We start from the raw sequence: 56,001 nt of genomic DNA, 5'->3' as shown, positions 1-56,001 counted from the left end.
TCGCCGATGCCGGAGAGGTCATCGATGCCGGCCTCGATGTTTTCGGGCGAGGGGTCGAGCGTGCCGAACGGATAGTAGATTTCGCGGAGGTATTCCGCGAACTTGCCCGATGTTTCAGCGTCGAAGATGGCGGAGCCGAGCACCGCATCGCCGACCTCGGGCCACGGTTCAAGGGGGAGTTCTGCGGCGGGCGCGGGTTTTTCCGGCGCGGGAACGGACACCGTCTCCGCCAGCGTCTTGATGCCGCGTTCGCGCAGCTCGCGGGCCAGCACGCGGGAGCCGGGGCGGGGCAACTCTTCGAGCCATTGCAGGAACTCGGCACGGTTGGTCTCGGGCTTCGCAATGATCTCTTCGACCATTTCTGAAATCAGGTCGCCAGTGACGGAGAAAACGCGGTGGAGCCACGACGCGAACTCGTAACAGCGGGCGGTGGAAAACGCTTCGCTGGTGTAGTGCTCGCGGAATTTTTTTGACTTCACGCCGGGGGCAGAACCAGTGGGCGGAGCTATGTCGGCGGGCAGTTGCGGGAGAGCGCCAGCGTCTCCGGTCACGGCCTTCGCAACGGCCTGCGTTGCGGCCTCGGCGTCGATGGTTGCCATGACGTGCTGTGTGTCGTTGCCGTCCATGACTTCATCACGGATGACTTCTCCCGTATCGACGCGGCGAAGGGTTTTGCGTCCCTTCTTGGGCGTGTCGTAAGTCCAGAAACAGAGAGTCTTTCGCATCTCGTATTTGGTCCGCAACTTCTCGTGGTCGAGTTCGATTTCGGCAGCGAGCGCTTCGATCCGGTTCTTGTAATCCTTTTTGATCCGCTCGAGTTCGGACCCGAGTTGGGTTTTTTTCAGTCCGTTATCACCGGCGTTTTCGCCGATTTTCACGAGGTCATCGCTGGTGAGCGTGACCCGGCACATTTCTTCTACTTCGTTGTATTTCATTGGTGGTGGTGGGTTGGGAAATTCAGATGCGGCCATCAGCCATCTGGCGGAGGCGCTCCCGCTTTTCGCGGTACCAGAGTGTGGAGCGGTGCACACCGGCGACTTTGGCTTGCTGTGCGCGGCTTTCTTTCCGCAGTAGTGTGCGGAGCAAGACGCCCTCGATGCGGGAAAACTTGCGATTGAGTTCGCGGAGTTCGTGGCCGATGTCGGCGGGCGGTTCGGTGTTGGGTGGCGTTGGCATATAGGCAAAGCAGTGGCTTGGCGGGGGTGTCCCCCGCTTGTTTTCAGTGGTGGTTAAATGGGAGGTTTAGCGGTGGCGGCGGAGGTCGATAGTGCCGAGGTTGGGGCGCTTTGGCGTGCGTATCAGAAGTGCCAATACGCAGGCAAAAACGATGATGCCAGCGGCGGCGGCAAGGAGGTGGGAAATTACGGGGTGCATGTCAGATGTCATGGCGCGGATGGGTGAAGGTGGCTGCCCGATGGGGTGTTGCATGCGCGGGCGTTGACGCCGGCCTCTTTGTGTAGTTCCCAGCGGATGTGATCCCACTTTTCGGGATGAGGGTATTCGGTGGAATCGGCGGCTTGGAGGGCATCGAGCAAAACCTCCAGTTCGGCCTGCGTAAAGTTGTCGAAGCGGTTGTTCATATGAGGTTCCAGTCGGTTTCTTCGGAAAGTGGGATGCGGTAGGGTTTCCCACCGGGGAGTGTTTTGATGGCTTTTCTTTTGCAGCGGGCCGTAATGAAATCTTCGTTACGTCCAACGACGGCGGCAAATTCCTTGGCTGTGAACCAGCCTCTGGTGTGAGCGGCTTGGCGGCAAAAGGCGGCGGCGGTGGCATCGGCGGGCATCTTGGGGATGACCTCTAACTTGTCGGCAATACGCCGCATAAGTTGGCGGTCGGCGTCGGTCATGCGGCGGCTTGTTTGCGGGCGACATCAAGAAGGCTGTCTTTGTGAGATACCTCGTAACTGAGAAATTCGCGTATAGCCTCGCTGAGCGAAAGCCCAGTCTTTGCGAATTTTTTGCGAGCGATGCGGGTTAAGTCATCGGGCAGGTAAATATTAGTCGGTCGGCCTTTGCGCGGCATTGGCACTCGCCAGTTAGTTCGAGATTGGGTCATGTGGAGCATTTAAGTGTGTAGCTTTGTGTGTGTAAAGTTATTTTTGACACAAGGCATATCAATGCGCATAAACGTGTGTATGGCAAAAAACACACAAACATATGAAGATAAGAAAGATAGGATAAATATAATGCTTTCTCCTTCTTCTCGAAAAAAAGCAGACGACGCGGTAATTCGCCTTGGACTCCGTAGCCTTTCGGATTATGTTGGAAGGCTAATTGAGCGCGATTTTGTGGATGCTTATGAAAGCCGGGCAAGGCTGTTTAAGTTCATCTCTGGTAGGATATTTCTCCTTTGCCCAGTGGACCCTAGTCATCCGAACTGGAAGGCTAGCACAATCAAAGATCGAATTTTGGTACGCGCCAGTAACGAACAAGAAGCGAGAGCGTTTGCTACTACGCAAACGTCGATATCTGTGAAAATCCTCCCGAACGAGGAAACTGTTTATAACCCATGGGATTATACAAATCACGCTACTTGCGTGGATGTTACAGATAGTGCCAATGTTCCGCAAGAGGGTATGTCTGGAATCATTAAGGTTCTAAAAATGAAGCCTCTTGCGGACAAAGTTTCAGATCGAATCAAGAAACCTCTCGATAAGCGAACTCATGATGCCAATGACGCCTGAAGGCGTTTTTTCTGTTTTGGGGCGTCATTTTCCAGAGAGTATCGAAAGCAGTTGCCCAATAATGGGGCCGCTTTGCCTTTGGCGTTTTTTCCAGAAGCAACAAAACTGCTGCTTTTTCGTAATCTTCTTCGATCCAGTTGCATGGTTCTTGGTCCATGCAAGGGGCGTAATGAAAACGGGTTAAGGGTAAACAATTCCGCTCATATCTCGTGTTCCCAGTTTTCGCTCGATTGATTCGATGCGGAATTGATTTCGTTCGTTTGCCTTTTTCAATGCGGAAATTTCTTCTGGGGCGATGGCTGGACGTTTTGCCTCTAAGATTAGTATTCGATCATGATCCTCTATTTGACTAACAGCCGCACGCAAAAGAGTTTGGTCCTGTATCATGCTTTTTTCGATAGCATTTAGTCGAGCTTGGTTTTGCCCAATCATTTCAGCCAGACTGTGGATGTGCTGGTTGGTCTTATCGGCTTCCTGCGAAAATTTAGTTTCTCTTTCTATTCGTTCTTGTTGTGATTCGGAGGAGGATCGAGCCACCTGAGTGATTTGATTCCGTGCTTTTGCCAGGTCTTCTTGAGTAATTTTGATTTGCTCTGTTAAGTCTTGGACTTGGGTTTCTAAGTGCGAAATTCGGCGGTCGCATCCAACAAACATCACGGCGGCAAGCAGGCAAGCGAGGGAGGAAAGCGTTTTCATGTGTTCGGCTTTATGCGGACACAAAAAAGCCCGCAACGGTGAAGTTGCGGGCTGGCTCCGTCATCCCTGCCAGCGTGGGGCCGGCGGTCGGGAGGCTACCAGTCAGCATCTGCGAGGCCCAACGCAGCGGTTGCCTCGCGGGCGCGGATGTCATCCCGGAGGCGCTGGGCTTTTCCGCTCTCGGCGTGGTAGGCTTTGCGTTCGTCGGGAAAGTAGGCGATTTCGTCGCCCTTACGGATGGGCTTGCCCGTTTCCGGGCAAGTGGATGCGAAACGGGCCGGCATGATACGGGGCGGTTTGTAGGCAAAGCGGCTCATGATGTTGTCAGTGTTTGAGTGCTTCGAGGACGGTGCCGATGTAGCCGCGATGGGCGGCCTTGATGAGACCTTCGACGGCGGTCTGATTCTCGGCATCGAGGCCGTGTCCGGCGGTATCGAGGTAGGTCCAAAGGGCATCGGCGGCGACTTGGCCGTGTTCGCTCTGGCGGAGTTGGTTGACGAGATGTTGGATGGCTTTTTGTGGTGTCATGGCGTGGATGGGTTGATTTTTGCGAATGTGGCTCCGGGGGTAGGTGTCCGGGTGATCATTCCCGTCCCTCCGCTTTGGCGATGGCTTTGCCTGCCCGCACAACGGTGTAGGCGTGTGAATTGTGCCCGACTGTGAGGAGATCGAGGCATTCCTTGAGCGCGGCCAACAGTTCCGGCGCGGCGGCGATGAGGCGGGCGTTGGCTCCCTGTTCCTGCACTAATGCTGATTCTTCCTCGGCATTGATGCGGGCGATGCGGTGATAATATGAGTTATCCGCAATAATTTCTAACTCGGTCAAAAAATCGCCGGTATAATCTTCGCGGACCTTCCAAGGGCCGGGCGTGTGTGATATTTTGTTGGTCGGGTTCATAACTTTATTTGTTCGTCGTTAACGACTTAAGGTTATTTCAGCCTTCCAAAATGGCAAGAACAAAATGCGAGAATGTTTTTCATATCAATTTGTATTCCAAGTGGTTGCGCCGTTTTTGCTTTCTTTTTTAGTTCCCCTAGCGGGGTTCGGGGCCGGCAATGAGGCCCCGTGACGTGAGCGAAGCGAACGCCCGAACCGGCCTTACCCCCGACGCGAAGCGCGGGCCGGTTCGCAGTGGAGTGGGGTTTGACACGTTATGACGGATTTTCCGTCAGATCGTGGGCTTGGGGATACTGCGAAGTTGTTTTGAGGAAATTAGCCGCCAGTCGCGGCAATCACTTCCGCGGAAGCGGGCGTTGTGATTGCCACGATGGGCGGCGCAGAGGCGACGTCCGTCCCCTCATCCCGGCTGTCAGTTTATCTTAGATGCCAGGTGATATTCGCAATGGGGGCAACGTCGTCAGCACGTCAGTGTGCGCGGAGCGCAAATTTGTAAGTCGTTGCAAAAGTCACTGCGTGAATAATTTTTCATGCAACTGACATTGCCCGGTGTCAGTTGTTGGATTTTTGGATACACAAATTTAGTTCACTGACATTTTTCTTTTTCGGCTTTAGATTATCGCAACATATTGGAAGCGATGCGGTTCTATTGTTTTACTGACAACTGACATTCCACTGACATTTAACTGCCATGTCATCCTACTGACATACTGACATGCAGCCCCCTATATAGGGGGGCTGCTGTGTCAGTGGTTTTGAATGTCTGCTGATCTGCGTCCGGTTGAAGATCGTAATTTGAAATCAAAAGGCCAGCGCGTGAGCGCTGGCCGGTGTGTGTGTTTGGGGTTCATACGCGCTTGGGACCGTGGAGTCATCGACCGCTGTTGATGGAGCTAACAACTCGCTGTTGTCGTGGTTGAGAGGCGGTTTTTACGTCAATTTGGCTGGTTCTAGGTTTGGCTGGGTTCAGATGGGTTTTGGTGGGTTTGTGAAACTTGACGGTGTTGTGATGAGGGCGGTTGCTGGATACATGAGCGAACCGGCAAATGTATCCCAAGGCAGTGCGTACGAGCGGTTGATCGTCGTGCTGCGCGGTCTGGAAAAGGCGGGGTTTATTTTGGGTCAAAATGAGGTTACGGCGCGCGGGGCTGTCAGTTCAGGCCCCGGACGCTTCCTGGTTAGCCTTGAAGTTTTCTCCCCCCCATCGAATCCCGATGGACTTGTCGGGGGTGAGGTATTTGGTGGAGTTGGTCCACCCGACAAGGAAGATAAGCGTGTTTCCGAGGGTTTGGGTTCCAAGGAAAGCGGCGTTGCTGCCGTTGTTTTCGAGAAAGGCGTTAACGGCGGAGAGACTGTCGGTAATGCCGACAGCGGTAATAGTTTTGTTGGTCATAGCACTTCCGACAAAAGCGCAGCCGGGCGCGTCGGCAATGCCGGAAGCCCGGCAAGCGGGGAGGGTTCTGTCTGATGCCGAACAACCCATATACCCGGAAACGAGGCTCGCCGAAGAGCTACATGCGTAAGGCAACGCTTGGGCAGGCGCGTGATGCGGCTGCGGTGGCAGTATCGACGGCAGCGGCTGCGGTGAGCGGTACCGGCGGGACGGTCAAGAAGGACGGTGAGGATGGGGTGAATGGTTGGAGTCCTGTGTTGGGGGTGTCTGTGGACGGGGAGAGGCGTGTATTGCGGTTGGTAACGTGGATTGGAGGGAGCGGGGAGATGCCAGGCCATGCCGGGGAGTATATTGGGGCGGACGGCTACGTGGCTGCGATTGGTGAGGGTGTTGATATTCGCGGGCCGGCTGGGGAGGTGGCGCCGTGAAGAAGAAAGTTCCCAAGCTGACGTTGCCTGTGGTGAAGCCGTTGAAGCCGCGTGCGCAGAAGCGCACGCGAGAGCAGAAGCAAGACGTGGTGGAGTCGCGTGTGACGAACAAGGTCATGACGCGAGAGCAGAAGCGACGCTGGCTTTATCGTATCGTGCATTCAGCGCGTTCGACGCCGGACGAGAAGATCAAGGCGATCAATGTTGATAATCGCATGTCGGGGGACGAGGCACCGCAAAAGCATGATGTGCGAATTTCGGAAGGCTTTTGGGATTTTGCCAAATCAGGGGACACGAACAGATGAGGCGCGAAGACATTCCAGAACGGTTCCTGACTGCTCACGGTCGCCTCTCAAACGGATTTTACCGCATCCGCGATGACAAGGGTGTGTCGATACCGTTTTATCCGAACGTGACGCAGCAAAAGCTGCTGAAGGCGATTTACGAGGACAAGCGTAAGCGGATCGTGCTGCCAAAGGCGCGCAAGCTGGGGTGCTCGACGTGCATGAGTCTGGTCATTTTGGATACGATGAACGTTCGTCCAAACACGGAGGGGGCGATTATCGACATGTCGGAGGGTGATGCGGGCAAGAAACTCCAGCACATGGTGACGTTTGCCCATGAGGAGATGGGGCGTCTGAGTCCTGAGCTGCAAATCCCGACGCTGCGTTCCTCGGGCACGGAACTGGCGTTAGATAATGGTTCGTTCTGTCTGGCGTCGGCTTCGTCGCGTGGTGGCACGCCGCAAGTCATGCTCATTTCAGAGCTGGGCAAGATCGCGCACCACGATCCAAAGCGTGCGGAAGAAATCCAGACCGGCGCGATCCCTTCGGTGCCGACATCCGGGCTGGTTGTGGTGGAGTCAACGGCGATGGGCCGCAGCCGGGGCAAGACGCGGAATTATTTCCACGATATCGTGACTCGCGCACAGGAGTTGCCGGATGCGTCGAGAACGGATTTGGATTGGACGTTGGTGTTTGGCGGCTGGTGTGAGGATGCCCGCAACGTGATGGCCGGGCCTCCGGATCGGGTGAGCGGCGAGGTGAACGCTTATCTCGATGAGATTTCGCAACAGATCAGGCGTCCGCTTTCGCTGGAACAACGCATTTGGTATCAGGTGAAGGCGTTCGAGGGCGCGGGATTGAACTGTTTCCGCGAGTTTCCGAGCACGGTTGACGAGTGTTTCAAGGCTCCAATCGAGGGGGCGATTTATGGCGATGTCATCGCGAAGATTCGCGCCAATGGGCAGATTTATCCGTTCCAGTGGGACAGGACTTTCCCGGTTTACACGTCATGGGACATTGGGCACAGCGACACAACGGACATTTGGTGGTTCCAGCTTCGCGGCAACCGGATGGACTGGATCAAGCATGTGACGTTGGAGCGTTCGTCAGCTGCGCAGGCGGCGAATGTAATCAGGTCTGCCGGGATTCCGGTGGCGTATCATTACCTGCCTCATGACGCGGAAGCCGGCCACGCGAACACGGGCACGTCGTATATCACTGAGCTGAAGAAGGCGGGGCTGCAAAATCTGCGCGTTGTGCGCCGGACGCATGACATTTGGATCGGGATCAACCAGCTCCGCGACTTGCTGATGCGTTCACAATTCAACCTCGCCGGGTGCGGCGATGGGCTGGCCGCGCTGGAGGTGTATCACACGAAGCCGGTTTCGTCGTCGGGCATTCTCTCCGATGAGCCGGTGCATGATGCCAGTTCGCATCCGTCCGACGCCGCTCGCACGGCGGCGGAGGCGATCAACCTTGGGATGGTGTCGGATTCGTCGGCAATCAGCCAGCAACAGCAGCGCCAGCAACAGCGTCGGCAGACGGCAATTTCGCCGTGGGAGGGATTCAGGCTGTGAAACCGTTCGAGGAAGCCGCTTTGGTTTACGGCCGTGAGCCGTGCGCGCGTCTATTTGAAGATGATTTGGCCCTGCATTTCCGACACGGCTACGTGTTCAACGCACCCGATTATTTCGTGATGGGACGTTCGGTGCCGCGTTGCGCGCTGCACTTGCAGATTGTTGACCCAAACTACTCTTGGCCGGACTGCGTCTGCGATTGCTGGCACTTGTATTTGTTCGCCGGAGACATGCGGGCGGCGCTGTCGATGTTCCCCTACCCTCTTCCCTGGGCCTCTTTCGAGCGCAACAACAAGCTCCGCTTTTATCCTTTCGACCGACTCAACCAACTGATCTCCAAATTATGAATACAGCACTCATCACCAATCCGCCGCGCATCCTTCGTCATGCCTTCCGTCACAAGGGCGGCGGCACACCAGCCATGCCCGCGCCTGCCGCGCCGCCCCCGGCGGCGACGGCAACAGAAGTCCAGTTGCAGCGTCGGGACACGTTGAAGGACGCCGCCCGAAAGAAGGGCATCCAGTCAACGATTCTCGCCGGCGCTGGTGACAGTGCGCCCGGCTCCGGCAAGGGCTCGGCAACCGTCCTCGGAGGTGCGTAACATGTCCAATACCGAGACCAACAAACTGGCGGAGGATTTGATTGGCCGATACGAGGCCGGTCTTTCGCGTCAGGCCAACTGGCGTTCACGCTGGCACGATGCCGCCCGCTACATCCTGCCGTCGAAAGGCGACATTCTCAGCATGGGGGACAAGCACGGTGGCGAGGCGCAGACGACGGACATCTATGACTCCACCGCCAATGAATCGGCGCTGGTTTACGCCGCCGGTCTCCTGTCCTCCCTTGTCCCGGCGGGAGAACTCTGGTTCCGCTTTTCGGCGCGTCCGGGTGCGTCCGCGCCCGTGGTCGAATGGTTTGACGATTGCACGCACCGCGCAGCCGCCGCCCTCCATGCCAGCAATTTTTACCTCGGCATCCATGAAGATTTCATGGACATGGCGGGATTCTCGATCGCGTCACTGTTCTGTGAAGAGGGCGCGGCCTTGCGTGGTCAGCGTGGGGGGCTGCTCAACTTTACGAACGTGCCCGTTGGCACGTTCGTGATCGAGGAGGATGCGGAAGGTCTGGTTGACACCGTCTTTCGTGAGTTCCGGTTTACCGCCCGCCAGTGCGCGCAGAAATGGGGTGAGGACAAACTTTCGAAGCCGATGCTGGACGCGCTTAATTCGAAAACGGCGTCGGATCGGGACAAGCGTTTCCAGATCATCCATGCGGTGTATCCGCGCCGGGATGGAAAGCAGGGACCGGGGATCGGCAAGAAGCGCCCGATTGCCTCGGTGTACGTGGACAAACAGGCAATTCATGTGATCGAAGAGGGCGGTTTTTACGAGATGCCGATTGCCGTTGCCCGCCTGTTGCGAGGCAACAACGAGATTTACGGGCGCGGGCCGGGAGATCAGGTCATGCCTGAAATCAAGCTCGTGAACCGGATGGAGCGCGACCTGTTGCTGTCTCTGGAGCAACAGGTGAATCCGCCTTGGCTGGCTCCGCAGGACTCTTCGTGGCGTCCGGACAATCGACCCGGCGGCGTATTCTATTGGGACGCATCGAATCCAAACAACAAGCCGGAGCGGTTGCGCGACACTGCCCGTTTGGACATCGGGGATAAGGTTCTGAATGACAAGCGTGAGGTCATCCGCCGGGCGTGGTTCGTGGACATGTTCAAGATGCTCTCGAACCCTGACGCGATGAAGCGGGATAAGACCGCGTTTGAGGTGGCGCAGTTGATGCAAGAGAAGCTCGTGCTGTTCCATCCGATGTTCGCGCGGATCACACAGGAAAAGTTGAATCCCGTCCTCGAACGTGTATTCAATATCCTGATGCGGGCGGGCATTTTCGCCCCGCCTCCGATGGCTGAAGGAGAGTCGCTTGAATACGAAATCGACTACGTCTCCAAGATCGCCCTCGCCATCAAAGCCGCGCAGAACGGGGCGCTCGCGCAAATGATGGATCTTATTGGAGGGATGGCGACGTTTGATCCGACTGTTGCTCTGGTCATCAATTGGAAAAAAGCCGCGCGTGGCGTGGCTCGTAATTCCGGCCTGCCGCAAGAGTGGCAGAATAGCGAGGAAGAGGTTGCGGAGATGATGCAGGCACAGGCGCAAGCCAATCAGGCCGCGCAACTCGAACAGATGGCGTCGGCGGCGAACCAAGCCGCCGGTGCCGCGCAGAAACTTGGGCCGCAGGCACAGCAGGCCGCAACTGACGCCATCGGAGGGGCGATGCAATGACAGAGAGCGAATGCTATCAACACGCCCTGAAAGTCCGCACCGCCTACCATCGCGTGTTTGAGGGCGAGCACGGAAAGATCGTGCTCGAGGACCTTCTTCAAAAGTTCGGCTTCACGAAGGACGGCATTGAAAACCCGTCTTACAGGCCGGGCATGGACGCTCAGGAAGTCGCCCATACGGAGGGGATGAAAGAGCCCGTCCGGCACATCCTCGCGTCGATCCATTCGAGGCTTTCCACGCTAGAAAACAAAACACCATACCATGAGTAACGAAAAACCAACTACACCGGCGAAAGCCGGCTACGACATCAGCGAGCCGCTTGGCGGCATCGCAAACATCGTACGTGACGGCATCATCGTCGCCACCTACGACACCGGCACGCAGGGCGTGTTGGTCAAGGCCGACATGGGCCGCTACCGACCGACGATCTTGCGCTGGCTCGCCTCGCAAAAGATCGAGGTGTCGGGCAGTGAAATCGAGATTGAGAACGGGAAGCCCCCCCTCCCCCCCCCCTCCACTCCTCTTCCGGTAGCGGGCACTACCGCGAACCCGGCCCCCGTGCCGGGCATTCCTACGCCACCGGCATCCGGTCCGGCGGCGGGAGCCCGCCCGCCCTCGATGGACCGGAAATTCGCGCCGTACAAGCATCCGAAACACCCGGACGGCCCCGACCTCGATCCGCGCTTTGGCGACAAGACGCCCGCCTTCGTCGCCTGGCTGGAAGAGAAAAACAAAGGCGGCAAATAATCTCCCATTAAACACACAATAACTTGAATACCATGAATAAACAATTCCGATTCTTTGGACTAATTCGCTGGCTCATGCCGGTCTGCCTTCACGCCGATGGCGACGAAACCGGTGGTGGCGGTGGCGACGGCCAGCAACAACAACAGCAACAGGCCTCCACAGACCTTCGCACCTTCGTGAAGGAAGACGGCTCGCTGCAAGCCGGATGGGCGAAGGCCTTCGGCGCTCCCGATACCTTCGAGAGCAAATTCACATCGCTGAAATCCGTGCTCGGCTCCTACGCCTCGTTGGAATCGCAACTTGGCCGGGACAAAGTTGTCTTGCCGACTGAGAACAGCACGCCGGAAGAGTGGAACGCCTTTTATCAAAAACTCGGACGTCCTGAAAAGCCCGATGCATACGGCATCAAGCGACCGGACGGCGTTCCAGATGGCGTCTGGGATGACAAGCTCGTTGCTGGATTCCAAGCCAAGGCTCACGAACTCGGACTCACACCCAAGCAAGCGCAAGCCCTCGTTGCGTGGCAACTCGGCACAACGCAAGAGGCGGTCAAGGCCGCTGAAACGCAACAGACGCAACAACGGGAGCAAGCAGTCACGGCGCTCAAAACCGAATGGGGAGCGGACTACGACAAGAAAGTCGTTGCCGCGAAACAGGCCGCAATCGCTGTCGGCGGCGACGCCCTGATTGCCGATCCCACACTCGCCAACAATCCTGCCTTCATCAAAGCGATGGCGAAGGTCGGCGAGTTGATTTCCGAGGATACCAACCTGCCCGGCGGACGCGATGCGCAGGGGCGTTTCTCCGGCGATCCGAAAGCGGAAATCCAGAGGATCAACGACGACAAGAACGATCCCTACTGGAACGCTTCGCATCCGCAACACGAGGCGCGCGTGCAATACATGCAGGGCCTTTTCGCCAAGGCGTATCCGCAAACTTAGTTTCGCGGTGACAACGCCGCGGTTTCAGTGAGTTGCATGAGGAACGCGCCCCCTTTCACGGGGGGGCGCGTTTTTTCTTTTGACAAGGTGCATTTTCTGATATTCAGACCCCCTATCTGAGCGATTGGGACAACTTGGCCTGCGCGCCAAGCCCTGCAACCGGCGGATCACGTGTGGAAGCTGCCGGGCTACCGACAACAGCGAAACCCCGTGGAAACGAAATCCGTATTTTCTTTTTCACTACAATGGCACAGGATATTTTTCCCGCCGCCTTCGTTGAGCAATACCGCTCCAACGTCGAACATCTCGCCGCCCGTCAGAAGCATATCTTCGAGGGGAAGGGCATCCGCATTGAGACCGCCAACGGCAAGGTCGATTACTTCGACCAGATCGGTGGACTCAAGATGCATAAGATTGTCGGTCGTCTCGCCGACATCACCTATGACCAGCAGGAATTCTGGCGACGGCAGGTGTCTTGCTCTCCCTATGGCATCGCCGTTCCCTTCGACGGCGCGGACAAGGTGCGCGGCATCATCGATCCGAACGCGCCCACCGCCCAGAACCAGGCTTTTGCCATCAACGTGTCGAAAGACGAAGTGATTGTCGCCGCCGCGCTTGGCACCGCGTATAAGAAAAACGATGACGAGGGCAGCGTCCCCGTCGCCGTCGAACTTGGCGACGATCGCAAGGTTGGCGTCGGCTACAACGGTACCGGTAATCCCGGAGCCAATACCGGCCTGACGCTCGCCAAGCTCATCCGCCTCAAGTCGCTGATTTCCCGCGACGACGTGCAGAATGCCAAGAAAAAGTATTTCGTCCACAATCAGGCGATGCTCGATCAACTCCTGCTCAACGTGCAGGAAGTCAAATCGACCGACTACGCCGCCGTGAAGGCCCTGCAAGAGGGTGGAATCACGCACTTCCTTGGCATGGAGTGGGTCAAGTATGAGGAATTGCCCGCGGTGAATGGCATTCGCAGCTGTTTCGCCTACTGCGAAAACGCCATCCTCTTCGCCAACCAGAAGAACACTGGCGTCCGCACGGAAATCGAAAAGATTCCCGGCAAGTGGAATGCCTGGCACGTCACGACCCAAGCTGACTTCGGTGCCACCCGTATGCGCGAGGACTGGATTTCGGTCGGCTACGTTGACGAAAACGTCTGAGCGCGGGCCATCTCAACACTTCAACCTTAAAGGAGTATTCAAAAAATGGCTACTATCAACACGCCTCTCTTCGCCTCGCAAACCGGGGCCGTCGCTGGCTGGAAGTCCAGCGTCCTTTCACAGGGCAAGGTCCGCCTTGCCTCTGTCGTGATCCCGTCCGGCACGGTGCTTGCGGTTGGCGACAAGATCAACCTTGTCCGCCTGCCTGCCAACGCCCGCGTGCTTCCGGCGCTGTCGGTCAGCAACAACGGCAACGCCACGGCTCGCGTCTCCATTGGTGACGCCGCAGTGGTCGATCGTTACGCCGCTGCCGTTGGCAACGCTGCCCGCGCCTACCTGTCTTCGTTCGGCAACAAGCCGGATGCCGACATTGGCGTCGGCAACGAGGACATCGTTGCGACGGTCACAACCGGCGCGACGCTCGCCACTGACTGGACGATCTACATCGCCTTCAGCGTCGTCTAACCATCACCCCGGCCCGCAACCCTCGCCGCATCATGACGGAGGTGGATATTTGCAATCAGGCGCTCGGGCTCGTGTCCGAAAACGGCATTGCGTCGTTATCGGATGCCACGAAGTCCGCCCGCCTGTGCCAACTCCACTTTGCCGCCACCGTGCGCGAGGTGTTGCGGGACGGGCAATGGCGTTGCGCCCGGCGTCGCGTGGCGCTCGCTCCCCTCGCCCAGCCGCCCGCTTTCGAGTGGTCTTACGGCTTTCAGCTTCCCGGTGATTTCCTCCGTACCATTCGCCTGAACGGGCATGAAGTGGGGTCGCCAGACATGCCGCTTTTCGAGATCGAGGGGCGGACGCTGCTGATGAACGAAGGCACGGCCCGAATCGTTTACACGCGCGACGTCACCCAACAGATCGATGATCCCGGCGCCGCCCATATCGCAGACCTCGATCCTCTCTGCGCCCGCGCGATTGTCACCGCGCTTGCCTCGAAACTCGCGTGGCCGTTCCAGCAATCGCGGACGCTCCGTGAGTCATTACTTTCCGAATACGATGGCGTCATTGCCCGCGCGCGAAACGCGAACAGCCGGGACGCCTTTGAAAACACTCTCCAACCCAGCCGGCAAAGTGCCTGGCTGCACGCCCGATCCCGATGAAATTTTTTCCGTTCGTTGTCTTGGTTGTGGTTTGCATGGTGTCGCCTGCCCTTCAGGGGCAGGCGTACAACCGCGCCACGCTCGCTTATGAAGATTACACGTTCCCTGCCGGCGTGAAGAACCGCATTACGGTTGTCGGCTTTGAGGACTCGTTTGTCGGTCAGTTGTCCCTTTATTTTGCGACGGCAGAACAGGGCGCATTGGCAGACAATTCCGTGCAGCAGGTGACTACTGTTCAGACCGTTTATGGCGTTAATCAGACAGGCGATCAAGTGATGCTGCGCTACAGCACGTCAGTCGAACCCTCAAGTATTGTTAGGCGAGGTTCAGATGGAAGATTTGATGTGCAGACGCCGACAGCAAATGCACATCCGACCCCCAAATCCTACGTGGATGCCCGCACGCCGCAGCCTGCTTACCTCGTGTTCGTGATTCCGATTGGTCCCGGATTCTACGATTTTGAACTTAAGGCAACGCTCTCCAATTTCGGCGAACACGCGCCCTTTACCGACCTCGTTTTCTACTACCATTCTCCCGATCCGGCGCGCACATCGGTAACGTCGCAGGTGGGTGCGGTTCCCTCCGTCTGGTTTACCGACACGGGGAACTCCGACAAACGCCGCTGGCGCAAGCAACCGGCGAATCAATCGATCTGGCAAACGCGCATCGGCACCGTGCCTGCCGTGATCGTTTACGTGCCGATTGACGCCACGATCAGGCCGGGCAACGCGCCTCTCATCTGGTCTTACCAGCGCATCACGGCCACCGACTACGAACAGGTCTGGTATCCGATTTTCCCTGCCACTTCTCCGGTTCTTGCGACCCCGTAATCACCTTCCGGCTTTCGCCGGTATCTGAACAAACAATACATAAAACACCATGAAGAAATATATCCTCATCATCTCGGCTCTCGTCTTTGGCGCGGGCCTCGTCAACGCCACCCCGGTTGAAACGGGTCTGGCTCTCCACACCAGCTACACCGACCTCTATGCTGCCGGTAACGCGAAAATCAAACTGGCAACCATTGCCGGTGATCGCGCCGCCCTCGCCACGGCCAAAGCCGAACACGTCGCGGCCATCAAAGGATGGCGCGTCGCCAACACCGCCGCTCTCGAAGCCCTTGTGCCCGATGTGGATTCCATCGCGGAGTCCAATCCCAGCGTTGCGACTTGGATTATCAAAGCCGTTCTCACGGCTCGCAATACCGATGAGGCCGGCGTCACCGCCAAGGTCTTTGCGCAGGATGACTCTGACAAGGCGCTCGCCGCAAAACTCCTCACGATTAGTAAGGGCGGCCAAGGATATTTCTATGTCCAAAACTACGCCAGTGCCGACGAACTTCGCGTCCTCGAGGCTGGAAGCTCCGGTCTCTACACCGCCGCTCTGCGCCGTGCCCGCGACCTTGGCATCATTGCCGAGTTCGCTCCGCAGTGGAACGCGCGTCACCTCGGCACTGGGCTCACCGCCAACACCTATGTTGCGTGGTTTAATCAGCACGTAAAGCAACTCGCGCGCTCCGATTCTGACGGCGCGCTGCGGGTGTTGTCGAACGAAGTGAACTCGGTCTCCCTGCTTCCCGCTCAGACCAAGGCGACGGCGGATCGTATCGAAATCCTTAGAAAGCAAATCGCCCTGCTCAAAGAGGTGAAATAACCCGCCATGCGCATCCTCACGGCATTTTTTGCATTGCTCCTCTCCGCGCTCGTATTCGCTTCGGTGGATACGAGCGCGGAGAGTGACGCCGGGGACGCCCTTGATGCCATCTTTGGACCGGACGCGCCGGAAGCCGCGCTTCTGGCCGTGCCTGATGACCCGCCTGAATGGACGCCGCCCGCGCCGCTGATTCTGCCTCCGCCGTATCAACCTGCGCTAAAACCGTTGAGCCCGCCGCCACTCGAAACACTTCTTGCGCCCGCTCTCACTTCCGTGATGCGGGCCGTGGATCTGCAAGCGGAGGTGCTCACGTCAACCGGCTTTGTTGTCCTGTATCCGCCGGTCTTTCATGGCTCACCGCTGGCGTCTCTCGATCGCTGGCTGCGCATCTTTCGCGCAGCTGGTATCCGGGAAATCCCTACCTATGCCAGCGGAACGCCTGCATGGGTGCTCTGGCGTCAACTCTCCACCAGTCCTCTCACGACAGAGGCCGACTGGATCGCCTTCTACCGCCGCCTAGCGGCATAACGTAACCAAAAACAAAATACAAAACATCATGAGCCCTGAACTCATTGCCAAACTCGCCACCTATGCTGGCTACTACGGCGCGGCTTGTATCGCGTTCAACGCGCTCGCCTCCGCCATTTCCGCGTTCGTCAAGCAATCCCCCTCGACCTCCGACGACGCGGCCATTGACCGCGTGTATTCCTCGAAGGCTTACAAGGCCGTCGCGTGGATTTTCTCTTGGGGCGATTACGTCGCCGAACTCATCGCCAAGTATAAGGCCAAATAATTACCTCACGCGGGGCGAGGGTAGTCGGAGTCCTAGGCCCGGCCAATCGCCCTGTGTGAGTCCAAACTTAATACACTCCATGAGCAACGAATCTCCACCCGACCGCATCTCCACGATGACACGTGAAGAGCTTGAGGCTTACGCCCGCGCCTTGCGTGCAGAAGTCGAAACTCTGTCACGGCAACTCAACCCGTTGCCCGAACCTCGCTGAGAACATGGCCGTTTTTGGCTCAATCCTAACGGCAGTGACGGCGGTGGCGGAAGCCGTCGCCGCCAAGTTTCGCCTCGATCTGGTCAGCGCCGCCTACGATCTCACCGAACGTATCGAAAAGGATATTACTAACGATGAAAACGAAATCCTCCGCCTTCGCGCTCTTGGTGATGATGCTTCTGCTCGCATCGCTGACCGGCTGCGCAAACGCCTCATTAGGCGACAAGGCTTCTTTGCTCATGTATCAGCCGCGAGTCCTGCAATTGAAATCGGGGATTCCGGTGCAGACAGCAACGGGGACCTACACTCCCCAGTTTGACGAAACGTGGCATTCCGCCGCTGCCTACCAAGAACTCGAATCGCAACTGATCGACCTCGCCGGCGCACGCGCACAACGCCGCAACACCTCCTCTACCAAGTGACATGCCAATGAGTGATCTTGAAATTTCCGCCATGCGCGAACGCATCGCTAAGCTTGAGGCCGAAGTCGGTGAACATGGACTGCGGGCCGAAGTCCGCGGACTTCGCTCTGACATCGGAACGCTGTTCGAGCGGCTTGCCGCGTCAGAACGCCGATTCGCCATGATGGTTGGTGGCGGCGTGGTGGTTCTCTGGATCGTCGAACGGTTCCTAAAATAATCCCCCCCCCCCCCCCCCCCCCCCCCCTATGGCACACAAATTTTTCAACAACTTCACCGCCGGCGAGTGGACACCGAAACTCGACGGTCGTAGCGACCTCCAGAAATACGACGCCGCCTGCCGTCGTCTGGAAAACATGCGCGTGATGCCTTACGGCGGCGCGCGGTTCCGCTCCGCATTCGGCTACGTGGCGAAAACCAAAAGTGCCGCCACCCCTTCGCGCCTGATGCCGTTTCAATTTTCGACGGAGCAAAAGTTCATGCTCGAATGGGCGCATCTCGCGCTCCGCGTTTACTCCGCCGGGGCCGCCCCCGCGCTCTTGCAGGAAATCGCGTCCCCCTACCCTGCCGCCGCCGTCTTCGCCATCCAGTATCGGCAAATCAATGACGTCGTTTATCTCGTTCACCCGGATTATCCCGTGCAGCGCCTCGCCCGCCACGCGGATGCCGACTGGCGGCTTGAGGCGGTCGATTGGGCGTTTCCTCCGATGCTGGATGAGAACGTGACGGAGACCAAACTTTCGCTCTCCGCCGTGGACGGTGTGAACGTCACCATGACGGCCAGCGCCGCCCTCTTCCAGCCCGGCCATGTCGGCTCGTATTGGGAACTGCGCCACCTTAAGGAAGCGGCCAGCACTTCCGTTTCCCTGGCTACCACCTCCGGCGGTCCATTCCATTCCGCGGCAATTTCCGTGCAGGGCGACTGGACGGCCAACAGCACGGAACGCTGGTATGGCACACTCTCGATCGAACGCAGCCTCGATGGTGGAACAACGTGGGAAACTGTTCGCAAATTCACGGCGGAGTCAGACCGCAACATTTCCGCGTCCGGCCATCAGGAAGAGCTTGCTCAGTTCCGCCTCAAATACCAACCCACCGGCGATCCTTTCGGCGCCGGGGTGTGGGTTGGGAAGGCCCCCACCAACTACGTCAAAGCCCGCGCCATGCTTGAAACGACGGATGCCTATGTTACGGCCCTCGTCAAAGTCACCGCTTACACCGATTCCACGCACGTCAAAGTCACCGTCATCGACAAAGCCGCCACCGTCGCCGCTACCGACATTTGGTGCGAGTCCGCATGGTCCCCCTATCGCGGTTTCCCTCGCACAATCGGGCTCTACGAACAACGCCTCATTTTCGGCGGCACACGCCACCAGCCAAATACCATGTGGGGCTCGAAAACGGATGATTTTGAGAACTTCAAATACGGCGAGGATGACGACGCCGCCGTCGCCTACACCTTCGCCGCCTCGGAGCAAAACAATGTCCAATGGGTGGAATCGCTGAAACGTATTCAGGCGGCAACTACCGCGCGCGAGTTCACGGTTGCCGCGGGCAACACTGACGAGCCGCTTACCCCGTCTAACATCGTCGTCAGGTCGGAATCGGCCAACGGTGCGGCACACCTGCAACCCGTCCTCGTCAACGACGCGATTCTCTACGTTGAGCGCCAGTCGCGCAAAGTCATGGAAATGGCATACTCGATCGAGAAGGATGGTTACGCCTCGGTTGATCTGACCCTGCTTGCCGCGCCGGTCACAGAAAGCGGCGTGAAGCAACTCGCCTTTGCCCGCCAGCCCGATCCGTTGCTTTTGGCCGTGACAGAAAACGGGAATCTGGCCGTCCTCACCTATGACCGCCCGCAGGACGTCACCGCATGGGCGCGTTGGATCACGAACGGCGCTTTCGAGTCGGTTGCCACCCTGCAAGGCACGCCGGAAGACGAAATTTGGGCGGTGGTGCGTCGCACGATTGGCGGCGTACCGGTACGCACCATCGAACGGCTGACACCCGAAACCGACAGCAAGGCAACGGGCTGCTGGCTGGATTGCGCGGCGATTGTCGATGCTGGCGACGCCAAGCTTACCACCCTTTCCAACCCCGCCCTTGCTCATCTCAACGGCGCACAAGTTACGGCCGTTGTGGACGGCCGCATTTACGAAAAGCTCACTGTCACGGCGAACACGATCACCTTTCCGGAGGCGGTTCCGCACGCCCGGCGTGTCGTGGTTGGCCTGCCTTACGTGGGCGTTTTGCAACCGATGAAACTCGATGTGATCCTAGCCAGTGGTGCCAGTCAGGGCCGGACCCGGCGCATCTCGGAAATCACCCCGCGCTTTTACAAAACCGTGGGATGCAAGTTTGGTCCATCCGAGGACCAGCTTGACGAAGTGCCTTTCCGTTCGACGTGGGACGCGATGGACGCCAGCCCGCCCGAATACAGCGGGGACATCAAATGTCCGTGGAATGGAGGCCATGACAAGGCTGGGGACATCATTCTCGTTCAGGATCAGCCCCTGCCGTTCACTTTGCTGGGGATCGGCGTCAAATGGGAGGTGTTCGGTGACTAGCGTTCGTCAGTGGGAACCGGATACAGACTACGACCGCATTTGCGCGTGGTGGGATGCGCACGGCGTGCCGCGCGTGCCTCGTGTGCAGCTTCCCACCTGCGGACTGATTTCCTTCGGTGTCCTCGCTGCCTGGCTCTACCAAGACAACTCTTGCGGGGTCGGCTGGCTCGGCTGGTTCGTGAGCAAGCCCGGTGCCGATCCCTTCACCGTCCATGCCGCCCTCGAAAGCCTTTTGGGGGCGGCTGATGAAGTCATGCGCAGCCAGCAACGCCACTCGCTCATTGTCATGACCGACAAGCGCAGCATCGGCCGGGCGCTCACTCGTCACGGCTACCACGCCGGACATCCTGCAACCGAATATTGGAGGGTTCTGCCATGCCAGCCGTCCTAGCCGTCACAGCCGTTGTCGCCTCGGTTGCCGGGGCTGGCGTATCGGCGTATTCGTCCATTCAGCAGGGCAAGGCGACAGAGCGCCTGAATAACTACAACGCCGCCCTCGCGCAACAAGAGGCGAGTGTCAAAGAACGCGATTCCCGCATTGCGGCCAACGCGCAGCGTGAACAGAACGCCGCCCTTCTTGCCCGGCAGCGCGCCCTTTACGCCAAGTCCGGCGTCGTCGGCACAACCGGCACGCCGTTGCTGGTGCAATCCGAGACCGCCGCCACCCTCGAACGTTCCGCCTTGGATATCGAACGCACCGGCAACATCGAAGCCGGACGCTACCGGCAACAGGCCGTGCTCGATCGCATGGCAGGCAAATCCGCCCGCCGCGCCGGGACACTCAACGCCGGAGCAACCATCCTCGGCGGCGTCGGCTCTGCCGCCAGCTTCGGCGCACGCTACTTAGCCAATTCTGGCGGAGACGAATAGCCCCCCCCCCCCCCCCCCCGCTACTTTTCACATGGTCACATCACAAGCAGTCTCAACCACACACACGTCCGCCGCCGGCGTCACCGTTTACGGCTTCAACTTCTACGTCCTCGAAGCCGCCGCGCTTAAGGTCCGGGTCAACGGCGTCCTTGTCAGCAACTACACCGTGCAGGGCCTGCGGCAGAATGCGGGGGGCACGATCACCTTTGCCGCCGCGCCCGCGCCCGGTCTGAGCGTCGAGATTCGGCGCGACACCGCCCGCACGCAAACGAAGGATTTTGGTTACAACGACGGCTTCCCCTCGGAAACCATCGAACTCCAGTTAGACCGCGAAATTTGCATCGTGCAGGAACTCAATGCGCGCGTCACAACGAACGAAACCGACATTGCCGCCCTGCAAACGCAGATGACGGATGCGCTGCAAAACATCGTGGATTTGCTCAACCGTGTCTCGAACGTGGAAGAGTGGAAAGACGGTCTCGCCGCCACGCTCGCCACGATCACTCAATTTTATCAGGGCGTTCAACAGGCACTGAATGACCTGCAAGCCATGATTAACCAGTATGGCGGCGTTCCCGGCCAGTTCACGACTTTCATTTTTCGACAATCGGAGACGAAACCCGCCACACCGACGCAGGGCGGCGTCATGATTCCGCCCGGCTGGTCGGACGCGCCGACCGCTACCGGAGTCTGGTGGATGAGCACCGGCATTGTCGGCTTCGGCAACGTGCCGCCCGCCTCGTGGACGGAGCCGGTCAAGGTCACGGCGGAAGACGGTGCGGATGGAGCCAATGGCACGTATACGGATTTCAAATACGCCAAAAACACCAGCAAGACTGTCGCGCCCGCACTCAATCAATCTGTCGTGGCGCCCGCCGGTTGGACGGATGCGCCGCCCGCCCTCGCTGGTGGGGAATATATGTGGATGACGAAGGCCACAAAGGTTGCCGGGACGGGCGAAATGGCCGGTCCCGCGCCGTATTGGTCAACCGCCGTCCGCATCTCTGGCGAGGAAGGGATCAAGGGTGACAAGGGCGACAAAGGTGACACTGCCACGATCGTGATAGGTGACACGATTACCGGTGCGGCGGGGAGTTCTGCCAGTGTCCAAAACTTGGGAAATCCGAATGCCGCCTACCTCCAGTTCACGATTCCTCGCGGCAATACCGGCGTGGCAGGAAATGCCGCCACGATTGCTGTTGGTACGGTAACGACGGGAGCGCCGGGGAGTGCCGCCAGCGTCACCAACGCAGGAACCGCGAATGCGGCCGTATTGAATTTCGCCATCCCCCGCGGCAACCCCGGACAGGATGCCACCTCCGCCATTACGGCTCAGGGCACGTTTGTCCCGGTCGGAGTCTGTTCCGGGATCGATTGGACTGGCGGCACGGTCTATTCAGGACAGGCGAAATACGTTGTTCGTGGCGGCTGGGTATATTTGACGGTCAGATACAGCTTTGGGAGTGTGGTCAAGGTAAGTGGCGGCGGCAGTTCCGGGTTTTACTTGGACATAAGCGGACTTCCCGCAGCCTATCGTCCAGACGCGACGCTTACTAATCCCAACACTTACGGCCGTCTCATGGGAATGACGTGGGCGGAAAACCTCCCGAATTATGACAACGAGATGGAAATCACCTCTTATCTCGAAGGTTCAAACCTCTATTTCATCAGGCGGGATGGGGCGAATGCCCGCGCCTTTATGTCTGCCGATAGGATCGGGGATCAGTCCTTCTTTTACGCCAATTTCAGCTATCCGCTTCTGACCAGCTAAAGCCATGCCAAGCGTCCCCCTAGCCCACTACACACCCGCCGCCACGCCCGAACACACCGTGCGAGCCAATCCCGGCATGTATGATGCCGAACACGCCGCCGGTCAGCGCGTCGGCGCCGCCGTCTCACAGGTCGGAGACCTCGCCGGAGACTTCGCACTCAAGCTGCAGCGGGCGGAAAACTTCAAAATCGTCAAAAACCGCGAGGTGGCGGAGCGCGAGGCGTATCAGAAATTTCAGGACGAAATGCTTCTGATGGAGCCGTCGAAGTGGGAGGGCGAGTGGCAGAAGCGCCTTGATAGTCTCTATAAAACGCAGGGGCGGGAGAATACGGGGAAGTTTTTCCGTGAAGAATGGGACGCTGGCATTGCGGACTTCAAGCAACGCACGTCGGCGGAGGTGCGGCATCTCACCGTTGCCCGGAACATTTCCGATGCGAAAAAAGCCGGGGAAAACCGCATGTCACAGGCGCTGATTGAACTGGATGAAGATGCCTGGCACCGCACGTTGAATGAATCGGTGGCGATGCAGCTTGTGACGCCGGAAGATGCCGACGCCATGCGGCTGAAAGCGCCTGTGCTGTTCGCTCATTCGGAATCGTATCGCGCCATTCAGGAAGACCCGATTGCAGAGTATGAAAACCTCAAGAACGGCGGACGTCCGGCCCTGAAGGATGAGAAGCGCCGCGAAGCCATCAACTACGCAGAAGCAGAGACCCATAAATTGCGTATCCAGACTTACGATGATCTGAACGCCCGGCACGAACAGGGGGAAGAGTTTCAGCAAAGTGAATTGGATGGACTGGTTGAGCGAAAGCTCCTGACCAAAACGCAGGCCGTGAAGCTGACGCAAGAGGCTCGTTATCGTGCGTCGAAGCATCCGGACAAACAACGGGAGCAGTTTTTGTCGGCGATGGAGTTGATTTCCAACTACGATCCGGCCACGGCAACGCCACAGGACACGGCCAACGTCTCGGCGGCGATGTTCGGTTTGAGCGGTTCGTTTGAGCGCGACGCGAATGCTGCATGGAAAGAGAAACGAGACCCCAAATCCCCCATGAACCTTCCGGTCGTGAGAACGGCGATTTCGGAGAACGAAGAGAATTTCAAGAAGAAGGTTTACGGTCGTTGGTGGGAACCTGTCATGGAGTGGCAGACCGACAAGAAGACTGGTAAACGAAAGCTGGTTACGAAGACTGATTCCGTAACACGCCAGCCGGTCTGGAAATTCGATCCGAAAAAACTGCGGGATGCGCAGGATACTCGCGCGGCGAAATACGATCGCTTGCAATCCTATCTCGGCAGCTTGACTCCCGTTGAGCGGGCAAAACTGACGTTGGACGATCTGCGCAAGGTCATGTATGCCGGCGGGGATGTTGATCGCATCGGCTCGGTCTTTTTGCAGGCGAGCGGATTAAGCCCGGATGCCACTGAGGGCACAACCAAAGCCTCTGACCAAGAGCCTTCCGACATCCCCAGCCTTTTTGAATAATGAAAACTCCCGACAATAGCGACCGCTGGCTTAATGTGTATTCAGACATCAATACGGCGGAAAATCATTTTGGCACCAAAATGCGGGAGCGTGTGCGGCCGATTTTGGAGACGGACCCGGAACCCTCCGAAACAAAGGCGAGGATCGTCAATGTCGCCTATTATTTGGAAAACGCCAGGCAACCGGTTGATCGGAAATCGCTCCTGAGCAACTGGCCTGCCGTCCGGCAGCAAATGGCAAAGCAGTGGTTTAAGCATGACAAAGATGTCACCGACTTGGACCTGTACAGCTTCATTGGTCAGGACATGCGGCGAACGAAAAACGACGATGAAAGCATGTCGGCGATTGCGCAAAAACTCCAAGACGCAGCCTATTCCGGCGAAGAGGATTTCACCAAAGCTTTGTCTGCGGCTGCAACTCTGAGGGATAATGATGGGAAGTTGCTTTGGCAAAATCAGGACAGTGCGGACCGGCGCTTGCTGGCGCTGCAATCGTCTTGGGCGAAATGGCGACCGGAAATCGAGGAAATGAAGCCGCTGGTTGATGCCACGCTGAAATTTATGTCGAGCAAAACCGGGGCGAACGGGAAGGAGACTCCTGCCCCCGGTTGGTCTGGCAGTTATGAGGAAATGGTGAAGGCGTTCAATCTGGATGCGGCGGTGACCTCGGATTCGGACATTGTTAAACAGTTGCTCGAATTTCCGGGGGAAAAGCGGGCCATGTTTTACCGAATGCTGGCGGGGCACGCGAGCACTTCGGAGACGAACGAGGCGGGCAGGGAAAAGGGTGCGAAGGAAAAGACTCAGAAGACCATTGCCCGGAGTTTCAATCGCACTGGCCGCTGGATTTTTAACGCGCTTGGCGGCGATAATCAAATTGAGGTCGCGGCGCAATTGGAGCGCAGCCGGGATATTCTTGGCATCATGGAGGGATCGAGTATCAGTAAGTCGGATACGCTTTTCCAAATCCAAGCCAAGACGCTGCTGAATCAGGATGAGGCGGAAAAGCTGGGCGTGGAATTGGGTGTTACGAGGGGGGCGCGGGCGAAGCCAAAGACGGGATGGCGTCCACTGACCGACGAGGAAAAGCAGATTCTTTCTGAAAAGGTTGGGCGAACCAACGCTGAGCGTGAAATCGTGGATACGTTGCGAGAGATTGAGGAGGGCAACGTTGACCCGATCAAATACGAGGGCTGGGGGCAACAAATCTGGTATGGCGGCTTGGAGCAATCGGGCTACATCGCACAGGCGTTTGCGGGGCCGATGGCCTTGCCGCTGCTCTATGCGTCAACGGTCGGAATGCGATCGGAAGAGTATCGCGCGCGCGGCGTGGCGGCAGATCAAGCGGCAGGTCTTGCGATGGTCTCGGCTGTGCCCGAAACGGCGATCGAGTTGTTGGAGCGCCGTTTGTTGCTTGGCAATGTGCCGGGGCTGGGACGTGTGTTGCAAAACTTCCGGGCAACCACCGTGTCCCGGCTTGCGACCCGCGCTGGCGCCACGCTGGCGGCGGAATCAGCATGGCAGACCGGACAGGAGCTTTTGCAGGATTCCATCCCTCTGCTTTGGCAGGATTTGATGGCGGACGAAACCATTGGTATCCCCAAAGTGGATCGGGACGATCCGCGCAACCACGTCTGGACGTGGAGCAATGCCGGCGAGGTGACGTTGACGATGCTGATGTACAGCTTGGTCGGCATGGGGGCGGCATCATTCCGGGATGTTCGAGACCTGCGCGATTCACGCAAATTGCAGGCACTCGGATTCACGAATGAGGCGGTCAACGCCATCATCGGTCAGGAAACGGCGGAGCTATCGGAGGCGGCAATGCGAACCTTGTGGAATGATCCCGAAATGCGCAATCCGCTGTCCAAAGATGCGAAGGCGGCTCGCGCCGAAATGTCGGAAGAATCAGCGGAAGCGGCTGAGAAAATCGCCACCGGAGCGCAGGTGTCACGTAGCGCGGATGGCAAGTTTACCGTTACCGCGCCCGATGGCAGTGTTATCGGGAAAGTGGATACAGTCGAGGCCGCTGTCGGTCTCAAGGAAACCCATGACGCTGCCTCGAAGGGGGGGGGGCATGTGCCACCAGCAAGTGCAACGCAGCATTTTGAGGAGAAATTAAGCAAAACTCCTGAATCTGATTTGGATGCCGAATATGATGCCCTGCCTGAGTCTCATGGCGGGACTGTTTTTGGTGCCGACCACGCCAAGGAAATGTCGGAAGATTACCGTCAGGATCGACGTGGTTTGAACGTCGCTGTACATGGACCGGCTGGGCGATATGCGACTAATCGTTTCCGGCGGGAACTGAGAAAAGTAAAAGAATCGGGAGCTGGCGCAGACACCCTCGTCATTTTCACAGCGGGCGGACAAGGAAGCGGCAAGAGTGTAGTCAATGGAATCCGGGTGGATGACGCAAAAAAACTCGGGTTCAAAGTTCTGGTTTTTGACAGCACTTTGAACAATGCGGACTTTGCCCACGACTTGATTGGCGAAGCCGCCGCAAGCGGAGCGCACGTTGTCGTTTCTTACGTCCATAATCCCGTCGAAAACGCGATGCGGCGAAACATGATGCGCAGTCAAGACAAGGGTGGAAACAACCGTTACGAACCAGCTTCGCAAGTTGGGCGCATTCATTATCGGGCCCAAAAAACGTTTCTCTCTCTGGCAAAGAATCCTGATCTGGCAAAGGCTGGCGTGCAATTTGAAGCTTGGGATAATTCAGGAGAGCCGGGACAGCATACTGCTATTGAAAATCCCGTTGCCTTCCTCGAAGGACCGGGCACACTTTACGCTGATGAAGAAGGATCCATTGCAAGAGCAAAAACAGCCGAATCCGAAGCACAAAACGGTAAGGGATTGGATTCAGGACAAAGACCATCAAACGAAGATAATACGCGAGGGCCTGACAGCGGAAGTGGCTCGGATGCGGGATCAGGGAATCAAGTAGCGCCCTCGCTCTGGCAGAATTTCAAAAACTTTTTCAGTCGTCGGGCCGTTGATGATGGCCAGCCCTTGAATGAGTTCGACAAGGCTCTTCCCGATTTGCCGGGCATGGCGCTCGATCCTGTCAGCGGAAAGATCGTGGATTCGCAGAGCGTAATGAAAGACGGCAAGGGGCCGCTGGGTCGCCTGTATTCGCGTTTCCGTGGCGGTACGACCTCCATAGTGGAACGGATGATTAGTCATGGAATGGTGGATACCTTCGGAAAGAAGGTTGGACCTGCACTGATCGAGGCTGTTGACGGATTGGACAAGGCAGGGGTGGCGCAATTCAAGGAGTTCCTTCACGCAAAACGTGCCCTTGCGCTTTGCGGTGATGAGAAACAGCCGGGGCGCAATCCGGGCATGTCGAAAGAGAAAGCAACTGAGATCGTCCAAAAATACGGAAGCAAAGATTTCGAGCGCCGGGCGAAGATCGTTTACGACTGGAACAAGGGCTTGCTGGATTATGTATCCAGATTTTCAACAAGCTTTGAAAAAGTGGTGATGAAGATTAACGAGGTTGACCCCGGTAACTACATCCCGCTTTGGCGCGTGATGGACAGTGATTCTCCCGTTGTGAACACCGGGGAGGTTGCTCCTGATGACACGAAATATGCGCCATCGCGCAAGGTGACGGACCGCCTTGTTGGTTCGGGCCGTGCGATCAAAGACCCCTTCGAGTCGATGATTAAACAGGCGGAAGCACTGGTTGGACGCGCTCACCGGCGCAAGATTTGGGAGACGGCGCGAAACCTCGCCATACTGCATCCGGAGATGGAAAAATTCATCCGGCTTGTGGATGAATCGGAAGTGCCGGCGCGCCAGAAAAAAGATACGAAAGAGGACGGGGATGCTCGGACGCAACTTGAGCAGGCATTTGATGAGGTGGACGCGAAGGATGGCGGGCAGCATGTCTATGCTCGTGACGGGGCGTATTGGTTTGAGATCGACAAGGGGCTTTATGAGGTGATTTCCGGCGTCGATGACGCCGCCGGTTCGTTTGGTGACACCGTGGTTGCCAAGGCGCTGCTCGATGGCGCAGGAAGCACGCGCGCGGGACAATGGACGGCCAACGCGACGGTGGCAGGGATCGAGCAATTGTTGAAGGTGTTGCGCTACCAAGCCCGCCTGTTCCGCATTTCTGCGACGGCGGCGCGTGCGTCCTTTTCACTTGGGACAAATGTGTTTCGAGATTTCAACACCGCGACGAACAACACCCGGACAGGCCGCTTCCCGGTTCGCCTTTGGGCGAACTGGATCGGGGCGCAATTCAACGGAGCCGTCATGGCAACGCCTTACCTGAATCGCATTCCCGGCTTCCGTGAGAGCGTGTTCAATCAGATGCGCGAGCTTTTGGAGAACGCCGGCATCGGCATGACCGGGTCATTGAGCTACGATGCGCAGCCGCTGGAAGTCAGCATTGCCCGCATCAACAAGGGCAACAAGGTCGCATGGAAAAAGCTGCCGGAAAAGACGCTGGAAGCCGTGTCGAACCTTTTCCAGTTCCCGGAAATGGCTGCTCGTGTTGCTGAGGCGGTGACCATTGCGGAGCAACGTAAGTTGGACATTCAGAACCTGAGTCATGAGGAGTTCACCGATCTGATGATCGCGGCAAAAGAAGTGACGACGGACTTCACGCGGGGGAGCGATCTGGCGCGTTCGATCAATCGTTACGTGCCGTTTTTCAACGCGAGCATTCAGGGCAAAAAGGCCACGTATGACGCCTTCAAACGTGATCCGGTGGGCTGGCTTTTTACGCGTGGCCTGGCATCGTCGCTAAAGGCTGCAATGGCGTGGTGGTTGCTCAAAGATGAGGACTGGTGGAAAGAAGAAAGTGAGCAAAATAAGCTGATGTACGATTTCGTGATGTTGCCGTCGCGTAAGGATGGCGTGCGGGACGTGATCAAGCTTCCGCGTGCGCATGACGTGGACATGCTGTTTGCGGCAGGCACGCAGGCGATTTTGGATTCGTGGTATCAACAGGACCCGCAATCCCTCAAGGAATGGTTTGGGGGTATGGTTGAAGAGTTTTCCGTCGTGGGGAGTTTGGACACGGGTATCAACATTGATGCCTTGCCGCCGGTGGTAAGGGAAACTCTGTCGCAAGCGGCGAACCGGGATTTTTTCTGGAAGCGGCCCATTGTGTCGCAAACACAGGTGAAGGCTACGGAAGACGGAGAAATGAAAGTCGAAGAGCAATATGGACCCTATACGACGAAGGCGGCGATTGCGGCTGGAAAGGCGCTGGGGATGTCACCACGGCGGATCGATCACTTTTTCGCGGGCATGATTCCCGGCGCCGGGATGGATGCGATTGCGATGTTTGGCCGTGGCGGGCCAGATCGTGACGGCATGACGCGGGAATGGGAGCCCTCGGATATTCCGGTGTGGGGCCGTTCTTTTACGCGTAGCGGTGGCAATATCAGTGGCGGCCAACGCAGCGTGACGGCGCTTTTTGATGCGTTTGGCAAGGTGTCGAAGAGTCTAGACAGGGACGATGACGAATACACCAAACGCGATCTTTACCGTTTGTTGGACGCGATCCGTGCCGTGCAGGGCCTGACGAAGCTGGAACGCGACACGCCTGAACGGGCGGCGCGAAAGGAGATAGCAGACCAACGGCAAGCCATCGCCCGCGATGCGGTTGAGGAGTTGGAGGGAAAATAATTTCCTGCCCAACAATAGCCCAACGTTATTTATCCCACGTGTAACGTTACGTTCTCACCACCCCGACCATTTTTTCAGAGTTCAGTGACTCTGGATGAGGATTATTAAAATCCTCCGCAGTTTGCTGAGGTATCGATAGTAGTGAAGCTCTTGGATTTTACCGACCCTGGCGAGAGTTCGGTTCACGGTAAGAAAATCTTCTTTCAGGAACCCGGATCTGGGACTCCGAAACCCCTGCCATTAAAATCGTCGGATTGAGTTTTTCGGAAAATCCTCCACGCTTGTTTCTGTCAAACAAAGCAACGGGGCCGAGGCCAATAGGATCGCCCTCCCACCATCCAACCGGAGGTTTCCATGTCAGCGATCCATCACCTTGTCTCTACCCGCGCACACACCGCGCCCGTCACGTCAGCCGTTCCCGTCGCAATCTACGCGCGCGTTTCCACCTTCAACCAGATCGGCGGCCGCTTCGACTCCTGCGAGAGCCAAGTCGCCATCTGCCGCGATTACATTCAAAAGAACACCGGGGCCGGCTGGTTCGAGGCCGCCTGCTTCTCCGATCCGGCCTACTCGGGCGGAACGCTAAACCGTCCGGGCATCCAGGCGCTCATGCGCCAGATCGAGGCGGGTGGGATCAGGATCGTCCTCATCTTCAAACTCGAACGCCTGCTGCGCAGCACCGACGAATGGGTGCCGCTCCGCTCCTTTCTCGAAAGGCACAAATGCCAACTGGTCAGTGCCACCGAAGACATTTCCGAAGAAACCCCCTCCGGCCGCCTGAAGAACAACCTGCTGGTCAGCGTTGGCGAATACGAACGGCTCAACACCAGCGCCAAGGTCCGCGCCAAACTCATGGAACAGGCCAAGCGCGGCTTCTGGTCCTGCGGCCTCGTCCCTTTCGGATACGCTTACGATACCACTACGCAGATGCTTTTCCCCCACCCGGAGGAGGCGCCGATTGTTCGGCGGATTTTCACCGCCGCCGCCCGGCTCGTCTCGCTGACCGATCTCGCCAACGCGCTTTCAGTCGAAGGCATCCGCACCCGCCGCCGCACCTACAAGCAACGCGACGGCAACCGGCGGGAGGTCGGAGGCGTGCGCTTCAACAGTTTTGTTCTTCGCCGCATCATCAACAATTCGATCTATGCCGGGCAGGTGCGGATGCGCGGCGAACGTTTTCCCGGCCGCCACGAGGCGCTTGTTCCCGCCCAGCTTTGGGAGGAGGCCAACGCAGCCATCAGCAAACCCATCGTCCCTCCCCGCCGACAACTGCGGTCCCCGGACAAACATTTTCATCTGCTCAAGGGGGTGGTCCATTGCGGCTGCTGCCAGCGCGCCCTGATCCCCGTCGCCAGCGGCAAGCGCGCCCCAGACGGCAAGCCCTACCGCTACTACACCTGTTGTCACCTCCACAAGGAACGCTCCGATTCGACCTGCCCAGTGCGGCGCGTCTCCGCCTCCGCGCTGGAAGCCGCCTACATCGGGTTCCTCGGCGAGTGCTGCCGACATCCTAGGATCCTCGCCTCCGCCGCGGAGTTCTCCGGGCAGCGGGGCAACACCCAACGCGCGGCCCTGCGCGCCGCCTTGGCCGAAACCGACCGAGCTCTGGCCGATCTCGACCGCCAACTGCGCCACTTCGCCGAAGTCGTCACGGTCGGCGGCCTCGACGTCCTCACCGAGGAACTCCGCAATCGGGCCGGCGCCCTCCGCGAGGAAAAGCAGCAAAAACTCGTCGAACGGGAGCGTCTGCGGCAGGACCTCGCCGCCTGCGAACAGGAGGCCCCGGACGTTGAGGCCATCCGGTTAGCTCTGGGACTGTTCAATCGGATTTTCCCGACTCTGGAGCAGGAACAGCAGCGCGACCTCGTCACCCTTATTACGGACCGGATCGAGATCCGCCCGGTCAAGCCGTCCCGCACACCCTCCGGCCTGCCGTCCGTCCGGGGATTTGCGCTGCGGATCAAGCTCCACGTCCCGAACCTCGTCCACGGCATGGCCGAGCGCATAGTGGTCGAGGAACCCCGCCGACACGGCTCCGGTCAGCCGCGCAAGTTCCTGACGCTGGAAACGTCGATTGCGGTCAACAACATGAACGCCTCCACACCTGTCGTCGTCCTGACGCCCGATCACCGGCAGCTTCAGATCGCCAAGCAATCCGCTGCCCCGGCCGCCAAACCCGCTCTCGCGTCCAGAGTCCTCCATCCCATCCACCGCGCGTTGGCCTGGGCACACCAACTGGCCGGCACGCCCGGCCTGAACCGTGTTCAACTGGCCCGGCAGAAAAGTGTCACTCCCGGCACGGTGACGCATCATCTGAAACTTCTCCAACTGGCTGCGCCCATCCAGTCCGTCCTCATCAACCTTAAAACCCCGTCCGACCTCATGCTTTACAGCCTGAACCGGATGAAGGCGCTCGCCGGCCTGCCTGCCGAAGAGCAATGGGCGGAGTTCTCTCGCCTGCAAAAACAGACTGGACTTCCTCCGACAACGCAGACCGGTCCCCTCTCCGACGGCGAGACCGATCAGGCCGCGTGAGTTGCTGTTGCCGGCCCCCAATGATTAACCACATTAAAGTAGTATGGTGAATTAACTACTTATAAATAGTAACTTGACATTACTACATATCAGTAGTATTGCTGTTCCAATGAAATTTTTCGTCACCACGCCCGTCCAACTCCGCACTCAGTTGCGCACCCTGCGGCAGTCCCGCTCCCTGAGTCAGGAGCAGGTGGGCGAACTGCTGGGCGTGAACCAGAAGCGCATCGCCCGGATCGAGGCGGCTCCCGATGTCACCGGCTTCGGGCAGATCGCCCGCCTTGTTTCCGCCCTCGGCGGACGCATCGTGATCGAGGATGCATCTTCTCCGCCTGTGCCCGGCGGCGGAAACAAAGGAAAAGTCCGCAAGGCGGCATCCAGCCGCCCCGGAAACGCCCGCAAGGGCCAGGCAGACTGGTAATCACCGATGGCGACCACCTTGAACATCTGGATGAACGGCCAGCGCGTGGGTGCATGGACGCAGACGCGCGGCTCTCATGCCCTGCACTATGATCCGTCATGGATCAGTTCGTCGGCTGGCCGGGCGCTCTCCCTGGCGCTTCCCTTCACTCCGGGCAACGTGCCTCACCGCGGCGATGTCGTGCGCAACTTTTTCGATAATCTGCTGCCGGACAGCGACGCGATCCGAGCCCGCATCCGGGATCGTTTTTCCACCGGTTCCACCGGAACCTTTGCCCTGCTCTCGGCCATCGGCCGAGACTGTGTGGGCGCAATCCAGCTGTTGCCCGACGACCAGACCCCGGAGGGTTTTGACCGGATTGAGGCCGAATCTCTGACCGAGTCCGGGGTGGAACAGGCGATTGCCGCCAGCCTGTCCGGCGCCCGCGTGCTGGGCCAGCCGGAGGATAACGATTTTCGTATCTCCCTTGCCGGCGCGCAGGAGAAAACGGCGCTGCTGTATCACCGCAAAAAATGGTGCCGTCCCCTGGGCGCCACGCCGACCACGCATATTTTCAAACTGCCACTCGGCCTGGTCGGACACCTCCAGATGGACATGCAGGACTCGGTTGAAAACGAGTGGCTTTGCTCCCGGATCATGCAGGGCTTCGGTTTGGATACGGCGCGATGCGAAATTCTGCAATTTGGCAGGCGTAAGGTTCTCGCCGTGGAACGTTTTGACCGCGCGCGGCAACCCGCCGGCTGGATCGCCCGGCTGCCGCAGGAAGATTTTTGCCAGGCACTGGGACTGCCCGGCACGAAAAAATACGAGTCGGACGGCGGCCCCGGGATGCTCGACATCATTCGCGTGCTGGACGCCGGTTCGCAGGCGACGGACGACAAAAAGGCCTTTTTGAAGGCGCAGATGGTCTTTCTGCTGCTCGCGGCGACAGACGGCCATGCCAAAAACTTTTCCCTGTTTCACGAACGCGGCGGCACCTGGCGACTGACGCCGTTTTACGATGTGCTTTCGGCCTGGCCGGTGATCGGCCGCGGCCCCAACCGGGTCGACTGGCACAAGGTTCGTCTGGCCATGTGCGTTCGCAGCAAGAATGCGCATTGGAAACTCGCCGGGATCAAGGCCCGGCATTGGGATGCCATTTGCCGATCCGCCGGTCTGGGCAACGCCGACTCTCTGCTCGGGGAAATTGCCATGCAGCTTCCACGCGTGATCGAGGCGGCGAACCGGGAATTGCCGGACGATTTTCCGTCCTCTGTCAGCGACAGGATATTCGAGGGCATGCAGCAAACCGCCCGCCAGCTTGACCTGACGGCATGAGAAACCGGAGCCGCGCAACAGCGCGGCGCCACGACCGGTGCGCGGCCAGCGCCGGAATCCGGCGCGAAGCAGGGCCGCGACGTCCGGCCAGCGACTCCCCGCCCGGGCCGAACCACCCCCTTATCCAGCCTCCAGAGAAGCAACGAGCACCAGAGGTGCGGCGAATCGGGGAAAGACGGGCGGACAAGCGGGCGGGAAAAACCCCTCGCAAAGCCTGCAACCACCGAAGCCGGGCAACCCTACGCGGCCATTCTCTGAGCAGGGCTCGGCGTGATGAGTTTTCTGCGGTTCTGGAAGTTCATCTCGTTGACGACCTCGTTCACGAAGGCCCTGTCCTTGTAGTAGGGATTCACGTCGGCGAGGCGCTGGTCGATGCGCTTGCGGATCTCCTCGGGCTGTTCCTGGTAAAACTTGCGGGCAGCCGGGAGCTGTTTTTCGACCAGGCGCATGGTGGCCCGGTGTTTTTGGGTATTCCCTCAATTTCGATCTACCAAACAATCAACAACTTACAAAGCTCTCCAGTCGTAAGGATTTCGCCCATTGTTTAGTGACAATCTTGTCCATTATTTCTACACCAATTTCACATTGAGAGTTTTTAATTGTAAGAAATTTCATGGATAAAAATAAAAATTTCTTCTCAAAAACTCATGGACTCAACCTCAGTCGCATACTTTTCATAGAAAAACGTCATGAATATCCTGATTTTTACTGGGTTTATTTCGATACCGGGTTAGTGGTCTCTATTACCAATACAGAATATGAAGATATAACATAATATATCACCGCATTATAAATGGGCGAAAGCCAACTGACTTATAGGATTCGACCTCAATTAGTTTATATTCAACAATAGAACCATCTTCTAGTGTAAAACGCAAGAAGCTGTCTATTTCTTCTGCTTTCCCGGAATGTTGTTTTATTTCGCCCGAAGTAAGCTTTACTTCGTAATTTATTACTATTTGCTGCGTCATTTTGTCTATTGGTTTATTTTTCGGTTAGCGAATCTTAAACTAAAATTCTCGCACAATAGCACCTTGTAGTCAAGCAATTAAATTTCGTAACTTATTATTGGAGCTACGAAGGCGGGCTTCTTGGCTTCTGTAATGGATTCATAAATATTTTTATATTGGCGGGCTTTAGCGGTGTCTCAGAAACGCCAATCTTCGCAGAATATGATTCTATTGTCAATGGTCTTTATTCCATAACTTATTGATTTTAAATTAAAAAGACAGAAAAATAAAAATAAAGTTCAGTGATTTTATTTATTTTTCAAAACAAGTTGATTGAAAATAAAGACCAGCATTATTTTTAATTTCCCTTACCTATTAAAATATATTGATCCGATCTTTCCCGAAATAATTCATTCCCCTTTTCTATCAGATTTTGCTTGACCGATCAAGGATAAAATGACAGTTTCATTCATTATGCCAAAGAAAGATTTCAGTCAAAATGCCCTCTCCATTGTGGAGTTGGTCACTGGTGAGAAAATTGCCAAAAATTCAGCCGCCGTTTCCCTCGGACGATTAGGCGGACTAAAAGGCGGGAAGGCCCGCGCACTCAAATTAACAGGCGAAGAACGCAGTGCCATTGCGAAAAAGGCCGCATTAAGTCGATGGAAGAAAAAACAAAATGAAGGATTAGGGAGTGTAGTCACGAGATAAGATTGACTGAGTTTTTTTGTGATGGAGAATGTCAGCATGGCGAAAGATCAACACCGTCACGACATTTCGGACCGAGTTTGGAGCGTTCTGGAGCCGCTGCTACCTGGAAGGAAAGGAGCGTGGGGAGGGGTGGCGGAGGACAACCGCAAGTTCCTCAACGCGGTTCTGTGGATTTTACGCACTGGTGCGCCTTGGAGGGATCTTCCAGAGGATTACGGAGGGTGGAGCAACACGCACAGGCGTTTTTGTCGCTGGAGAGACAAGGGGCATTGGGAGCGCCTGTTGTCGGAACTGATGAACGAGCCCGATTTTGAGTGGCTGATGATTGATGCCAGTCATGTCAAAATCCATCCGCATGCAGCGGGAGCCAGAGGTGGAAACGAGGCGATCGGTCTGACAAAAGGGGGCGAAACACCAAACTACATTTGGCCGTGGATGCGCATGGTATGCCGGTGCGAGTCATTGTTACAGCGGGTTCCACGGCTGATTGCACACAGGCTGGCAGGTTGATTGAAGGCATTGCCGCAGACCATCTGATCGCCGACAAGGGATATGACACCAACGCCATCATCGAAATGGCGCAGGCCGCAGGCATCTGCCCGCAGATTCCTCCAAAGACCAATCGCATAGAACAACGCGAATATGACCCTTATCTTTATCGGATCAGGCATCTGGTAGAAAATGCATTCCTACGACTCAAGCAATGGCGCGGCATCGCAACCCGATACGCAAAACGAGCCTCCTCTTTCCTCGCTGCCGTCCAATTCAGGTGTGCCATCCTCTGGGCTTCAATCTCGTGACTACACGCTCTAGCGTTTTACCGCGAGGCCGGCGGTTTCTCCGCCGGGAGCTACGCGAGCGTGATCCATCGGAGAGGCAAATTGCTCTATGCCCAGCGCGAGGATGGCAACGGCGAATGGATTGATCCGCGCAAAACCGGAGGCTTCGACGTGCAGCTTGCACGGGAGTTGCCGGTGGCGGTCGGCGAGCGTCTGCTCATCGAGGCGAACGACAGGCCGGCGAAACTGAAAAACGGCGACGTGGTCGAGGTCGCCGGCTTCGGCGACGACGGCGCGATCCTGCTCAGGGACGGCCGGCAGATACCGCCGTCTTTCCGGCAATTCACCTATGGGTATGCCACGACCTCCCATGCCTCGCAGGGCAAGACCGTGGACCGCGGCATCCTCATCATGGGCGACACCAGCACCGTCTTCGGCAACCTCAAGCAGGCTTACGTGAGCAATTCGCGGTTCCGCGAAAGCCAGATGATCTACACCACCGACATCGAGGCAGCCCGCGAGTCGATGGGCCGGTATGGCGACCGCCTGCTGGTCTCGGAGTTCGTGGCGTCAAAACCGAAGCCGAGGCAGGCAAGCGTCGAGCGGTCGTCGGCGGCTCCGCCTCGCACGGGCATGTTGTCGGGCATGCATCACGGCATCCGGGATAGTGCGCGCGTCCTGTTGGGACGGATACACCGTTTTTCTTCGGGGTCCAAACCTGCTCCGGCGCAGTCCATGGCGAAAGCAGCATGAACTCCTGAGCGTCACCTCCATGAGCCTCAACACTCGACCGAAAAACCATCGGCCGCGCGCCCCGCAGCGCCCGCATGGGGTCGTCTGGCGAAGGACGGCGAGACCGCACGTGCCCTCTGCTTTTCCATCGGGGAGCGATCGGTTTCGTATCCCGCAGATGCGATTGCCCGCTGGGAGTTTTCTCCGGGCAATCCCGATTCCCTCGTGATTACGGCCGGTCACGAAATTGTCACAATCCGCGGCCGGAAACTCGCGGCGATCCGCGACGCGCTCAACGCGGGCCGCCTGCTGGAAGTGCAACAAAAAGGTGACAACGCGACGAAAAACGAAACCACCGTTTCGGAAATCCGTTTCGCGGTTGCCCAATGACGCGTCATGGCTATCCGCCTCTTTGATAGAAACTTAAACCTACCGAGTCGGTGCTGAGGAAGGGCGGTATTAAGCGAGTTTGAAGCATGGCGAGGTGCGCAAGGCGGGAAAAAGCGCGAGCAGAAGGCGGGAAAAAAAGGCCAAAAGGAAAGCCAGGAGCTTTCCGAAGTTCATCGCGGCGGCGCTGAGGATGGCATTGACCTTGTCTCCGATCAATCCGCGTAACTTGTTGCGCTCCATACGATGTTCATTCTTGAGATGTCCGATTGTCGGCTCAATGGCGGCACGGCGTTTCATCCAGCGCCAGACTCGTTTGGGGATTTTCCCTCGCCTGCGTTTGTCCACGATCACCTCCACCGGCCCCTCATAATTGTGCCCTCGATAACCCATGTCCACGTGCGCCGTTTTCGGCCCCTGTTTTTCAATATAGAGCCGTTTTACCTGCTCCATTTGCGCTTCAAGCGTGTGCCCATCATACGGATTGTCTGGCATACATAACGCTCCCAACAGCCAGCCTCCCTTGCTCGTCGATGCCACACTTACCTTCTGTCCAAATTCATATTTCTTTCCCGATTTCCCTTTCGATATGCATTCCACCTTTGGCTCATGCACACTATACACTTTGTTTTTGTCTGCTGTCTTTTGTTTGTAAATTTGCTTGCTCGTCTCCAGCAACCCTTGCAATGCCGCCACAGGCTTTTGTCTCTCTATCTCTCGTATCACACGGCCCAGATTCGTCCTCAGTTTCCTGACACATGCCTTCGCTCTCTTCATCTTTCGGCTATGCATATAGCGCCCGGCCATCATCAATAATCCCCTCCCTACCCGTTCATAACTCTGCTTCACTTTCAGCCCGGCTTTCCGCGCTTCCTTCACCAGCCTCTCCCTCGCCCGATCATACGATCTCGCATCGGTCGGACAACGTATCTCCTTGGTTTGCACCGTCGTGTCAACGTTGACATGCACCACCTGCACCGGCTTTAACCCCTTCATCCTCACCGCGCTCTCTATCGTCTGCTTGAGCATCTGTTCGGCTCCACTCTCCCCCAATCTCTTCCTCCACCTCGTCATGCTCGACGAGTCTATCGGCTTCTCATGCTCAAAATACTGCATCCCCGATAAATACTGCCAATATGGATTCTCCACCCAATGCTCCAGCACCTCTTCGTCGCTCAGATCATATTGATACTTCAAATAGTGTAACGACACCATCAACCTCGTCCCCAACCCGGGCTGCCCCAACCTCTCATGATACGTCGGCCCCAAATGCTTGTCAAACTCGGCCCAGTTTATATTCCCGGCCAGCTTCACCATCGGATGGTTCATGTTCACCAACATTATTAACTCCATCTTGAACATTTCCCTTTGTTTCTCGTGCTTGTTTTCCTTTGGCTTCATCTTTTTCCCAGATTTTCTTTATAAATTGCCCTTTTCTGGGAAAATTTCACTCCAGTCTCAAGCGTTAACTTGCTCCTTGATAGGAAATTAAATGGTTCTTCAGCACCGACTACCGAGACCGAGTGCATCCGTCGCCTCGGCGAACTGCTCGCCATCGCCGTCATTCGCTATCACCACCTCCATTCGGAGACCTACTTGGTATCCCCGTGATCCGAGCCTGAAGGTAACAGGTGAATTCGGTCCAGTCAGCTTCGTCCTTAACCCGCCTGAAATTTCGGACGAAAAAATCCCAAAGATCCCTTACAGGCTCGGAATGGCAATGGCCGCGCATTGGCCAAGACCCAGCCCCAGCTTGACGGGTCTTTCCAGTCGGACTCGTGGCGGCGTTCGCAGCCGACGATTTCGGCGACGCCGACTATCCCTCCGATGTCGTAGGACTCCGGCAGCTCGATGCCGGCGCGAATGCCTAGCTCGGCCAAGGAGTCCTCGAAAAGCAGGTCTTCACTCAACGAGGCATGAATCAGCACTTTTCCTCGGTAGTGGGTTCGGCGAGAGCGGTTTTCGATGTCCTTGATCCCGTTTATCACCAGCCACGCGTAAGGCTGCCGAATGGCGAGCGCGGGCAGGGATTGGAGCGTGGGAGTCCATCGTGCGGCGGTTGGAAGTGCTATGCTGGTCAAACTGGGCATGTAGAGGGTCAGGACGAAACGGACAGTTTCATGCCGTGTCGGTAGATTTCGGCAAATGCCGTTTCAGGCACTTTGACGGGAGAAGTGAAATTGTTGAGGATGCCCAGTGCCTTGGCTTGGTCTCCGGGGAACGGCTGCTCAAATAGCTCGGTGTCGGCAAATCGCAGCGCGAGAATCTCTTTCATGGGGTCGCCATCGACCATGTCACGGATTTGCGCCCACTCAAACACACCGAGGCGGCGAAATGCGTTGAACAGAACTTTTGCCGGTCCCCGACGCACTTCGAGTAAACGGGAGCATGCCCGGATGGTCTTGGCCCCGGTTTGATGGCGGTCTTTGGTGGAAACATACCAAAGCAAGCGACCAGTCGCGCCTTCCATGCCGGACTGGATAGCCGCGCTGTAATACACGTTTTCCCGGCTGAGGATGAGTTCGCGTTTCGGTCGAAAGAGTTGTTCGTCGGCAAACGATGTCTCGAAAAGCGCCGTCGCCCATCCGGAGCGGATGGGGATCGCCCACGTGCTCACTCCTGCGCCAAGCACTTTGGCGGGCCAATACTGCGCTTCGATTTCCATCGCTCCCATGTTTTGGGGTATGGATGGCTGGTGGACGGTCGTAATGGCGTTGTTGAATGCAGGTGCGTCACCGAGAAAACGCAGGGGGATTTTTTCCCAGCCCCCGGAGCCGATTCGGAATTCCAGTTCGTGCAGGACGGACTGCACCTCCTCGGACAACAAGTTTTCCTGAACAACGATGGTTCCGCCTCCGAGCCTGGCGATGTCGGTGGTGATTTGGAGCAGAGCGTGACGCAGCGCTGTTGTCGCCAACGCGGTCCGTGTGCTGCGCAGGGAGAGAATTTCGCAACGACCGGGCGTCTGACGATGTGCGCTCAGAAAGAGCGGCGTGTCGTCGGCCATGGCGGCAACGACCGTATTTTTCACGTCGCAAAGCAGGGTGCGCAGTTTCGCCTCGAACTGAGCGCGAGACTCGCGTTGCGAGGGGACGTGAAGATGCTTCGCCAACAGGCCCAACTCATCCGGGCGGGGGCGGGCTTTCTGAATGTCCGTGCTGGCAAAGCGTGCGGGCTGATACAAGGCGGCTTGCTCGGTCTCGTTGAAGCGCGAGATTAAATCCACGGGACGCATGACCTGAAGGCCGTAGCGTTCCTCGATTTCAGCGGCATGACCGAGCACCTCCTCGTCACGAGTAATGAAGACCTCCGCCTCGGCCGCCGCGCTCATGGCGACATGGCGCATGTCGGATGCCTGCCTGGGCGTCGGCTCGGAGTGTCCGAAGATTTCCTTTAGCTCGGTGTAGATCATGTCGGCACGCCCCATGTTATGTGTGAGAGATCGGTAGCGTTGCGCATCACGCAGGAGTGCATCCCGAAGAGGCTGGGAATTGATACGGTTCAGCTCAATGAGCAATTCGTTGACGATGCAGAGTTCGATCTGACCGGTGAGCCAGTCGGCAACGAGGAATTTGGCATCCTGATTGCGTGCCTCGCTCGTGTCGTGGAGATCGCGAAATATATTACAATCCATGACCACCCGTAGCCGGTCATCGGCATCTTCGAACGGAGTGAAGAGGGTCTCCGCGTGAAGATCGTGCCACCAAAACGTGAGGATCTTCGTGCTGTCGGCACCCCTCCCCTGCTTGCTGCTGATCGGAGCAAAACCGAGCTTGGGCCAAAGGTTGGTCGCCGGGTAATCGCGACGACAATGCAGGCCGATACCGCGCAGATCACGCTTTTGGGCGTGAGCCTTGACGTCTTCGAACAGCTTCTTGGCCACGCCTGCGCCGCGATGGACTTCCGCGACGCAGAGATGAGCAATCATCAGGCGACCCTTGGAAACACGAAATGCGCAATAGCCAGCCAGTTCAGATTCGTTCACCGATGCCGCTAGCAAATGTCCACGCTCGGCATGATCCTCAAACGCACCATCGGGAAAGAAGCCAAGAGTGCCGCTATGCTTGCGTCCGAGTTGCTTTACAGCGGAGAGCAGTGGACTCGTCGGGTCGATGGCGAAAACTTGGGGCATTGAAATCATGCAGGGGTGTTATGCTTTGGCATCCCTATTTCTCTTTTGAGCTCATCCAACGTGAATGCCTGCGTCACGAGATCATAGATGAGTTGCTTGGATGATGGTTTTAGTGCGAAGAAATTCATTGGGCTTTTGTAGTGAGCAACGAGAGCATCATTTCTCGCAGAACCACTAGGCCGACTTGTTTCATCGCGATGGCTTTGTGGATGGCTTGTTCAAGATCGTTTATAATAAAGATAGCATCTTCAATTTCAGTGCGGTAGCGCTCTACACTTTGCGAGTGACAAAGAGGATTCATCACCCAGCTCAAGACATGCGTGATTCGATCTTTGAGTTCGGTCGGCACCACTGGCTTTGTCTCCGGTTTCGGCTGCCACCAATGCTTTGCGTCGGGAGACCATTTCACAGGTGGAATGTCGTCCCACCTTGCCCCAGAAACTGCGGCCCAGAGATCGCTTGCCGCAACCTTGCGCGGGTCGGGGTGGTATTTTACGGGCAGTGCCAGCTCAATACAGGCCCACTTCAGAACTTCCTCGAATTTGGTCCGGACATGGACGGCGGCAGCTTTCACATGGCCATTATGCAGGAAGTCAATCGCCTGCATAAGATGATCCTGATCCTGTCGCAGGAGTGGTTGCTCGTAGCCGCCGACCTGCTGCGTGAACAGCTCGTGGCGCACCCAGCCATCTCTGAGTTGTTGTTTGGCGATTTCATACCAAACACGATCATGCGTCAGGAGTAGGACTTGCCAGTCTTTGAATTCCTCTCTCTTCAGCAGCTTTAGCAGCGGCAGGCGATTGGCCATATCTAGGCTCAATAGCACATCATCGAGAACCAGTATACGTGGATAGGTACTGCCATCTATCCGCCTTGGGGGAATGCTTTGTGACATTCCGGCAAGGTAGAGGCATAAGCCAACAGCGGTAAGCCGTGCTTCATTGAGAAACTCCGATGGATTTTTCAGCAGCGTATCATCCCGATACTTCATCCGGAGCTGAATATTACCGTTTCTGAATTTATTGTAACGTAAACTTGAGTTGTATGATGCACCCCTCACCCATTTGATCTCCATGCTGGTCCAAGGATCAAATTCGCGCAAGAAGGCATTGGCTTGGCGCTCCAGTTGCTTCAGAAATCCCTCCAATGCTGCATTGAAGCGATTGATGTCCTCGATCAGCGTTTTAACCGCTGCACGTCCATCGTTATTTTGGATCGGATTTTTTGCCGCGGCATCTGTGATTTTCGTCCATGCTTGGCCGAAGGTTTTTGCGCCTACGCCATATGGGCAGCTGGGCAGTATTTCTTCCACCAATGGCTGGAATATCTCCACATAATCTCCCCAACGGACCTCGCTGACCCGCCATACTACACGGTAGTCTAGCCAGCCTCGCGAGCGCGACATGTCGGTGAAATGAGGGTGTCCCTTATTTCGTTCTGGGAAATTGGGGTCTTCTTTGTGGCGTTCCTTTGGAATCCAGAAAAGCGGATCAACGGTGGGATCGTCGAATATCAGCTTCACCTCGCGATCATCTCGTGGAGGATCGGTGTAGCGATATTTGAAGTCATCAAAAGCTACAGCTCTGGAACGGAAGTCTAGGAGGTCACGCAATGCCTTGCCAATCGACGATTTGCCACTGCCGTTTTCTCCGTAGAGCAAAAGATCTTTCCCTTTGCCGGTTATGTGTCCTTCCCTGTCATGAGAAGCCAGAGGTATCCTCACGCGGTGAGGGAATGCCCGGTAGCCGCAGAGTTCAATGGCTGCGAGACGGAGTGGCGGCAGGGGAGAACTCATACGTCCTTGGCGGCTTGATCGTTCATGTTGAGGGATGCGAGGTCGAAGAGGGCGGCGCGAAGGGCGGTATTGATGTCGTAGGCGCTTTCGAGGGAGGCGCGGACTTCTTCGAGATGGGAGGTGTCGCGTATAGCGGTGATTCTTGGGAAACGGGCTTTGGTGACGAGGCGGCCGAAGTGGAGGCTGCGGGCGTGGAGCGAGTCTCGATCATAAAGTTCACGAACAAGCGCGTCGTTGAGGGCTTCAAGGAACTCCAGCAGCACGGTGTCACGGGCGGTTTGGTCGGCCGGGTGGATTTGAAAAAACCGCTTCAACGCAAGGATAAGATCCACCACCTGCACAACGGGTTGCTGCTCCTCGGAGCCGACATCGGGGATGGGGAGCTTTTTCCAGTCGTCGGGGTAGAGGTGGATGTTGCTGCGGCGGTTGGCGCGGAGAAAATCGCGAGCGGTGCCGGAGTTCATCACGCCTAGCAGGTATTTCACGGCGAAGCGGCGGCTGGTGGCTTCCAGTTCCTCCCGCTTCGGCAGGTCAGGGCGCGGCGGTCTTTCGCCACGGTAGCGCGCAACTTTCTTCAGCGAGTTGTTGCGGACGCCATGGAGCGAATGCCACGGAACAAACGACCACGCGGAGTGGTTGTGGAAAAGCTGCGCGTCGTCGTAGGCCACGCGCAGCCTTTCAACACCTGCGGACATATCCACGGAGATGACTTTTTCTGGCACAGTGTAGATTTGCGGAAAAGTCGGACGACTAAACAGGCCGGGCGCGCGGGCCGTTCCCCATTCCAACCACTTTTGGTCTGCGGCGAGCCAACGGTCGAGGTGCTTCCCCTCGACGAATGGCTTCGGGTGCTTCGCGTCCTTCGTGTCTGAAACCAAATCTCTCAACTCGAATTCACCGCGTGCTTCATCCTCGTCGGCGTGAACGACCATACCCTTGCTGATGTAGCATATGCATGTTAGCAATTCGGCCTTACAGGCGAAAATCTGAGCAGCGCCGTCTTCCGGGAAAAACGCACGATAGGTTAGTTTCGTCTGCTCATCCGTCGGCAGCAGTGTGACCTCGCCGAACGTCTCGTGATGCACGCGGCGGTCGGGCTTCCACTTTGCGCCGTCGGCGCGCTGGAAGAAGTAGATGACGTTGTGAACGGCGGCGTCGAATATTTTCACGTCGCCGCAGAAATCGAGACGGAGGATTCGGGCGTGCTTGAGAAACCAGTTCTGGGGCTTCTGCGCGTATTTGGAATGGCAGAAGGCGTCGGAGACAATCATGGTGCTGACTCCGCCGGGGCGCAGGAGCTTGTAGCCGCGCTCGATGAAAGGGATATAGAGGTCCCACTTTTCCCAGAGGGTTTCGTATTGAGAGCTGGCGATGATTTGCTCGCGCTGATGGCGGTTCCATTCGCTCTGCTCGTCGGCGCGGACGTAGGGCGGGTTGCCGATGGTGATGTCGAAGCCGTCGCGGATGCCGAACATGGATTCCGGATCGAAATAGCCGGCACGATGGTCGCTGCGATAAGGATTCCATGCCGCCACAGCAGAAGCCAGCATTTGTGAATGTCCGCCACCGATGCCTTTAATAAATTCGCTCAATTCGCGGCGAAGACGGCGGTCTTCTATTTTACAAGCGTCCTTTTCCTCCTTTGTCCGAGCAAAGAAGTAGCGGGAACGCACGTCGAGAAGGGTAAGTTCTTGGGGTTCAATCTGGTGTTGAAACAGATCCCAACCCTCCGGCCGGGGAATTCCGAGAAGGGCGTTGGCACAGACGAATTTGGTTTCGAGGTTTGGGAGTGGGCGGACGGCAGTCGAATCGTTCTGTTCAATAACGAGAGAGAGAAAGAAGCGGAGTTTGGCGATCTGGATAGCCGTGGGCTGAATGTCCACGCCGTGAATGCAGTCCTTGATGAGTTCGAGCTTGCGAGTGTAATTCCAAGTTTCCTCGCGGAAGACTTGTTGTGTTTTTTCGCGCATCTCGGGAGGAAGCGAGGCAAGCTTGACGGCTTCCCATAGTTTGTTTTTGGGGTCGAGCTTGCGTAGGACATGGACGAGCAATTGGAGTAACCCCATCGGAAACGCTCCGGAGCCACAGGCCGGATCGAGAATACGAAGGCGACTGAGAAGTCCGACGATATGGGTGACTTCTGCGGGAGCGAAATGATGCGAGGGTTGCTCCTCGGAAACGAGTTCACGAACTTTCTCCTCTAGTTCATCGGAAGCGCCGTTGGGGGCAAGGGATCCGAGCAGCCAGCGCACGAGTGCTTCTTCAACCATGTAGTGCACGATCTCACGCGGCGTGTAAAACGAACCGGTGGATTTGCGGGCAACAGTGCCGGTTTCGGGATTCACCGCGGCGAGCAGATTTTCAAAGGCGCGTCCCAGAAGCTCGGGGTCGAGCGCAATGTCCTGTTCAAGCGGAGTATTTTCTTCCACGGTAAACTTGTAATCCCTGAGAATGCTGAAAATTCCACGTGCCTGCGGCGCAGTAGATTCACCGAGAAGTCCTGCAATTTCTGGGACGGAACGTTTTTTTCCGAAGAAAAGAAAGTCGGGAACGAAGGGTTGCTTGGATGCGACATCGGAAAAACCATCTACCCTGATTTCCGAAGTGAGGTCATTGTCATCACCGGGAAACTCATCAAGGTTTTCAAACAATCCGCCATTGAGAAAAGGGATGGTTTTGTAGAGTTCCTCCACGGGGGCTTTCTCACTAAAGAGGGCAACATGGCGGAAGTAGCGCTGGTCTCCATAGTGCGTGTTGTGCCCCTTGAAGCTACGGTTTGCGCGAAACTTCCGTTTTTCGACTGGCGTAGCAAGTGTGGCGAAGAAGAGGTTTTGCAGGATAGCCTTGTAGTAGCGTCCAAGTTGATCGTCATCACAGGAAGCCTCCTCCCAATCGCGCAGCAATCTTTCGATTTTGTGTTCGGCAAAGAGTGCATCAGGCAGCATGCGTTTTTCGCGGAGGAACCAGCAGAAAATTAGACGAGTAAGCAGACGGATAAGTGCTTCGGAGTCACGCTGGTCGGCATCTTTTTTCGCTCCGGAAGGAAAGCTCGCGTGAACGCGAGCCCAGTAGAACCAGTTCCGAATCTCGATGAAAAATCGATTGTTAAGAGTCTGAATATCCAGAACTTTCTGCCAAGCGTGGTGCAGCGTGACAAAGTTTGTAATTTCCTCGCAGCAAGGCTGCGCAGATCGCAACGTGGTTAATGCAAGGTCAACAAATATCTCAATGTGTGCGCGATGCGGAGAGGAGAGAGAAATGTCCTTGATGAGGGTGACTTTTTCGAGGACATCCTTGGCTTGGTCTCGCTTGTTGAGACGGCGATGAATGATGCCGAGGGAGAGCGTCTCACCATGCCGGAAAAGCACCAATGCCGGCATGGGAAGTGGTTTGTTGATGGCGCGGACGATAGAAGAGAGGTCAGTGCGGCTGTAGTGACCGAGCGGAAGTTCGACTGCGAAAAAGAGATAGGATTCAATCTGTGTGGTATGAACCGTGTTAGAGCTGTCGAGGAGGTCACCTTGAAGATGCAACTCGGCGTCGGTAAGCTGAAAGAGAAGGTGCAGGGAGGTGAGGTTTCCAATCGCCTCTCGCTGGCCTGACGTTAGACAGCGGGAGGAATCAAGCTGATCGCAAAACTGGCGGGGTGAATCTATGGGCAGCGTGCGTTCGCTGGAGTAGCCGAGGGTTTTGAAGAAGCCGAGGGAGGCTTCGCGCAGGGACTGCGTGGTGAAGTTGGCGAGGGAGGGCTGAAGGGAGGAACGGAGGGCTTCGGACATGAGATGGAAAAAAGTAGAGTCAGGCAGAAGGGGAGATTGAGGCGCGGCCTTTGACGGTGATTCGGTATTTTTGGAGACGACTGGTTGGCTTGTCGGGAATCGTGCGCTCCAAGAGACCGGCAGTGAGCAGCGGATCGAGGTAATGCTTCACGAAGGATTCCCGATGCCGGAGGCCAAGCACGGTTTGGATTTCGCGGGCGCTGCGGGGCTCGGTGAAGAAGGCCGTGACTGCGGCGGCGACTTGTCCGTTGACTTGTCCTGCGACTTGTCCGGCCGGAGCGGCCCATGTCTTCAAGGCAATCGCAATCAGAGCGTTGTGGTCTTGGGCGACTTGTCCGGCATCATGTCCGGCGACCTGTCCGGTCGGGGGCGAGGTAAGCGTCGGCACCGGTCGCCAGAGGGTTTGCACGAAGTGGCCTTCGTCCTGACGGAATTCGGGAGCACGCAGACCGGCGGCGGTGCAGCGGTCGATGATGTCCACGGTGCCAGTGCCGGCGCGTTCGATGTAGCCGGCAAGAAACAGGGGCTCAGCCAAGAGGGGGTTATGCGGAACGGAGGCGTGGGCGCGACGAAGCGAGGCAAAGCTCAGGGACGGCGGGAGCCGGCCGGGATTCCAAATCTCCAAGCGGTCGGAGAAGAGCATGATCTGGACGGAGGCTTGGGAGGTGTAGTCGCGATGGGCAACGGCGTTGACGATGGCCTCGGCGATGGCCTCACGGGGGATTTCGTAATCCACCGGCGCGTCGTTGCTGGCGGCGCGGGTGCCGACGGTGCGGTCGAGCTTTCCCAGCACAAAATCCACCGCCTGATCGACCAGTTCGAACGCGGTGCCCTTAAAGACCTGATAGGAGGGGATGGGCTTGCGGACCTCGATGCCGTGGAAGTGCAGACACTTGACCTCGGAGGTGAGCAGGAAGCGCTGCGGTTCGCGGGCGAACAGGAGCACGGCGGCATGGGTGGGCGCGTCTCCGTCGAGGAGATTCAAATGGGTTAGTGCATCGGGCAATGGAGTGCCGGGAGGGATGGCGTAGCCGCGTTTGTGGCGGGCGATGGAAAGAAAGGTATCCATCTTTTCCTGCACAAGGTCGGCCAAGGTGGCGCGAGGGCAGGCGGAGGCGTCGAAGGGGCGGAAACGGATGTCGCCCCGTCTGGCAAGCAGCTCGATCAGACATGCGTAGAGGCCGGCGGTCAACTCCGTGGCCGAGGCGACCCGTCGGCGAACGACCTGGTCGCTTGCCTTGCGAACGAGGGCCTGCATCTTCGGGTGGCGGGTGGCATCGGCACCGAGCAGAAAGACGCGGCGGTCTTTTCCGGCTGTGGTGGCGCGGTCGAATTCACGCTCGGTAGGTGAGATGCCCTCGGCGTCCTCATAACCGTATTCCTGTCCGAAAAGCCCGAGGTAGAGATCGCAACGATCCACCTCGGCGAGATAAACTTGGTCGGCACGCTGGCCGGATGCCGGGATGTCTTCGAAAAGGAAAACCTCGAAAAACTGCGACAAGAGCGGATCGCCGTGCACGTAGTCCTTGAGCGCGCGACGCTCCGCCTGGAGTTCCTTCTGGACGGAACTCACAAAGATGGAGGAGTGTGGAGCGGCGGCGGGCATGGAGGATGAAACAAGCGTGCGGTGTTTACGTGGTGGAAGCTTGGCCTGCGGACGGGTGCAGCACCAGCCAGGTGACGAGTTCGAAGCCGGCTTCGTCGTCGTGGGGCTGGGCTTCGGCGACGGGCAGGATGAACTGGCGGCTGTGTTGCAGGCCGGCGGCGAGTTTTTGTTGGAAGGTCGCGGTGATGGACTCGACGGCGGAGCGGATGAGGCGCGACTGGTGGCCCATGTCGGAGCCGTTGGCGGTGGCGCGGTCGAAGAGGCGGCAAAGCTCGGCGTAAGGCTCGGTTTTGCCGAGGGCGAGTTCACGGAAGAGGTTGAGAATGGTTTTAACCTGAGTGTAAGCGAGGCGCACCTCGCCGTCGGCGCGCACGTAAACGAGGTAGTGGGGCGCGAGAGGATTGATCTTTTCCGTCTCGGTGGCGGGACGCGCGGTGGGGTTGCCTTTCTGGCGAAGGCAGAAGATGACGCCGCCACCGGCGGTGAGCGGGATGTCGGCGAGGGCGGGGACGACGGCGTAGAGGCCGAGGGGCGCCTTTTCGAGTTGCTCGCGGTTGCGCTCCAGGAAGCGGAGGAGGTCGGCACGGAAGTCGTCGAGGGAGAAATCGGCGAGCGTCACCGAGTCCTCAAGGTCTTCGAGGTCTAGAATCTCCTTGCGCATGCGTTCGAGCTGGCGGTCGCGCAGGCGGAGGTCGGTGGTAACGAGGTCTTCGAGCTGTTTTTCGTCGAGAGGGTTGTCGGTCTGGGTGGCGGTGAGATCGACGAGGGCCATGCGGGCTTCGACGCGCTGCTTGAGGTTGATGTAGCGGTCGAGATGGGCGGTGGGCCAGAAGTTGATCAGATGGACAGCGGTGGCGCGGGAGCCGATGCGGTCCACGCGGCCGAAGCGCTGGATGATGCGGACGGGGTTCCAGTGGATGTCGTAGTTGATGACGGTGTCGCAGTCCTGGAGGTTTTGGCCTTCGGAGATGCAGTCCGAGGCGATGAGCACGTCCACCTGCGGCGCGGCGAGGTCGCCGGAGCGGCGTTTGGCGCGCGGGGCAAAGTCGGTCAAAATCGCGGTGTAGTCGGAGCCGGGCGTGAGCGTGGACGCATTCTGGCCACTGCCGACGACAAGGGAGGCGTGGACGCCAAGGTCCTTGCGCAGCCAACGGTGCAGGTTGTCGTAAAGGTAACGGGCGGTGTCGGCGTAGGCGGTGAAGACGAGCACCTTGCGGTTGAGATGACCGTCCTTGTCGAGCGGCGGGTTTTGGATCTTGGCGGCGAGGCGGGAGCGCAGTTCGGCCAGTTTGGCGTCGCGCTCGGGTGTAACCGGACGGGCGAGGCCGAGCAGGCCGTTCAGCTGACGACGGTCCTCAGCGAGGTGGGCACGCCAGGCGTCGAGGTCCAGATGTGCCATCTTGAAGGTGACGCGGCGACCGATTTCGAGCGCTGCGGCGAGTTCGGGATCGTCGTCCTCGACGTCCTCGGGGGCGAGCACCTCGAAATCGAGATCGGGATTGGCGTCGCGATGGGTCTCGAACACGGCCATGCGCTGTTCGAGGCGATCGATTTTTTCGAGGGTGGCGGCGAGCGAGCGGCGGAAGGAGTCGATGGAGCTTTCGAGGCGCTTCAGCAGCGTGATGCGCATCATGTGGGTGAGGATGCGCTCGCGGCCTTGTTGCGTGAACCCGCCGATGCGCCGGGTGTAGTGCTCGACGGTCGCCGGAGGGAGGTCGGCGCGGAGATGTTCGGCCGGTCGGAAGATCCAGAGTTTATACTCCGCGAGCCGGTCGGCGATCACGTCGTAGGTGGGAAACTTGCCCGCAGTGTCGATCTCGGGGTAAACGGAGAGTGGCGGCGTGCGGACAGGAAACCCACCGAGCCGGACCATTTCGGACTGGTAGTGCCGGGAAATGTGCCGCCGGGACCGGGCAATGGTGATGGCGTCGAGCAGTTTCAAGAAGTCGCCGCCGAGGACGTGGATGAGGTCTTTTTTCTGGCGCTGCTCGGGAGGTTTTTTGGACCACTCGGTGAAGCGTTTCTGGGCTTCGCGGGTGGTCGCCTTGAGCGAGGGGATTTCGAGGTTGCCGGAGAAAAACGTGTCAGCGGCGAGGCCCTCCGGGGTGTCGCGCGCGACATCGCCGCCCGCGATGAACGAGAGCTGATTGCGCAGGTCGGCGAGCGTGTTGTTCACCGGAGTGGCGGAGAGGAGGAGGACTTTGGTGCGCACGCCGGACTGGATGATGTCCTGCATGAGGCGCTGGTAGCGGCTGCGGCGCTCGGCACCGTCTTCGCGGGGCTTGCCGAGGGCGTTGTTTCGGAAGTTGTGCGACTCGTCGATGACGACGAGATCGAAGGCCCCCCAATGGAAGTCGCGAAGCTCCTGGACCGCGCCGGATGCGCCGCCTTCACGCGAAAGATCGGTGTGGGCGAGGACGGTGTAGCCGAATCGGTCGGCTGCGAAGGGATTGTGCTTGTTGGCGACGTAGGCCGGATAGAGGTCCCAGTTACTGCGGAGTTTGTTGGGGCAGAGGACGAGGACCTTCTCGTTGCGCAACTCGAAGTATTTGATGACGGCGAGCGCCTCGTAGGTTTTGCCGAGACCGACGCTGTCGGCGAGGATGCAGCCGCCGTAGGTCTTGAGCTTATTGATAGCGGATTTGGCCCCGTCTTTTTGGAAGGCGAAGAGGGAGTTCCAGATTCCGGTCTCCGGGAGTCGGATGCGCTTCAGGTTGTCCTCAATATCGCGGCCTTCGTCGATGAAGCGGCGGAACAGTTCGAAGAGGGTCTTGAAGTAAATGAACTCGGGCGATTGATCACGGTAAACCTGGAGCAGGTAGTCGAGGACAGCCTGTTTCACGTCTTCGACGCGGGAGGTGTCGTTCCAGAGTTCCTCGAACCACTGCTGGAGGTCGGCGCGGTCGCGGTTGCCATCCACGACGAGGTTGAGCTCGACGTTGTTGTTGGTCGTGCCGAGACCAAGGCCGCGCGTGGTGAAGTTGGAGCTGCCGATGATGGCGGCGGAGACCTCGCCTCGGCGGATATGCGACATCTTGCCGTGGAGAAAGCCGGTGCGGGTGACGGAGCGGACCTCGACCTTGTCGCGAATCCAGGCGGCGCAAGCCTGGGCGATGTGGCGCTGGTTGAGGCCGGAAGCGAGGGCGAGCCCGTCGTCGCGAAGGACGTAGGCCGCGCCGTCTTTGTGCTCGGGGTCGAGATTGTGGATAAAAGCGGCCTCACCGAAGAGGAGGCGGATGCGTCCGAGGTTATCGAGTTGGGGCTGCAGCTTGTCGTAGGCGAAAACGGTGAAGTAGGCGGTGACGATGTCGAGGTCGGCTCCGGCGCGAAGCTCAGCACGGAGAAAATCACCGACCGAGCCACGACGGTGATTATCACGAATGCCTGATGAGATATGCTGACAGGGGATGGACATGTTGAGTGCAGAGGATACTCCTCTTACAGTAGATGAAGTATTCCATGCGCTTAGCTGCATAGCATCAAGCGCAAGGCGCATGCGCTGCAAGCCATGAGAATCATGGCGCGAATAATTTTGTGTGATGAGTCGGATTTGGATTGGGGAGACGAGTCAGCAACCGGTTACGGGCATTACTTCTTCTTCGCCTGCTTGGCCCAGTAGCCGCGCGGCGGTTTTTCGATGCCGAGAAGACGGCAATGTTTCTTGACCGCCGTATCAGAGACGCCCAGTTCAGCCGCGATCTGCATGGTAGGTTTCTCCCAAAGGAGTTTGGCTAGACGTTCCTTATCCGGCCACGCAATTTTTATCGGCCGCTGAATGCGTGATACGGGCACGCTTTTGGCGGGTGTTGCGACTGGCAACACAGTCGATGGTATCCTTTGGCTGGGGAAAACCCGTTGTTCTGGAGGTAACGGCACAGACAAAGGAGGCGATATCGACAATGCTGGACCCGGTGCCGGTGCGTATCGTCCTCGCTTGTGGATGCGATCACTGAGCGCCTGCCGCTGCCAATAATTCATCCCGGAGTGAAAAAATCCCATTGTGAACTCATATTTTCATCAAGGACGGATCAAAGCAAGCTGCGGGTTTCAGCCGACCCGCGCCAATAGATCGTTTAGCTTCTTTCGAGCTTCGTCACCAAGCGAGTCTGTCCAACGATCCCACGTCCCGCTGGAGCAAACTTGCTCCCCCAAGAAAAGCGTTGGCCGATCCGGACCTTTCCATTGAACTAGTGAAGCGAGATTCCCGTTGGCGGCTTGTCGTCCGTTATACACCGAAAGCTGATCAACAATGATTCCATACCTGAATATTATCGCGTGGGGGCAGGTGGTGCCATGGGGAATCCAACGCAAGATTCTGATTTTCTCCAAAAGGAACTGCGCTTCCGCGGTGGCACTAGATAACTACCAAATCGCACCAAGACATGTGGAAAACGAATAGATCTGCGGCATGAAATACTACTTGAACTACCCATATCGAGTAGTTCAAGTGTCATAAATGAATCGTTTTGGCAAAGATACTTTGGAACGGGCGCTGAGCCTTCTTGGCGAGGTTTTGGCCAGTCGTGGCCATCCGTCTTGCCACTTTGTGGTTTGTAGCGGCTCGTCCCTTCTCGCGCTTGGATTGATCAGTCGCACGGCGACACGAGACGTGGACGTGCTTGCCAGGCTCGAAGCACGGCGTCTAGTGCAAGCAAAGCCCTTGCCACCGGAAATAATCACGGCGGCTGACGCTGTCCGTTCCGAACTCAATCTGCCTGCCGATTGGTTTAACACCGGACCCGCCGACGATTCTTTCTTCCTGTTAGGTTTCCCAACCGGAATCGAGGATCGCCTTACAAACCGCTCCTATGGTCCGGTTCTCACCATCGGGTTTGTCGGCCGCTACGACCAGATTCATTTCAAACTCTATGCCGCTGCCGATCAAGGACCAGGACGCCATGTCGCGGACTTGCGCGACCTGAATCCAACCGCTGACGAATTGCTTGCCGCCGCTCGTTGGACCTGCCTGCAGGATCCGTCGGAGGGTTTTCTCTTCGTGCTTTCCGATCTCCTCCGCCACTTGGGCCATGCCGACCTTGCTGCTCAACTTTAAAAACGAGGCTCGCTCTGCCATCCTCGACCTTCTCTGGCGTCAGTGGATCACGCTGGGCGTTTCCGGCCATGCCGCCCAGGCATCCGGCAAAGCCATCTTGGATCCCGAGGCGTTGCTCCTCGCGTCAACGACGCTCGGCCGGATGGATGCCCGTCTTTTCGACGAGATGCTCGACTGGCTTCAGGACCAGGCCGATTGGATCAATCTTCAGCGCCTCGCCCGCCTGCACAAAGACCACGTGCTCGGTGACGCCTCAATCCTGTCCGTAATCGCGACACGTTTGGCCCGCTTGCCCGCGCACAAAAAATGGAAGGCCATGGAAAAATCGTCCGTCGAGGTTTCTGGCTCCCCTGCGCCGCTCTTTCCCGAGGATGGACACTTCGGAACCGCGGATCAGGACTTTCTTGCGGGAGGCTGGCTGCGCGGTCCGGTGCGCTATCGCGGCCTGTCCGTCGCGCCACGCATGGATCACCCCGGCAACTTACTGCTCAAGCTTCGCGCTTTGTTTGGCCGGCAATCGCGCGCCGAGGTCATGGCATGGTTGCTGGCGCACGAGGCCGGCCACCCCGCCGAAATCGCGCGTCAGATCGGTTACTTCCGCCGGTCCGTTCAGATCACCCTCAACGAACTGGAACGCTCCGGCCATGTCCGGTCCCTGCGCAAGGGCAGGGAAAAGCATTTTTCACTCCTCGCTGATGAATGGCGCTTCCTTGCCACTTGGCCGATGTCGCAAGGACCGACCTTTCCCGCTTGGGTGCCTTGGTCCGAAATCTTTAGATTGCTGGAGCAATTGAACGCCTTGCTCAACGACGTGCATCTATCCGCTTCATCACCCGAGTTGCAGGCCATCGAGTGGCGTCGCCGCCTCGACTATACGTCGCTTGGCCACTCCACGCTACCGGTGCTTTTTTCCCTGCCCATCAATGCTCGTGGCGACGAGGCCCTCATGGCTCATTGCGATCGCTTCCGTCAGCTACTCGATCATCTTGGGGCTGGCCCAAACGAAGAGCCAGCTTCGTCGGCGATGCCTCGCTGAGGCTCGAATTTCCCAGCGTAGAGCCATCCCCGCAGGGGGGGGGGGGCTGTAAAGTGGTGATTCATTTGATCTTGACTTTTCGTAGTTAAGTCATCACTGATGATTTTTGTCGAATTCAATTCGCCAAATCCTGTATCAGCATCAGCGGTGCTCTCACATACTCGTGACTGTGCGCATGGACGCCTCGGAAGTGATTCAAGCCATGCCGACCATGCGGATGGCTGTCTAAACCTCATCACCACCCAACAAAATTCCAATCCCATGCGTCCCTTTGAACGAAACCGAAACCTCACCGAAGCCGAGCGCATCCGCCGGATCGGCGAACTGCTCGTCACCGCTGTCATCCGCTACCGCCACCTCCACCCGGAGGAGTTTGAAAAACCTGCCCGGTTTCCACGTAATCCGGGCCAGAAGGTAGCAGGTGGATTCGATCCCGCCGACTTCGTTTCCGACGAGTCAGAGAAACGGATACTGCGCTACCTTTCGGTGGTTGGCACGGCATCCCCCAAGGATTTTCAGGTGGCGCTGGAAATGTCCTCCGCGACAGTTACTCGCAAACTGGTTCGTCTCCGCGCCAGCAATCTTGTAACAGTATCGGGCAAAACAAACGCGGTGCGCTATCAACTGGCGCCACCTGAGACTGTGCAGCAAGTCTCCATGCTTAAGGCAGCCTGAGCCTTCTCCGCATAGCAGAGGGAATCGGTATCCAAAATTCCAATAACCCGCTCACAAAACTGATTGAAGTGAAGCCAACCCGGCCACCTCTTCCTCGTTGGAAACGGACATGGAGAAAAACTATTTTAAATACTTGATTCGAAACATACGATTTTACCTGGGAAAAATAGCGTAATCAAATATAAGTAACCGTTTAATGCTCGCCTTCCCGGCGAAACCCTCATCGGACGCCTCCTCCCCACCAGTGACGGCAAAGGCCGCACCCGCTACCCCCTCGTCCTTGCTGCCCACATCATCAACCTCCCCCTCGCCCCCGCCCTCGGCGCCACCATCACCCACCTCGCAACCACCGCCCGCGAAATCCAAACCACGACCACCCCCGACACCCTCCGCCGCCTCATAGCCTACCAACGCGCCCAACTCGCCATCCAACTCGAAAACGCCACCGACATCCCC

The 56,001-nt window shown here is 57.5% G+C and carries 56 protein-coding genes and 1 pseudogene (1 of these 57 only partly in view); 36 read left to right on the top strand and 21 right to left on the bottom strand.

Annotated features, from left to right (window positions below; translation table 11 throughout):
• The 6 genes from OBACDRAFT_RS28565 to OBACDRAFT_RS29030 form a co-directional block, all read right to left on the bottom strand.
• A protein-coding gene (locus tag OBACDRAFT_RS28565; RefSeq protein WP_043588464.1) for a hypothetical protein crosses the window boundary here: on the bottom strand, nt 1-935 show its 5' portion. Its footprint begins 223 nt before the window's first position; only the first 935 of its 1,158 coding nucleotides appear in the window; its start codon is at nt 933-935; the stop codon falls past the left edge of the window.
• Between the two features lie 22 nt (nt 936-957).
• Complete coding sequence (locus tag OBACDRAFT_RS19320; protein WP_043588462.1) at nt 958-1,176, bottom strand: hypothetical protein; 219 nt, start codon at nt 1,174-1,176, stop codon at nt 958-960.
• Nucleotides 1,177-1,242: 66 nt separating this feature from the next.
• Nucleotides 1,243-1,386, bottom strand: coding sequence for a hypothetical protein (locus tag OBACDRAFT_RS28560; protein ID WP_157837200.1), 144 nt, complete (start codon nt 1,384-1,386; stop codon nt 1,243-1,245).
• Complete coding sequence (locus OBACDRAFT_RS19315) at nt 1,383-1,580, bottom strand: hypothetical protein (protein ID WP_043588461.1); 198 nt, start codon at nt 1,578-1,580, stop codon at nt 1,383-1,385. Before OBACDRAFT_RS19315 ends, OBACDRAFT_RS28560 begins: the two co-directional genes overlap by 4 nt.
• Nucleotides 1,577-1,846: a hypothetical protein gene (locus OBACDRAFT_RS19310; RefSeq protein ID WP_043588459.1), complete on the bottom strand. Its 270-nt coding sequence runs from the start codon at nt 1,844-1,846 to the stop codon at nt 1,577-1,579. Before OBACDRAFT_RS19310 ends, OBACDRAFT_RS19315 begins: the two co-directional genes overlap by 4 nt.
• Nucleotides 1,843-2,055, bottom strand: a complete 213-nt coding sequence (locus tag OBACDRAFT_RS29030) for a ribbon-helix-helix protein, CopG family (protein WP_198529947.1) — start codon at nt 2,053-2,055, stop codon at nt 1,843-1,845. Before OBACDRAFT_RS29030 ends, OBACDRAFT_RS19310 begins: the two co-directional genes overlap by 4 nt.
• 61 nt (nt 2,056-2,116) lie before the next feature.
• Here OBACDRAFT_RS29030 and OBACDRAFT_RS28555 point away from each other — a divergent pair, with 61 nt between their 5' ends.
• On the top strand, nt 2,117-2,683 hold the full coding sequence (locus OBACDRAFT_RS28555; RefSeq protein ID WP_198529946.1) for a hypothetical protein: 567 nt from the start codon (nt 2,117-2,119) through the stop codon (nt 2,681-2,683).
• Between the two features lie 180 nt (nt 2,684-2,863).
• On the opposite strand, the gene OBACDRAFT_RS19300 is transcribed toward OBACDRAFT_RS28555, so the two are convergent.
• The 4 genes from OBACDRAFT_RS19300 to OBACDRAFT_RS19285 form a co-directional block, all read right to left on the bottom strand.
• Nucleotides 2,864-3,379 carry a hypothetical protein gene (locus OBACDRAFT_RS19300; RefSeq protein ID WP_043588456.1) on the bottom strand — a complete coding sequence of 172 codons (516 nt, stop codon included), beginning with the start codon at nt 3,377-3,379 and terminating at the stop codon, nt 2,864-2,866.
• A gap of 95 nt (nt 3,380-3,474) precedes the next feature.
• Entirely contained in the window at nt 3,475-3,696 is a 222-nt protein-coding gene (locus OBACDRAFT_RS19295) for a hypothetical protein (RefSeq protein ID WP_043588454.1), read from the bottom strand.
• Nucleotides 3,697-3,703: 7 nt separating this feature from the next.
• Nucleotides 3,704-3,907: a hypothetical protein gene (locus tag OBACDRAFT_RS19290; RefSeq protein WP_043588452.1), complete on the bottom strand. Its 204-nt coding sequence runs from the start codon at nt 3,905-3,907 to the stop codon at nt 3,704-3,706.
• Nucleotides 3,908-3,962: 55 nt separating this feature from the next.
• On the bottom strand, nt 3,963-4,277 hold the full coding sequence (locus OBACDRAFT_RS19285; protein WP_043588450.1) for a hypothetical protein: 315 nt from the start codon (nt 4,275-4,277) through the stop codon (nt 3,963-3,965).
• 865 nt (nt 4,278-5,142) lie between these two features.
• On the opposite strand from OBACDRAFT_RS19285, the gene OBACDRAFT_RS28550 reads away from it, so the two are divergent.
• From OBACDRAFT_RS28550 to OBACDRAFT_RS30900, 17 genes are all read left to right on the top strand, one after another.
• The gene (locus OBACDRAFT_RS28550; RefSeq protein ID WP_157837198.1) at nt 5,143-5,745 is read left to right on the top strand and encodes a hypothetical protein; all 603 of its coding nucleotides are present in this window, start codon (nt 5,143-5,145) and stop codon (nt 5,743-5,745) included.
• A 349-nt stretch (nt 5,746-6,094) separates the two neighbouring features.
• A complete protein-coding gene (locus tag OBACDRAFT_RS19270) occupies nt 6,095-6,403 on the top strand; it encodes a hypothetical protein (protein WP_043588445.1) in 309 nt (102 codons plus the stop codon).
• Nucleotides 6,400-7,959: a phage terminase large subunit family protein gene (locus OBACDRAFT_RS19265; protein WP_043588443.1), complete on the top strand. Its 1,560-nt coding sequence runs from the start codon at nt 6,400-6,402 to the stop codon at nt 7,957-7,959. The genes OBACDRAFT_RS19270 and OBACDRAFT_RS19265 overlap by 4 nt, the downstream gene beginning before the upstream one ends.
• Entirely contained in the window at nt 7,956-8,306 is a 351-nt protein-coding gene (locus OBACDRAFT_RS19260) for a hypothetical protein (protein WP_043588441.1), read from the top strand. Before OBACDRAFT_RS19265 ends, OBACDRAFT_RS19260 begins: the two co-directional genes overlap by 4 nt.
• Nucleotides 8,303-8,560, top strand: coding sequence for a hypothetical protein (locus OBACDRAFT_RS19255; protein ID WP_043588439.1), 258 nt, complete (start codon nt 8,303-8,305; stop codon nt 8,558-8,560). The genes OBACDRAFT_RS19260 and OBACDRAFT_RS19255 overlap by 4 nt, the downstream gene beginning before the upstream one ends.
• A gap of 1 nt (nt 8,561) precedes the next feature.
• Nucleotides 8,562-10,250: a portal protein gene (locus tag OBACDRAFT_RS19250; protein ID WP_043588437.1), complete on the top strand. Its 1,689-nt coding sequence runs from the start codon at nt 8,562-8,564 to the stop codon at nt 10,248-10,250.
• On the top strand, nt 10,247-10,519 hold the full coding sequence (locus tag OBACDRAFT_RS19245; RefSeq protein ID WP_043588435.1) for a Bbp19 family protein: 273 nt from the start codon (nt 10,247-10,249) through the stop codon (nt 10,517-10,519). Before OBACDRAFT_RS19250 ends, OBACDRAFT_RS19245 begins: the two co-directional genes overlap by 4 nt.
• Complete coding sequence (locus OBACDRAFT_RS19240) at nt 10,512-10,997, top strand: hypothetical protein (RefSeq protein ID WP_043588433.1); 486 nt, start codon at nt 10,512-10,514, stop codon at nt 10,995-10,997. The genes OBACDRAFT_RS19245 and OBACDRAFT_RS19240 overlap by 8 nt, the downstream gene beginning before the upstream one ends.
• A gap of 32 nt (nt 10,998-11,029) precedes the next feature.
• Complete coding sequence (locus OBACDRAFT_RS19235) at nt 11,030-11,938, top strand: hypothetical protein (RefSeq protein ID WP_081722205.1); 909 nt, start codon at nt 11,030-11,032, stop codon at nt 11,936-11,938.
• Between the two features lie 245 nt (nt 11,939-12,183).
• The gene (locus OBACDRAFT_RS19230; RefSeq protein ID WP_043588429.1) at nt 12,184-13,101 is read left to right on the top strand and encodes a phage capsid protein; all 918 of its coding nucleotides are present in this window, start codon (nt 12,184-12,186) and stop codon (nt 13,099-13,101) included.
• 45 nt (nt 13,102-13,146) lie between these two features.
• Nucleotides 13,147-13,566: a hypothetical protein gene (locus tag OBACDRAFT_RS19225; protein ID WP_043588428.1), complete on the top strand. Its 420-nt coding sequence runs from the start codon at nt 13,147-13,149 to the stop codon at nt 13,564-13,566.
• A gap of 32 nt (nt 13,567-13,598) precedes the next feature.
• Entirely contained in the window at nt 13,599-14,210 is a 612-nt protein-coding gene (locus OBACDRAFT_RS25810) for a phage connector family protein (protein WP_052362267.1), read from the top strand.
• Nucleotides 14,207-15,040 carry a hypothetical protein gene (locus OBACDRAFT_RS29025; protein WP_198529945.1) on the top strand — a complete coding sequence of 278 codons (834 nt, stop codon included), beginning with the start codon at nt 14,207-14,209 and terminating at the stop codon, nt 15,038-15,040. Before OBACDRAFT_RS25810 ends, OBACDRAFT_RS29025 begins: the two co-directional genes overlap by 4 nt.
• Nucleotides 15,041-15,089: 49 nt before the next feature.
• Nucleotides 15,090-15,863 carry a hypothetical protein gene (locus tag OBACDRAFT_RS19210; protein ID WP_043588425.1) on the top strand — a complete coding sequence of 258 codons (774 nt, stop codon included), beginning with the start codon at nt 15,090-15,092 and terminating at the stop codon, nt 15,861-15,863.
• Nucleotides 15,864-15,869: 6 nt separating this feature from the next.
• Nucleotides 15,870-16,391: a hypothetical protein gene (locus tag OBACDRAFT_RS19205; RefSeq protein ID WP_043588424.1), complete on the top strand. Its 522-nt coding sequence runs from the start codon at nt 15,870-15,872 to the stop codon at nt 16,389-16,391.
• Nucleotides 16,392-16,419: 28 nt separating this feature from the next.
• Nucleotides 16,420-16,656 carry a hypothetical protein gene (locus OBACDRAFT_RS19200; protein WP_043588422.1) on the top strand — a complete coding sequence of 79 codons (237 nt, stop codon included), beginning with the start codon at nt 16,420-16,422 and terminating at the stop codon, nt 16,654-16,656.
• Between the two features lie 79 nt (nt 16,657-16,735).
• Nucleotides 16,736-16,867 (top strand): hypothetical protein, encoded by a 132-nt coding sequence (locus OBACDRAFT_RS30900; RefSeq protein ID WP_269799085.1) that lies wholly within the window; start codon nt 16,736-16,738, stop codon nt 16,865-16,867.
• Between the two features lie 25 nt (nt 16,868-16,892).
• Here OBACDRAFT_RS30900 and OBACDRAFT_RS19195 read toward each other — a convergent pair whose 3' ends face one another.
• Nucleotides 16,893-17,108, bottom strand: coding sequence for a hypothetical protein (locus tag OBACDRAFT_RS19195; RefSeq protein WP_043588420.1), 216 nt, complete (start codon nt 17,106-17,108; stop codon nt 16,893-16,895).
• On the opposite strand from OBACDRAFT_RS19195, the gene OBACDRAFT_RS19190 reads away from it, so the two are divergent.
• The 11 genes from OBACDRAFT_RS19190 to OBACDRAFT_RS19140 all read left to right on the top strand — a co-directional run bounded on the left by OBACDRAFT_RS19190 (nt 17,107) and on the right by OBACDRAFT_RS19140 (nt 33,910).
• Nucleotides 17,107-17,289: a hypothetical protein gene (locus OBACDRAFT_RS19190; RefSeq protein ID WP_043588419.1), complete on the top strand. Its 183-nt coding sequence runs from the start codon at nt 17,107-17,109 to the stop codon at nt 17,287-17,289. The genes OBACDRAFT_RS19195 and OBACDRAFT_RS19190 overlap by 2 nt on opposite strands.
• A gap of 7 nt (nt 17,290-17,296) precedes the next feature.
• Nucleotides 17,297-17,506 carry a hypothetical protein gene (locus OBACDRAFT_RS19185; protein WP_157837197.1) on the top strand — a complete coding sequence of 70 codons (210 nt, stop codon included), beginning with the start codon at nt 17,297-17,299 and terminating at the stop codon, nt 17,504-17,506.
• Nucleotides 17,507-17,534: 28 nt separating this feature from the next.
• Nucleotides 17,535-19,856 carry a phage tail protein gene (locus OBACDRAFT_RS19180; RefSeq protein WP_043588417.1) on the top strand — a complete coding sequence of 774 codons (2,322 nt, stop codon included), beginning with the start codon at nt 17,535-17,537 and terminating at the stop codon, nt 19,854-19,856.
• On the top strand, nt 19,849-20,247 hold the full coding sequence (locus tag OBACDRAFT_RS19175) for a hypothetical protein (protein ID WP_157837196.1): 399 nt from the start codon (nt 19,849-19,851) through the stop codon (nt 20,245-20,247). Before OBACDRAFT_RS19180 ends, OBACDRAFT_RS19175 begins: the two co-directional genes overlap by 8 nt.
• The gene (locus OBACDRAFT_RS19170; RefSeq protein ID WP_043588415.1) at nt 20,232-20,726 is read left to right on the top strand and encodes a hypothetical protein; all 495 of its coding nucleotides are present in this window, start codon (nt 20,232-20,234) and stop codon (nt 20,724-20,726) included. Before OBACDRAFT_RS19175 ends, OBACDRAFT_RS19170 begins: the two co-directional genes overlap by 16 nt.
• A 31-nt stretch (nt 20,727-20,757) precedes the next feature.
• Nucleotides 20,758-22,497, top strand: a complete 1,740-nt coding sequence (locus OBACDRAFT_RS19165; RefSeq protein ID WP_043588414.1) for a hypothetical protein — start codon at nt 20,758-20,760, stop codon at nt 22,495-22,497.
• Between the two features lie 58 nt (nt 22,498-22,555).
• The gene (locus tag OBACDRAFT_RS19160) at nt 22,556-23,986 is read left to right on the top strand and encodes a hypothetical protein (RefSeq protein ID WP_157837195.1); all 1,431 of its coding nucleotides are present in this window, start codon (nt 22,556-22,558) and stop codon (nt 23,984-23,986) included.
• Complete coding sequence (locus OBACDRAFT_RS19155) at nt 23,986-29,637, top strand: LPD38 domain-containing protein (RefSeq protein WP_043588411.1); 5,652 nt, start codon at nt 23,986-23,988, stop codon at nt 29,635-29,637. Before OBACDRAFT_RS19160 ends, OBACDRAFT_RS19155 begins: the two co-directional genes overlap by 1 nt.
• A gap of 354 nt (nt 29,638-29,991) precedes the next feature.
• Nucleotides 29,992-32,172, top strand: coding sequence for a recombinase family protein (locus tag OBACDRAFT_RS19150; protein WP_081722203.1), 2,181 nt, complete (start codon nt 29,992-29,994; stop codon nt 32,170-32,172).
• A 109-nt stretch (nt 32,173-32,281) separates the two neighbouring features.
• Nucleotides 32,282-32,593 carry a helix-turn-helix domain-containing protein gene (locus OBACDRAFT_RS19145; protein ID WP_052362265.1) on the top strand — a complete coding sequence of 104 codons (312 nt, stop codon included), beginning with the start codon at nt 32,282-32,284 and terminating at the stop codon, nt 32,591-32,593.
• Between the two features lie 6 nt (nt 32,594-32,599).
• A complete protein-coding gene (locus OBACDRAFT_RS19140) occupies nt 32,600-33,910 on the top strand; it encodes a type II toxin-antitoxin system HipA family toxin (protein ID WP_043588410.1) in 1,311 nt (436 codons plus the stop codon).
• Between the two features lie 239 nt (nt 33,911-34,149).
• Here OBACDRAFT_RS19140 and OBACDRAFT_RS19135 read toward each other — a convergent pair whose 3' ends face one another.
• Nucleotides 34,150-34,359 carry a hypothetical protein gene (locus OBACDRAFT_RS19135; protein WP_043588408.1) on the bottom strand — a complete coding sequence of 70 codons (210 nt, stop codon included), beginning with the start codon at nt 34,357-34,359 and terminating at the stop codon, nt 34,150-34,152.
• 957 nt (nt 34,360-35,316) lie between these two features.
• On the opposite strand from OBACDRAFT_RS19135, the gene OBACDRAFT_RS26965 reads away from it, so the two are divergent.
• From OBACDRAFT_RS26965 to OBACDRAFT_RS29020, 4 genes are all read left to right on the top strand, one after another.
• Complete coding sequence (locus OBACDRAFT_RS26965; RefSeq protein ID WP_088179325.1) at nt 35,317-35,571, top strand: hypothetical protein; 255 nt, start codon at nt 35,317-35,319, stop codon at nt 35,569-35,571.
• Between the two features lie 36 nt (nt 35,572-35,607).
• Nucleotides 35,608-36,371, top strand: a protein-coding gene (locus tag OBACDRAFT_RS26960; RefSeq protein WP_088179262.1) for an IS5 family transposase whose coding sequence is annotated in 2 segments (ribosomal slippage) — nt 35,608-35,980 and nt 35,980-36,371 — 765 coding nt in all. Because the reading frame shifts where the segments join, the coding sequence is not laid out codon by codon here.
• 81 nt (nt 36,372-36,452) lie between these two features.
• Nucleotides 36,453-37,103: a hypothetical protein gene (locus tag OBACDRAFT_RS19120; protein WP_043588406.1), complete on the top strand. Its 651-nt coding sequence runs from the start codon at nt 36,453-36,455 to the stop codon at nt 37,101-37,103.
• Between the two features lie 204 nt (nt 37,104-37,307).
• Nucleotides 37,308-37,472, top strand: a complete 165-nt coding sequence (locus tag OBACDRAFT_RS29020; protein ID WP_198529944.1) for a hypothetical protein — start codon at nt 37,308-37,310, stop codon at nt 37,470-37,472.
• A gap of 69 nt (nt 37,473-37,541) precedes the next feature.
• Here OBACDRAFT_RS29020 and OBACDRAFT_RS19110 read toward each other — a convergent pair whose 3' ends face one another.
• The 8 genes from OBACDRAFT_RS19110 to OBACDRAFT_RS19070 form a co-directional block, all read right to left on the bottom strand.
• Entirely contained in the window at nt 37,542-38,870 is a 1,329-nt protein-coding gene (locus tag OBACDRAFT_RS19110; protein WP_043588404.1) for an IS5-like element ISOpb2 family transposase, read from the bottom strand.
• 257 nt (nt 38,871-39,127) lie between these two features.
• Entirely contained in the window at nt 39,128-39,559 is a 432-nt protein-coding gene (locus OBACDRAFT_RS19105) for an ASCH domain-containing protein (protein WP_052362264.1), read from the bottom strand.
• An 8-nt stretch (nt 39,560-39,567) separates the two neighbouring features.
• On the bottom strand, nt 39,568-41,601 hold the full coding sequence (locus OBACDRAFT_RS19100; RefSeq protein ID WP_157837194.1) for a GNAT family N-acetyltransferase: 2,034 nt from the start codon (nt 41,599-41,601) through the stop codon (nt 39,568-39,570).
• A gap of 124 nt (nt 41,602-41,725) precedes the next feature.
• Complete coding sequence (locus tag OBACDRAFT_RS19095; protein ID WP_157837193.1) at nt 41,726-43,396, bottom strand: AAA family ATPase; 1,671 nt, start codon at nt 43,394-43,396, stop codon at nt 41,726-41,728.
• Nucleotides 43,393-47,175, bottom strand: coding sequence for an Eco57I restriction-modification methylase domain-containing protein (locus tag OBACDRAFT_RS19085; RefSeq protein WP_043588395.1), 3,783 nt, complete (start codon nt 47,173-47,175; stop codon nt 43,393-43,395). Before OBACDRAFT_RS19085 ends, OBACDRAFT_RS19095 begins: the two co-directional genes overlap by 4 nt.
• A gap of 19 nt (nt 47,176-47,194) precedes the next feature.
• Nucleotides 47,195-48,781: a DUF4062 domain-containing protein gene (locus OBACDRAFT_RS19080; RefSeq protein ID WP_043588393.1), complete on the bottom strand. Its 1,587-nt coding sequence runs from the start codon at nt 48,779-48,781 to the stop codon at nt 47,195-47,197.
• Nucleotides 48,782-48,806: 25 nt separating this feature from the next.
• Entirely contained in the window at nt 48,807-52,196 is a 3,390-nt protein-coding gene (locus OBACDRAFT_RS19075; RefSeq protein ID WP_043588391.1) for a helicase-related protein, read from the bottom strand.
• Between the two features lie 173 nt (nt 52,197-52,369).
• Nucleotides 52,370-52,573, bottom strand: a complete 204-nt coding sequence (locus tag OBACDRAFT_RS19070; protein ID WP_043588390.1) for an RWP-RK domain-containing protein — start codon at nt 52,571-52,573, stop codon at nt 52,370-52,372.
• A gap of 664 nt (nt 52,574-53,237) precedes the next feature.
• Between OBACDRAFT_RS19070 and OBACDRAFT_RS19065 the strand changes: the two genes are divergently transcribed.
• The 3 genes from OBACDRAFT_RS19065 to OBACDRAFT_RS19055 all read left to right on the top strand — a co-directional run bounded on the left by OBACDRAFT_RS19065 (nt 53,238) and on the right by OBACDRAFT_RS19055 (nt 55,545).
• A complete protein-coding gene (locus tag OBACDRAFT_RS19065) occupies nt 53,238-53,834 on the top strand; it encodes a hypothetical protein (RefSeq protein WP_157837192.1) in 597 nt (198 codons plus the stop codon).
• On the top strand, nt 53,809-54,870 hold the full coding sequence (locus OBACDRAFT_RS19060) for a hypothetical protein (protein ID WP_052362263.1): 1,062 nt from the start codon (nt 53,809-53,811) through the stop codon (nt 54,868-54,870). Before OBACDRAFT_RS19065 ends, OBACDRAFT_RS19060 begins: the two co-directional genes overlap by 26 nt.
• Nucleotides 54,871-55,131: 261 nt before the next feature.
• Nucleotides 55,132-55,545, top strand: coding sequence for a helix-turn-helix domain-containing protein (locus tag OBACDRAFT_RS19055; protein ID WP_043588386.1), 414 nt, complete (start codon nt 55,132-55,134; stop codon nt 55,543-55,545).
• Between the two features lie 153 nt (nt 55,546-55,698).
• Here the strand turns inward: OBACDRAFT_RS19055 and OBACDRAFT_RS19050 are convergent.
• Nucleotides 55,699-56,001, bottom strand: a pseudogene (locus OBACDRAFT_RS19050) (hypothetical protein); the annotation flags it as partial.

The organism is Geminisphaera colitermitum TAV2 (assembly GCF_000171235.2).
Classification (GTDB): Bacteria; Verrucomicrobiota; Verrucomicrobiia; order Opitutales; family Opitutaceae; genus Geminisphaera; species Geminisphaera colitermitum.
This window is presented reverse-complemented; position numbering and strand designations above follow the sequence as displayed.

Excerpts from the sequence above, each read along its gene's own strand:
- OBACDRAFT_RS29025 (WP_198529945.1), top strand. The coding sequence starts at position 14,207 with ATGAAATTTTTTCCGTTCGTTGTCTTGGTTGTGGTTTGCATGGTGTCG.
- OBACDRAFT_RS19230 (WP_043588429.1), top strand. The coding sequence starts at position 12,184 with ATGGCACAGGATATTTTTCCCGCCGCCTTCGTTGAGCAATACCGCTCC.
- OBACDRAFT_RS19155 (WP_043588411.1), top strand. The coding sequence starts at position 23,986 with ATGAAAACTCCCGACAATAGCGACCGCTGGCTTAATGTGTATTCAGAC.
- OBACDRAFT_RS19210 (WP_043588425.1), top strand. The coding sequence starts at position 15,090 with ATGAAGAAATATATCCTCATCATCTCGGCTCTCGTCTTTGGCGCGGGC.
- OBACDRAFT_RS19245 (WP_043588435.1), top strand. The coding sequence starts at position 10,247 with ATGACAGAGAGCGAATGCTATCAACACGCCCTGAAAGTCCGCACCGCC.
- OBACDRAFT_RS19185 (WP_157837197.1), top strand. The coding sequence starts at position 17,297 with ATGAGTGATCTTGAAATTTCCGCCATGCGCGAACGCATCGCTAAGCTT.
- OBACDRAFT_RS19060 (WP_052362263.1), top strand. The coding sequence starts at position 53,809 with ATGCCGACCTTGCTGCTCAACTTTAAAAACGAGGCTCGCTCTGCCATC.
- OBACDRAFT_RS19165 (WP_043588414.1), top strand. The coding sequence starts at position 20,758 with ATGGTCACATCACAAGCAGTCTCAACCACACACACGTCCGCCGCCGGC.
- OBACDRAFT_RS19105 (WP_052362264.1), bottom strand. The coding sequence starts at position 39,559 with ATGCCCAGTTTGACCAGCATAGCACTTCCAACCGCCGCACGATGGACT.
- OBACDRAFT_RS19290 (WP_043588452.1), bottom strand. The coding sequence starts at position 3,907 with ATGACACCACAAAAAGCCATCCAACATCTCGTCAACCAACTCCGCCAG.
- OBACDRAFT_RS19225 (WP_043588428.1), top strand. The coding sequence starts at position 13,147 with ATGGCTACTATCAACACGCCTCTCTTCGCCTCGCAAACCGGGGCCGTC.
- OBACDRAFT_RS19095 (WP_157837193.1), bottom strand. The coding sequence starts at position 43,396 with ATGAGTTCTCCCCTGCCGCCACTCCGTCTCGCAGCCATTGAACTCTGC.
- OBACDRAFT_RS19295 (WP_043588454.1), bottom strand. The coding sequence starts at position 3,696 with ATGAGCCGCTTTGCCTACAAACCGCCCCGTATCATGCCGGCCCGTTTC.
- OBACDRAFT_RS29030 (WP_198529947.1), bottom strand. The coding sequence starts at position 2,055 with ATGACCCAATCTCGAACTAACTGGCGAGTGCCAATGCCGCGCAAAGGC.
- OBACDRAFT_RS19140 (WP_043588410.1), top strand. The coding sequence starts at position 32,600 with ATGGCGACCACCTTGAACATCTGGATGAACGGCCAGCGCGTGGGTGCA.
- OBACDRAFT_RS19180 (WP_043588417.1), top strand. The coding sequence starts at position 17,535 with ATGGCACACAAATTTTTCAACAACTTCACCGCCGGCGAGTGGACACCG.
- OBACDRAFT_RS19265 (WP_043588443.1), top strand. The coding sequence starts at position 6,400 with ATGAGGCGCGAAGACATTCCAGAACGGTTCCTGACTGCTCACGGTCGC.
- OBACDRAFT_RS19240 (WP_043588433.1), top strand. The coding sequence starts at position 10,512 with ATGAGTAACGAAAAACCAACTACACCGGCGAAAGCCGGCTACGACATC.
- OBACDRAFT_RS19150 (WP_081722203.1), top strand. The coding sequence starts at position 29,992 with ATGTCAGCGATCCATCACCTTGTCTCTACCCGCGCACACACCGCGCCC.
- OBACDRAFT_RS19285 (WP_043588450.1), bottom strand. The coding sequence starts at position 4,277 with ATGAACCCGACCAACAAAATATCACACACGCCCGGCCCTTGGAAGGTC.
- OBACDRAFT_RS26965 (WP_088179325.1), top strand. The coding sequence starts at position 35,317 with ATGACAGTTTCATTCATTATGCCAAAGAAAGATTTCAGTCAAAATGCC.
- OBACDRAFT_RS19200 (WP_043588422.1), top strand. The coding sequence starts at position 16,420 with ATGAGCCCTGAACTCATTGCCAAACTCGCCACCTATGCTGGCTACTAC.
- OBACDRAFT_RS19190 (WP_043588419.1), top strand. The coding sequence starts at position 17,107 with ATGTATCAGCCGCGAGTCCTGCAATTGAAATCGGGGATTCCGGTGCAG.
- OBACDRAFT_RS30900 (WP_269799085.1), top strand. The coding sequence starts at position 16,736 with ATGAGCAACGAATCTCCACCCGACCGCATCTCCACGATGACACGTGAA.
- OBACDRAFT_RS19135 (WP_043588408.1), bottom strand. The coding sequence starts at position 34,359 with ATGCGCCTGGTCGAAAAACAGCTCCCGGCTGCCCGCAAGTTTTACCAG.
- OBACDRAFT_RS19170 (WP_043588415.1), top strand. The coding sequence starts at position 20,232 with ATGCCAGCCGTCCTAGCCGTCACAGCCGTTGTCGCCTCGGTTGCCGGG.
- OBACDRAFT_RS19255 (WP_043588439.1), top strand. The coding sequence starts at position 8,303 with ATGAATACAGCACTCATCACCAATCCGCCGCGCATCCTTCGTCATGCC.
- OBACDRAFT_RS19145 (WP_052362265.1), top strand. The coding sequence starts at position 32,282 with ATGAAATTTTTCGTCACCACGCCCGTCCAACTCCGCACTCAGTTGCGC.
- OBACDRAFT_RS19320 (WP_043588462.1), bottom strand. The coding sequence starts at position 1,176 with ATGCCAACGCCACCCAACACCGAACCGCCCGCCGACATCGGCCACGAA.
- OBACDRAFT_RS19110 (WP_043588404.1), bottom strand. The coding sequence starts at position 38,870 with ATGAAGCCAAAGGAAAACAAGCACGAGAAACAAAGGGAAATGTTCAAG.
- OBACDRAFT_RS19085 (WP_043588395.1), bottom strand. The coding sequence starts at position 47,175 with ATGTCCGAAGCCCTCCGTTCCTCCCTTCAGCCCTCCCTCGCCAACTTC.
- OBACDRAFT_RS19205 (WP_043588424.1), top strand. The coding sequence starts at position 15,870 with ATGCGCATCCTCACGGCATTTTTTGCATTGCTCCTCTCCGCGCTCGTA.
- OBACDRAFT_RS28560 (WP_157837200.1), bottom strand. The coding sequence starts at position 1,386 with ATGACATCTGACATGCACCCCGTAATTTCCCACCTCCTTGCCGCCGCC.
- OBACDRAFT_RS19065 (WP_157837192.1), top strand. The coding sequence starts at position 53,238 with ATGAATCGTTTTGGCAAAGATACTTTGGAACGGGCGCTGAGCCTTCTT.
- OBACDRAFT_RS19055 (WP_043588386.1), top strand. The coding sequence starts at position 55,132 with ATGCGTCCCTTTGAACGAAACCGAAACCTCACCGAAGCCGAGCGCATC.
- OBACDRAFT_RS19235 (WP_081722205.1), top strand. The coding sequence starts at position 11,030 with ATGAATAAACAATTCCGATTCTTTGGACTAATTCGCTGGCTCATGCCG.
- OBACDRAFT_RS19100 (WP_157837194.1), bottom strand. The coding sequence starts at position 41,601 with ATGCCCCAAGTTTTCGCCATCGACCCGACGAGTCCACTGCTCTCCGCT.
- OBACDRAFT_RS19310 (WP_043588459.1), bottom strand. The coding sequence starts at position 1,846 with ATGACCGACGCCGACCGCCAACTTATGCGGCGTATTGCCGACAAGTTA.
- OBACDRAFT_RS25810 (WP_052362267.1), top strand. The coding sequence starts at position 13,599 with ATGACGGAGGTGGATATTTGCAATCAGGCGCTCGGGCTCGTGTCCGAA.
- OBACDRAFT_RS19250 (WP_043588437.1), top strand. The coding sequence starts at position 8,562 with ATGTCCAATACCGAGACCAACAAACTGGCGGAGGATTTGATTGGCCGA.
- OBACDRAFT_RS19075 (WP_043588391.1), bottom strand. The coding sequence starts at position 52,196 with ATGTCCATCCCCTGTCAGCATATCTCATCAGGCATTCGTGATAATCAC.
- OBACDRAFT_RS28555 (WP_198529946.1), top strand. The coding sequence starts at position 2,117 with ATGCGCATAAACGTGTGTATGGCAAAAAACACACAAACATATGAAGAT.
- OBACDRAFT_RS19080 (WP_043588393.1), bottom strand. The coding sequence starts at position 48,781 with ATGCCCGCCGCCGCTCCACACTCCTCCATCTTTGTGAGTTCCGTCCAG.
- OBACDRAFT_RS19315 (WP_043588461.1), bottom strand. The coding sequence starts at position 1,580 with ATGAACAACCGCTTCGACAACTTTACGCAGGCCGAACTGGAGGTTTTG.
- OBACDRAFT_RS19300 (WP_043588456.1), bottom strand. The coding sequence starts at position 3,379 with ATGAAAACGCTTTCCTCCCTCGCTTGCCTGCTTGCCGCCGTGATGTTT.
- OBACDRAFT_RS19195 (WP_043588420.1), bottom strand. The coding sequence starts at position 17,108 with ATGAGCAAAGAAGCCTTGTCGCCTAATGAGGCGTTTGCGCAGCCGGTC.